Raw genomic sequence first — 47,723 nt, 5'->3', positions numbered from 1 at the left:
ACGAAGCATTCCTCACCCTCGCCTGCGCCATCATCTGCTGGCGCAGACTCCAACACTCAAAGAGTTAGGAGCACTAAGCCCGACGATTGCGGGTAGCCGCTTCTGCCGCTGACCGCGCGCCTCTAACGGGCCGTCGAGTCCGCCCGGCGTCCGGCTGAGTAGTAACTCCATGTAACAGCCGCAGCCCATCGCGCGGAAACCCGTAACGCGTCAAGTGGAACCAATGCGTCACGCATCAAGTGAAGCCCGACATTTGCCGGCAGCCGGCTGTCCGGTTTGAGGACCTGCGTGACATATCGGTATCAGGACCTGGGTGACACTCCGCCCTCTGTAGCACCGGCCCGACGCTTGGCCAAGGTCGACGAGCTAATCCGATCCAGCGGCGACGGATGGAAGGAACTCACCGGCCTCGACCGTCGCCCGTCCGTGTAACGCGGGTCGCTCGATCCAGTCCACGGCAGCACGTCCGCGGTCACCGCCGCTGCCGCATGTCAGAATGCTCCCAAACCTGGAGCAGAGCTGGCAGAACGGGCGAGCCGATGACGACGAGCAGGGCGGCCGGGCTGGTGCGGAAAGCCGGGGATCCACAGCGGGCTACGTTCCTGGAACTCTTCTTCGACCTGGTGTTTGTCCTCGCGCTCGCTCAGCTCTCGCGCGGCCTGGCCGAGGATCTCGGGTGGAGCGGTGCCTTCCGGACGCTGGTGCTGTTGGGGGCCATGTGGTGGGTCTGGTCCAGCACCGCGTGGCTAACCGACCGGACGGACCCGCAACGACCGGTATTCCAGGCGCTGGTCATCGCGACCATGGTCGGCAGCCTGGTGATGGCGGCCGCGGTGCCCGAGGCATTCGGCGACACGGGCCTGATCTTCGCGGGCGCCTACGTCGCCATCCAGCTCGGCCGCGGGCTCGTCCTCGTGGCCGTTCTGCGTAACCACCAACTGCAGCGCCACGCCATGCGCGGGCTGTTCTGGTACGGCCTGTCGGCGCTGCCGTGGATCGCGGGGGCGCTCATGCACGGTACGGCGCGTGGCGCGTTGTGGGCACTCGCGGTGGTCCTTGACCACACGGCAGGCAGAATCGGCTTCCCCACCCCGGGGGCGGGCCGAACGCCCAGCCAAGACCTCGTGATCTCGGGCGAGCACCTGTCCGAGCGCTACCGGCAGTTCTTCATCATCGCGCTCGGCGAGCTGATCCTGGTTACCGGACTGGCGCTGAGCACCAGCGGCTTCACGCCGGACGGGGCCGCCGCGTTCGCAGTGTCGATCGCGACCACCGTGCTGCTGTGGCGGATCTACATATACCGCGCTGGACAAGTCCTGGCGGAAGCGATTGCCGTGTCTGCCGACCCGGTCCGCCTCGCCGGATCGGCGTCATACGCCCACCTGGCCATGGTGGCCGGCGTGGTCGCTGTAGCCGTCGGCGACGAACTTGTCATCGCCCATCCACTCGGGCATACCCCGCCGGCCTGGATCGCCGTCATCCTCGGCGGACCCGCGCTGTACCTGGCCGGGCGCGCCCGCTTCGAGCACGCGGTATTCGGCCGCGTGTCCCGGTCCCGACCGATCGGCGTCCTTGCGCTGGCCGCCCTGACGCCGGCGATGCTCCCCCTGCCGCCAGTCGTGGTCGCCGCCGCTGCTGCCCTCGTCCTGACCGGGATCGCCATATCCGACGCAGCCCGCGCCCGCGGACGCCCGCCCGAGCCGCCGTCACCACCCGGCTAGCCGGAAGTGGCGGCCGTGCGGCGCACGATCAGAATGGTGCGGGTCCGCGGCCTGCCAACGACATCAACACCTGCGTGGCGAGTAGCTTGCGTATGCCGGTGACGGCGACTGTCCCCATCCGATCGTAGGGCAGTTCCAATTGCAGCCCTTCGACGGCGTTGCGAAGGTCTGTCGTGATCTCGTCCGGACGGAACGTGCCGCCCCAGCCGTTGAGTCCTCCGCGATGGTTGGTACTGAGGGAAGCCATGCCGGATATGCATGCGCCGTCGACCAGGATCAGCCTCGCAGGACCCGAGTAGGTCGTCGTCATAGTCATCAACCCTTCAGGATGTAACGCCGCGCACCCCGGGTCCCGGCTGTCTGACAGTCATCAGGAGGCGAGGCGTTGAGTCCGACCATGGTGTGCTCCACTTGGACCGCGACCGTACGTGCCTCGACCGTCAGGACGACGGCGATGCGGAATTCGGGTCGTCAGCGATAAGGGTCGACGTCTGTGTCTGTCTGGTTCATGAGCCGAAGGCGCGCCTTGGGCGAGCTGACAGTCGGCCTGGGCAGACTAGCGCCCGAGGTCCGAATCGATCCGAAGAAGAGAACACGGGGGCAATGCTGAGCTGGCTCCACACCGAGATGGCCGGCCTTCTGCCGATCAGACGATTTTCGCGATGCCGTGGTGAGCGCATGAAACGCCGAACGGCGGCCCGCTGAACCAGTCGGGCCGCCGTTCGCAGTGTGGATCAAAGCGGGCGGATGTTCTCCGCCTGCGGGCCCTTCTGGCCCTGGGTGATGTCGAACTCCACCTTCTGATTCTCGTCGAGGCTGCGGAAGCCGCTCGCAGAGATTGCAGAGAAGTGGGCGAAGACGTCGGCGCCGCCGTCGTCCGGGCTGATGAAGCCGAAGCCCTTGTCGGCGTTGAACCACTTCACGGTACCTGTAGTCATGTCTGCTCCTTCGCAGGCTGTTAGAGACCGCACTCTGCGGACCCTTACGCCGCCGCGTTGATCACCCGCGTCGAAACGACACGAAAAACGAAAAGCGCCTGGATGGGTTTCAGATGCCCCATCAGGCGCCGGAAAACGTCTACGGAAATCAAAACTGCAACTCGGTTACCGTAGCACATGATCTGTCGTCGATCCCATGGCGGTGAGTGGACCTGGTCACTCCTCTGCTTGCCACGCCGCGTCGACGGCACGTTGACCGGTTTCACGATGGGCTGGTTGCAAGACTGAAAAAGTAGCAGCGACACCGAGAATCGGCAGGTCGCGCCCGGTGTGGCGTGAATTCTAGTCGGGCGCCGTCAGGCCGAGCGGCCACGATGTCCGTCCACACGGGCTCGGCGTGGGCACCTGCGGAAGCGCTGTCTCGCTCTGAGGCGGGACGGGGTCAGGTAGGCGGATCGGCCGGCTCGCCCAGTGGTTTCGGTGGAGAACCTTGGTGTGGTTCGCGTCGTGCCGACGCTGGTGGCCGTGCGGGGCGGCCGCACCCGCGCGATCGCCTGACATCGGAGGGGCGCCTTGAAGCAAGGTCAGGTGCGCGCACATCGGCAGACGAGTGCGTCCGACGAGTCGCCGCCACCTGACGCCACTCCGAGTCTCCTCGGATCGACTCATGCTTGTCGGCGTCGGAACGTCCTCCTATTTCAGCCGGCGATCTCGATCAGTCGGCTGCGGTGCTCGTCCTCGCCCGGTACCCGCCAAAGCTGCTCATTCGGCCAGTGCCGATACAACATGTTCCTGTTGGTCGTGGCGATGAGCGCCCGCAGCGGCTCGCGGACCAGGCCGGCCAGCAACTGCTCCTCTCGTTCGGCGTCCTCGGCGACGACCAACACGGCCCCGACCGGCACCACCGGATCGGTACGCCGGTAGCCGGCCAGCAGCCCGCCCAGCCCGTACGTCCGCTTCTCGTGTTCGGCGACTACCTCACCTACCGGGCCACGGTCGACGTGCACCAGGAACCGTAGGCACCGTCCATCCTCAAGCCAGACCCCATAGCCGTCGGCGCGCAGGTACGCCAGATCGTGCTGGCGCAGCCACGCCGAGGCGTCCATCGTCGCCAGCCACTGGAACAGCCCACACCGCCCCGGATTCCGCCGCGACACCTCGACCAGCGGCAGGAACAGCAGATCGTCCGACGCGCTCGGATGCCGCCGGCCCAGTTGCAGAGGCACCGGCCGCCCCGAGGCCGCCAAATCACGGCGGAGCCGCTCGGTCCCCTCGGCGGTCGCCTTGTACCACCAGGTGTGGGTACGGTCCTCCTCCGAGCGCTGCCGGCTCACCAGCCCCGCCTCGTGCAACCAGACCAGGTCCCGGTGAGCCGTCAGCCGCGACACGTCACAGACCAGGGCCAGATCCATCGTCGACGCCAGAGCGTGCTGCGCCAGGAACGACAAGATCCGCCACCGCCGCGGCGACAACCGCAGCACGGCCGCGTCGTCACCCATCCTGTGATGATCCCTCCAGACACCGACAGCTGGACAGCCGGTTTCGCCGACCGGTAACGGAGGGTGGTCAGAGGAACCGCCTCGGGGCAGCGCAACCGAGATCACCGAGGCCGAGGACGAGCCTCTTCCGGGGCATCGGACGAAGCACTGGCGGGCTCTGCAAGCACCCCTCGTCTCCAAACCGGGGTTTTGGGGCCGATTTTGGAGATCACTGTTCAGAGAACCGGCCGAAGAGCTGAGGGCAAAAACAACGATGGAGGCAGACCGGACCGCGGCGAGTTGATCTTTTAAGGCCAGACTGCCCGCCTCGCAACACCCGCCATACAGCGGCCTCGCCGGCCCGGTGGAAGCTCACCGCCGCATCGGAGCCATCATCACGGTCGTCACCGAGGGTGACACCAGCAGTCCCGCGCCATCGACGCGCTACGGTAGCCCGCCCGGCGAGAACCACACGGCGGACTGCGGCCACATCAGAGCACGCGTCCATGACCACCGCACCGCGTCCACCGCCGGCCGGAACGGTCCCACCGCTCCCGATCACCCACCGAGCACCCAGCCATCGCCACGGACACGAAAAAGGCTCTGGCCTGGTGGAGAACCACCAGGCCAGAGCCTTGATCACCTGTGCGCCGCCAGGGACTCGAACCCCGAACCCGCGGATTAAGAGCTTGATCTTGGTCGCCTCACACAGTGCAACCGGGTCGCGTGAGTCCATCTGCTCGCGGCTCCGGCCCGATTCAGTCGAGTAAGCGTCCCAGTCAGTCCACCCGACCACGGGTCCGTCCACAGCGCCCGAGCACCCGTCGAGCCACCCAACGGTGCCCATCGTGGCGGCGGGTAGCCGGCGCAGGCACGGTCGAAACGACCCGGCCCGTCCGGCTGGTTCGCAGCCAAAACTAACCGCAATTGGAATCGTCAACCTGAACACGGATGGCGACCAAGCCCGAGCAGACACACTTCGCCCCACCCAGGTGCGGGTAGCTGCATCGTGTCGGCTCCGCCTGGAGCACGTTCGGAGGCCAGACCAGCGCAAGTACGACACCCCCCGCGCGGAGAAAGCGGAAGATCGCGGTGACATCGCGCTGCCGCAGAAAGTCACTGATCGGCCGGCCGTTCCACAGCCCCGAGCTCCACCACTCGGAATCCACCTGCGCGGCCACGATCATCCCTTGCTCGGACAACGACCAGTTGTCAGTCCAACGCATCCGCACCGTCACATCAAGACAAAGACGGACCGAGTCGCTGAACGCAGCACAGAGTCGAGGCATGTGGCATGCATCCGGACCACCCACTGCGGGCCCTCACGATGTCCAGGAAGAGACCAAGCAGAGTCGAAGCGCCACGACCTTTCCTTCCAGCGGGCTATCCGGCGGGCCCGCCCTGCCGCCCGCGCCGCGCTACCGCGAGCATCCAGGCCGCCCTCGTCCTGCACCACGCCGAAGCGAGCCGCACTCAGGAAAGAAGCTCATTTCGAAATGATCACAAGTCGCAACGGTTCGTTTAACTCTCAAGCTTCCTCAGAAGTAAGTATCCTAGCTGCTGAGAGCGAATTCGGCGTGATCCCAAGTCGGACGAGTTCCGAATACCTGACATATAACCTTCGATGGCCTTATCGACTTCCTCTGGTGCCATTTCGAGCATTGTTGAAAGAGATGCAGTGAGGCCGACGCTCTCACCGTTCTCGCTGTTTCGCTTCTTGGCCGAGACTGCCCGCTGAAATAGGTCCAGAAGATCCCGAATCTGCTCCGTCTGAACCGAGTCGGCATTGCCGAACTTCTCGCGCAGGCCCCAAGAAACGTGCAGCAGCGTGAACATATCGACAATGTTCGACCACCTGGTTCGACCTGCCCACTTAATGGTGTTCTTCAGGAACGTCAGTAGCGCGAGGAACTCTATTGAACGATCCTGGTAGTCTTCGAAATCTGCAGAGATTTTGTCATAGCGCTCGTCGAGTTCGGTCTTTTTGTTAGAGAGCCCAAAGATGCAGGTGCCGAATACCTCGGCATAGAACTCTAGGTCACCGCCTCGCTTGCGTCGTTCACCACTAAAAACTCCGGACACCGCACCTATTGGGTGAGCTACACAGTCCTTCAGAAAGTCGTTGAACGGGCCAGGCAACAGAGCATTTCGGAGCTCTTGCTCCGTTAGCACCATATTAACCCTGTTGACGCGGGCGAAAACTGCGCGCACAAACTCATCGGCAAGGTTCGATAGGCGCCGAATCGGGAAACGGTACTGGAAGAACTCTTGACGCACATCGTCGGGGAGTTCCGTGAAAAACAATCCCTCGAACTTCTCCCTCAGCTTCTCGTCCTCTAGCCCATCCAGCGGGAATTTGTTGTTCAGAAACCCAAGCAGAGAGGTAAGGCGCTGTTGACCGTCAACAACGGAAGCTTTTTGCTCACCTTCCGGCGAGGTTTCGTAAGCGAGATAGATCTCCGGGATTGGATATCCGAGGAGGATGGTCTCCATCAAGGACACCTTGGCCCGTTCGGGCCAGACCGCCTGACGCTGGTATTCAGGCTGAAGGATCAGTTCGCCGGATTTGTTCAGCGACCGAAACTCCGCTACAGTTTTCGACTCGATCTCGAACTTGAGTCCGTGATCAGCCATTGTGCACGCCCTCCTCGATCGCACGATTCCGCGCGATATTCACACTCTTCACCTGATAGACCCTGAGTGACTTATGGTTGCGGTACAGTCGATAATTGACTTCGCAATTTATGAAAGCCTCGCCGAGATCCTCGATGAAGCTATCTCTCGACCGTGACCACCGCTCACCGAAAGACAGGCGAGGCAGTATGACATCGAGGGCGATGCATTCTTCGAAAACCAGCTTCCGGAGATAGTTCTTCTTACTGGCAAAGAATTCGTCCTCGATTATTTCTCGGAGCTCACCCCACGCTCGATCGAACAGCTCTGGCGAGATCACCGCGATGTCCAAGTCCGAGCTTTCATGGAACTTCCTAAAGTTTTTCTTTGGGTTAAGCGAATAGCCCAAACGGGCGCTTCCGACTAACTGGACCGCCATCGGGTCGACGCCAAGTTCGGTTGCAACCCGATGCCGCCATTTGATGTAGTTGAGTTCGTGAGGCCATGCCGCGGGTGTCCCGTCGAACAGACGGGCAGTTACAAAGTAGTCAACTTCCTTTCCTAGAGAGCAAAACTCCTCCCAGAATTCGGGTAGTCCTGAAATCTCGTTCATGCTCTCCCTAGCGAACATCGAACTGAGTACGTCACTTGTGCGCCGTACCGGTTGGCGAATGGCCGTCGGGTCATCCGCGATCTCCCATGAATTCGTGCCAAGAGGGTGGCGTGTCTTTCCCAATCGCTCGCGCTCACACCGGTAGAAATCCCTTCCTAGCGCTCCGGGTCCGGCGCTAAATCCGCCCGGCCGAGGAATAGATCTCGGCTCGGCCGGTCGGCGGGCGACGAATGCGTTGGTTTACGCATGGGCGGGCAGGTCGGTGCGCAGGTGCTCGACAATGAGTACTCCGCTTCGTCACCCCAGTACGGCCACATCTCATCTCATCCAAGCCGGTCCGAAGTCGTGGGATTCCTGGATCCGGCGGCATCCCGCAGCGTTGGTGTCGGATCCCCGCGTCCGAACACCCGCCGAGCGATGTGCTCCTTTCAAAATCGGAAGCCGAAGAGGCCACCGTCGTCGTACCGGTCCGTGAGTCGCTGCGACAGCAGAAACTCGTCAGCATCGAAGCTCCGCCGACGGGCTTTGTCCAGATCATCGGAGTTCAAGGTGACGATGTACTGGAGACCCTCCCGAGCGGTTACCTCTGCGGCCAGTGACAGTGCGGCCGCCAACTGCCGGTCGTCGACGCCGTCGAAGAGGTGGCTGTCGTGGACGAGGATGCCGGGAGCGCGTCCTGCCCGGGTGGCGAGGACGCTGAGGGTGAGATCGAAGCAGAAGATGACCATGCTGCTGATGCCGACGCTGTTGTCGCTGTCAATGTGCGGATCGATGCGCAGACTCTTGTCGCCTGCTTCGAACTTCAGGTGGGCGGTGCGGCCGGGGCCATAGAGGCGTCGGGCGAACTCGGAGAACATCACGGTCGCTTCGTCGACGAAGCCCCGCCGGTCCTCGATGTCGCGATCCATCTCCTGCTGGAGCGTCAGCCGAGCCTGCGTAATCTCTCGTTTCGTCGCTTCAAGAGCCTGGGCGGCCTCGTAGCGGTGGCGCAGGGCGGACAGGAGCGCCTGCTGCTGCGCGAGGACCTGCTGGAGAGTGGTCAACGCTTCTAGGGCGCCGCCTTCTTGCAGGGTGCGTAGCGTGGCGGCGAGCTGGTCGCCGAGCTGTTGACGGTCGGTCTCGCTTTGGGCGAGGCGTCGCCGGATTGTGGCGGCCTCTTCGTCGAGGTAACGGCGCCGGTTCCGTACGACGGACTCGTGGAAGGCTTGTACCTCGTCGAATCGCCGCCGCACCTGGTCGTTGAGTAACACGCCGAGTTCGGCGTACACCGGCTCCAGGTAGCTTACGTCGGGGTCGGTCGTCTCCTGCAGTGCGTGTTCCAGGTCCTGGAGATTGCGCCGATCCACGACATCGCGAGCGCGTAGCTGTCGTATCTGCTGGTCAAGCCCGTCTGCCTGTTCACGAAGATGCTCGTACTGTGGGACTACGCGGAATTCGGAGACCTGGCGTTCCAGATCCCACACCCGCCGCTCGGCCAAGGCGATCTCGCTACGCAGGTCTGCGACCTTGCCAATGATCCGGCCCAGCAGTGGGTCCTGGGCGGCCTTTTGCATCTGAGTTCGCGCGGTGTCGCGTGCCTTGAGCAGGCGGTAGCGATCGGCGAGATGCCAGTCGAGGCCGAAGAGGTAGGCGAGATTGGTGGTCGCGTCCGCGTCCGACTGCCGCCCATGACTACGCACCGCTGCGTTGTAGCCGTTGGAGCTGGTGCGTCGGATGAGGAAAGACACCAGGCTTCGACCGCTGATACCGGCGTGCTCGTCAGGCAGGCCGAAGAGGTCACGCTCGATGAGGCGCTGCCACTCCGGGAGCCGGAGGTGACCGGTATTCAGCTCCAGCTGGCCGCGGTCGGTGTCCGGCGGCAGCGGGTTGAGGTGCACCCAGCCAGGGCGCGAACCAGTGCGTTTGACCTGCAGCGGGGTGGTGAGCTGCGGCCAGTCCAGCGACAGAGTGAACTCGATGCCGCGTAGCTCCAGACGTGCGGCAAGAGTGGAACTGTCTGCCCGTTCCCCGAGTAGGAAGTGCAGCAGTTCGATCATGCTGGACTTGCCAGCCCCATTGCGACTGTCGGTGTCCCGCGACCCAGGGGTGATGTCGGCAACGAGAATGTTGAGCCCGGGGTGGAAGGTCAGCGTCCGGAACCGAGAGTCATCGGCTCCGAGCTGACGCAACATCCGCCTGCCTCCTCGTGAGCAGTTCCCGCTCCAGCTCTAGCGTCCCCAGTGCGAACAGGACATCCAGCGATAAAACGAACCACCAGAACGGTACGGGCGTGTGGTGCCCGTTGGCGGCTCGCCACTCCCGCAGCCTCGTCCACGTCTGACTGATCGTCATGGGTTGGTCGAGAATCCGCAAGATCTGCGCCCCGACGACCAGCAGCGCGCGCTGCGGTGCGATGCCCTTCGTCGGCGCGATCATTAGGCCGTTCCCTGCAGGGCCGGCGCCCGCCAGTTGGTGGGCGGTTCTTCGAAGATGTCGCAAGTCTCGAAGAAGTATGCCAGGACCACCACCACGGCCCGCTCGTGATCGCGTCGGCCGCGCGCGTTGCCGGCGACGTACTCCTGCAGCTTCCACAACACGTCCCCCGGGTCGTCGTAGTCGGCCTTGACCTGCTGGTAGTACGCGTTGAAGCCCTGCGCGACCTCGTCGCGCTCGGTGACGTCCTGGCGCTGCTGGTAGTACTCGTCCACCAAGGGGGTGTACCGCATGGCCGAAATAATCTCGTCACGGTCCTCGGCGGCAAGGCGGTTATAGGCGAGTTTCTCAGGCGGAACCTCACGGGCGGGTGCCTGGGACGTCGCCTGGCGCCGTTGCGCGACCAGATGCGTCAGGAGGGGTTCCAGATCCTCCAGCCCGATCCGGTACACACGCTCCGACACCGGAATCTCACAGCCAAGCAGTTCTTGGATCTCGTCGCGCTCCAGGCGGCACAGCTCCCGGTGCAGGTGCTGCGGGCCCCGCTGCTCGAACCGCAGGCTTGGATGTGCGGCGCGTGCCTCGCTCAAAAGGATGGACAACTCCGGGTGAACACCGCGAAGGTCGTTGTGCACGAACACAAAGGTGTCGAAGTGGTCTCCCCGCTTCGCGACCGCCTTATCGAGATCGTCGGTGAACTTCGTTCGGACGGCCTTCGCGTCAGGGACTTCGGGCGCGTAGCACGCGTAGAGCTTGCCGTCATGCAGACTCAAGCCGTCAGCTCCGATGTCACCGAGTTTGCCGTGGGTCCTGACATCAATGAAATCGGGATAGCGGACGCACATCAAGTTCTGGAAGAACCGCTCGAACGCCTTGCCGAAGCGTTCGTCGAGGAGGCGGCGAAGCATGGCTCGGACGAAGCTCTGCTCCTCGAAGCTCAGCACCAGCCCTCCGTCACCTTTTTGGATGCACTGCCGCACTCAAGGTAACCAGCCGGAGGGCATTTCGGAAGGTACCAACGACCGAGGGAGCACCGACCAAGCATCCCCCTGTCATGGGATGCGCAGCCAGGAGGTCGCCGATGCCACGGTTCTCGTCGACGGAGGCATGGCCTCGTCAGCGAAGCCGAGCCTCACGGGCTTGCCCACACGCGCCAGCACAGGGCTATACGCCAGCCCCAGGGTCGTCTGAAGGAGCAGTAATTGGCCTTCTGTCGCCCACCGCGACCGCCGTCCCTGCCAAGGCCGGTCGCCAGGGAAGCCGCCGTACGGGTCCGAATTGCCTCCGTAAGGTCAGGTCGCCAAGGTAGCGGCGGCAAGCCAGCGAGGTGCCGGCTGGCCGCCGCTGCCGACGACGGGTGGCAGCTTCCGGGTTACGCCGGCTTTGTCGCGCCACGCCGACGGGGGACGACTGATGCGGTTGCTTCGGCGGCGGCGTGGGATAGCTCGGGGAGGACGTCGCCGTAGAACTTGGCAGTGAAGTGTGGGCTGGAGTGACGGAGCCGGTTGGAGATGACCTTCATCTGTACACCGGCAGCCAGGCCCATGGTCGCGGCGCCGTGGCGGAGGTCGTGGAGCCGGATGGGTGGTAGCCCGGCCTGGGTGGCGAGGTGGTGGAAGTTGTCCGTGACGTCGGCAGGGTGAAGGCGTCCACCGGTCGGGGTGGTGAACACCAGGCCGGTCTTGGTCCAGGCCGCCCCGGCCGCGAGGCGTTCGCGGTGTTGCCGGGCACGGTGGGCCCGCAGCACCGCGACGGTCTCGGTATCGAGAGCGACCCCGGCTTCGCTGTCGGTGGTTTTCGGAGTGTCGATGGCGGTGGCCCAGCCGTGTTGGACGAGTTGCCAGCGGACGGTGAGAGTGGCTGCGTCGAGGTCGAGGTCGTCCCAGTGCAGGCCGCAGGCTTCCCCTCGGCGCAGGCCGGTGAAGGTGATGAGGTGGTAGAGGGCGTAGAGCCGGTCGTTCGCGCCGTGGGTGTGGTCGAGGAATCTGCCGGTGTGCTCGGGGGTCCAGATCATGACGGGGCTAGGGGTATTGCCGGTCTCGCGCCACGTATTGACGCGTTGGTCGGTCCAGATGGTGGGCTTGGGTGGCCGGGCGGTCGGTAGTTCGACCATGAGGGCGGGGTTGGTGTCGATGTAGCGGTGGCGACGCATCGCGTCGTTGAGGGCCTTGCGCAGGGTGGCGTGGATGACGTGCAAGGTTCTGGGGCTGACGATCCGCTGGTTCTTGACCTGGTCGCGTTTGGCGGGGTCGCGGCTGGCGCGCAGGGTGGCGATGGTGGTGTTGCGTTCGGCGATGGCGTCGTACATGGCGTCGATGTGGCCGGGGCGGAGCCGGTCGATGCGCAGGTGGCCGAGGTACGGGATCAGATACAGCCGGATGTGCCCTTCGTACGAGCGCAGGGTCCCTGTCTTGATGTTCTTGCGCCCGGCGAGCCAGTCGGTTAGATACGCCTCCATCGTGGGCAGGTCGGTGGGGGTGATGTCCAGGTGCAGCGCCCGCCGGACCTGCTCCGGGCTGGGGACGGGCGCGCCGGTCTTGACGGCGGCCTCGATCAGGTCGCCGGTCTTGACGGTGGTGTGCGGGTCGGTGGGATCGGGGACGGCGAGCGCAGCCCGGATGCGGTCCAGCACCGCGTCCGCGTCGGCCTTGGTGGCGTATGGGCCGTGGCGGAGCGGGCGGCGGGTGCCGTCGGCGCGGGCGGGCACTTCGATCTGCCAGTGCCAGTGGCCGTGGGTGCGGGACCAGCCGCCGCCGGGCCGGCGAAGCTGGGGACAGGAGCGTCCCAGTCGCCGGCCCGTGACGCTGTCGCGGCAGCCGCAGCGTTTGAAGGTGGATCCCTTCACTCATCGTCTCCTGGATGCTCTCTGTGGTGCCGCCAGCGGTGTCGGGTGGAATTTGCTGGTGGCGGGGTCGTCGCATCCACGCTCACCTTCGCGCCGGCTTCAAGTCGCCCACCGCCGCCGGTTGCGGCGCGGTCGAGTTGGAGGAGATGGAGCAAGGCGGCGACCGGGACGATGATGCGGCTGCCGGCCCGGATCAGCGGAATGGGGAACTGGTCGGTGGCGGCGAGCCGGTACGCCTGGGATCGGCTGATCCCGAGGACCGAGGCGGTGGTGGCGAGGGTGGTCGTTACGCCGAGGGCGCGGACGCGGTCGACGGTCCATACCTCGCTGGTGACCGGTGCGACTGCGGCGGGCGTGCTGGCTACTGCGGCGGGCGTGATGTCTGTCGTGTTGTTGGAGGTCTGCTCAGTTGGGTTCATGTAGGTGCTCATGATTCGGACTTCTCCTGCCCGTTCCGTGGATGTCTGAGATGCGTGGGTTCGAGAGGCATAAGACTCGTCGGCCGGGGCAGCCTCACGCCGTCCGGCGCGCTGGCGTGAATCGCCTGGTGCTGACTTGACGGCGGTCGTGGCGTCAGGCTCACCGCTGGAGTTGGGTCCTCCTGGGGCGCGGACGGCGAGGCCGCCTCAGCTTTGAGGATCTTGAGGAGTTCGGATACCCGGGTGTTGGACACGGTGTGGCCCGTTCCACGGAGTGCTTCGGCGAGTGCTGCCCGGGTCAGTGCCTGCCTGTCCGCGGTGAGTTGGTCCCGGACGCGCCGCGCCGCTGGCAGCAGCTCGGCCGCGTCGCCGAAGTGCTGCGCGGACCGTCCCCTGCCGGCTTTGCGGTGACGGCCGTTCCGTCCGCGGGTTTGATGGCCATCATCTGGTGGGCGGACGGTCCGCGAGGTGGACCGCTCCCGCGCCGTCCCGCCGGACCCGGTCCGCTCGGCCGGTCCGCTCTGGGGCGCGGTTTGCGTGGGCTGGTCCGACAGGTGGTCTGCGGTCCGGGTGGCGTTGGTTGGGGTCGTGGTGCCTGCGTAGCCGAGGGCGACCTTGACCATGACGAGGAAGCCGAGCGCGGGCACGGCCGCGGCGATCCAGCCGATCGGTGACGGTTCGGCCTCCACAACCTGCGCGGCGAGAGACAGTGTGACCGCGCAGGCCAGCACGCTCGCGGGGAACACCGTCGAGGTGTGGGCGCGTTTGCGGCGGCGTAGCTCCAGGCCGGAGGCGATGGACATCAGTTCGAGGACGATTGCGTCGGCCCAGGCGAGCCAGCCGGGTTGGCCGTGGGCGGCGGCGACGTTGTGGACGTGGGTGAAGCTGGCCGCTGCGGCCGCCCCGCCGATGGCCAGCATGATCACGATCTGGACGCTGCCCTCGATGCGGCTGCTGCGGGGACCAGCGTCCGGGTCAGGTGCCGGTGCTGTCGTGGCGGACCACCTCCCCGGACCGGGCTGCGGCAAAGGTTCGTCCGCCAGCTGAGTAGAGCTGGACCGGTACGCGGACGGTCCCGGCGTCGTCGTGCGGGACGGTGATGGCGGACGGGGACCAGCCGCCTGTCGCGGACCGTCCGCGGTGGGCGCGCGACGATACCTCCGCGCTGTCACTGCCGGAAGGGATCGGCACTCTCCCGGATCTGTCGGGCCCAGCGGACCGGGGGCTGACAGACCGGTGAGAGTGGCCATGTCTTGCTGTCTCCCGCGAACGCGAGGTACTGTCCGCGGCCGCGTTGCCGCTGCCGGGCGTCACGCCGCCTCACTCGTCCGTTCAGCGTCAACGACATACGGGGCCAGGTCGGGCAGCCGCTGCCGCTGCCCTCCCCCGCCGGGCACGGCCCAGACCGCCTCAGCGGGACACAGGCCCGCCGTGGCGGCGTGGTCGCGGGCACCGGTAGCGACGGGCACCTGTGGTGCCGTGTCGGCGAGTAGGCGGCGCAGGTTGGCCTCTCGGGCGGCGGAGTGCAGCCAGAACAGCACCGGCCACGCCCGTCCGATCGTGGCGAACAGCTCCCGGTACCCGGCGAGCTTGCTGGTCAGGACCGCGAGCTGCTCGCGACCGGTGTCGTACTCGATGAAGAACGGGACCGTGACGGCGTTCTCGGTCCAGAGGCCGTAGCCGTCCGGGCGGACCCGCGGCTGGTATGCCCGGACCAGGCCCGGATCCTGCGGCTGCGTGAACGTGCCAGAGCGCTGGCATGCCGCCTCCGACAACCAGTCCACAAGATGGGCGCGGGGGTGGGTGCGGGCGTAGCCGGCAAGGTCGGTGAAGAGGCTGTTCACTCCGAGCCGGTGCGCGAGGCTTCGGCTCGAGGTCCAGCGTCGCCGCTCGACGCGGGCGTGGTCGCGCCGGGGTGGCCGTTCGTCCCGGCTGGCGGCGACGACCTCGGCGCCGATCTGGTCGATGACGTAGTGGTACGGGTACGAGCCGCCGTCGGCGCGCTGCGGCCGGAACCGGGCCACCAGGCGCAGCCGGTACAGCGTCCGAAGCCGGCGCTGGCAGAAGTCCAGCGATGGGAACAGCGCCTGGGCGATCTGGAACGACGTCAACACTCCGTGGTCGTACAGCCAGCCCAGCAGCACCCGGTCCCGGTCGGTCAGCTGCGACTGCACCCGCAGAACCGGATCATCCAACAACCACCACCTCCCTCGACGGGGATGGCGCTCCCCAGGGGGAGAGACCCGAGACCAGACAGGGTCTGTCGCAGGACAAGTCTCCAGCGCTGACAGACGGGCTGACCTGCGGTGTGAGAAGGAACAGGGGGTCCGTTCGGGGGTCGGGCTGAAGACCGACCCCAACGGGGACGTCAAGCCCGACCCCCGGACGGGGGTCAAGCCGGAATCTGTCACCGCCAGCGATCCCGGCGGCGGACGAAGGTACTCGGGAGAACAACGGAACTCCTTTTGTCGTGTCCAAGATGTGGTCGGCGCCGGACCTGCGGCACCGAGTAGAGCGGCCCGCCCTGCCCCCGTCGAACACCGAATGGCGGGCAGCAGACAACTGACGACCGGGATCACGTGGGCCGGCGACTGGAGGGCGAGCAGGTGCAGCCCACTGTGGAGATGTCAAGGAACGTGCCGTACCGGCACCGATGCGGCAATGCGGACGGGGTCAGCATCTGCCGCCGCAACCGTGACCTGCACGGCCGCCTACGGGAGATGCTCGGACAATGGCGAAGCGAGCCAGCAGGGGGCCATCCCAGGCAGGCCCTGGACCCGCACGGGCCGGGACAAGGCGGCGCCTACGCGCTCAGACGCCGAAGCGCGGCGGCGCGACGCACCGGCTCAACTCGCCGGGAGAAGATCCTTCATCGCGGTCCTCCTGTCGCTCCTTCGGCACCCGGTCGACGGGCCGCTCAAGTGGGGGCCAGAACGACAGCGAGCGCCCCTACGGAGCGCCCACGCATCGACCGATATGGCCCGGCGAACGCGACCGCCGCACGGGGAACGTGTATCCAGTACCGCTCGACAGGGGTGCCGGTGTCAAGGGCTTTCAGTCACAGCACACAGCGCATGATTCGCCTCCGCAAGTCGACAGTGCTGGAGTCTCGTGACTGCCCGCGCCAGGGCTTGCAGGTCTACCAATCGTCCTGGACCGTCGCGCCAGGGCAAAGGTGCTGGCCGTGCGGCCAAGCCTGCGCGGCAGAGGTCGCAAAAGTGCAGTGTCGGCGTAGTCGCTGAATGCCGCGATGATCTCGGAGACGTACCGCAGGTCACCGGCTCGGGCCAGGATTGCCGCGATCGGTTACTGGAGCACGTTGCCGGCGACCAAGTCCCTGAACTGTGGGGTCTGATGTCGCTCAGGCTTCTGGCTCCTCGGCCGGTAGGGGGAGGGTCCTGGTCATCCGGTGGGAGCGGGTGTGTCGTGCGGGCCAGCCGAGGAACCGGTCGAACATGTCGGCGGCGCTTCCTGTGGTGCTGGGGTTGAGCTTGTGCAGGTCGTCGATGGCGTCGTGGAGGAGGTCGGCCAGGTAGAGGAACAGGCTGACTGGGCTGCCGTCGTAGTCGGCGAGGAGAGCGAGCTTCGCTCGTCCGCAGGGCCAGGGTTGGCCGCAGGTACGGCACAGCCAGAGCGGACGCAGCGGCAGATGATCCCTAGGCACCGAGCTGAGACGGTGGACCCTCGCAGGGCGTGGCTGCTCTCCGCTCATGGGCGGTTGCTTTCTCGAGCCTGCTGGTCGAACAGCTGACGCCATACGTGGGTGAGCAGCGGCGGATCGGCCGCTCTGACCGGTGCCTGCGAGGGAACACGTGCCGGGAGTTCAGGTCGCCACGGTTGACCGAGTGCCGCGTTGCGCGAGACGTACACCGTCATGCCCGCTCCCCCGCCGAATACGTCCCCCACCCCCGGTGGGCTCGCCGCGGTGCCGACGAGCCCACCGCCGAGATGCGGTGGCGCGGTGTCGGTGCGGAGCGCCGCCAATCCACCCGCATAGCACTCGTGGCGGTGCGTAGGCGGGGAGTCACCCGCACGCGTGATGGGATGCTCGGCGGGTGCATCGGCCGGTGGCCGCTCTCGATCTGCTCGTCAGACAGCGCTGCGGATGAATCGGGCCGGTCTCGCTCGTCGACGCTCACCTGGTATCCCCACTCAACAGTTCGGGCTTGGAGTGGCACCGAGACGGGCGGGAAGCTAGGACAACGTCTCGCCTTGCACTGCTCGGCGCCGTCCGCCAGCACCCGTCCCGGGCCATGCGTCTACACAACCGCTGGCGATCGCCGGTTCCCAGCGCGGCAACGGCGCAGAACTGACGCATCCCCATTGCGTCACCAGGCGTGAGCTGGATGAATGGATCCGTGACGATCAGCGGCGGAGGGAGGCGGTACGTGGCGGGCAAGCGCCGGCACCGGCTGGCCCAGCGCCGCAAGGCGATCGGGCTGAGCCAGGAACGCCTCGCCGAAACCCTCAGCATCGACCGCTCCACCGTCGTCCGGTGGGAACGGGCGGAAACAGATCCGCAGCCCTGGCACCGACCGCGCCTCGCCGCAGCCCTCAACCTGTCGGTCGAGGAACTGGCCGACCTGTTGGCCGACATCGGCCAGCCGCCGTCACCGCCGGACGAGCGTCTCGGCTACGTGCTGCGCCACCCCAGCCGCGTCGACCTGGTCGCCGTCGCGTACCTCCGGGAGCGCGTGCAGCGCCTCGACGAGCGCTACGACCACACGCCCTCGACGCTCCTGCTCGCCGAGGCCGGGCAGCTACACGGTCAGACGATCTTCCTGCGCCAGCACTCCAGTAACGGCCCGGTTCAGCGCGAACTGGCGGCAGCCGTCGCCGAGTCCGGGACGCTGATGGGTCAACTCGTCTGGGACGCTTCACAGCGGCGCGACCACGCCACCAGCACGGTGTATTTCGACCAGGCGATCAGCGCGGCTCAGGAAACGCGCGACGTCGTCACAGAGGCCAACGCGCTGCTCCGCAAGAGCTACCTCGCCCTCTACGGCACCAAGCAGCCGGCCACTGGGCTTGTCCTGACCACACGCGCCGCCGCGATCAGCCGCAGCGACAGTCAGGTCATCGCGGGCCTCGCCCAACTGCACCGCGCCGAGGCACACGCGATGCTCGGCGAGGCCCGGGACTGCTCCGACGCTCTCGGCGCCGCTGAAGCTCACTTCGCCGCCGTAGACCCCCGTGACCCAGCCACCGCCCTCTTCTGCCCCAGCCACCACGCACGGCTCGCAGGCTCCTGCTCGCTTTTCCTGAACAAGCCGGTCGAAGCCGTCTCGGCGTTGGAGAACGCCCGACAACTGATCGCCGCACGCCGGAAGTCCACGGCCGTCGTCCTCGGCAACCTCGCCCTCGCCAGCGTCCTCCGGCGCGACGTCGACGCCGCGACCTCCTACCTGCACCAGGCGATCGACGTCATCGAGCGGACCCGCGCCGGCGGCGGCCTCAACCTCGCCTTCGCCGCCGCCCGGCAGCTACGCCCCTGGCGCGACGAGCCCTCGGTCCAGGACGTCAACGACCGACTCCTCACTCTCATGACCCCCTAGGAGCACCAGCGTGACCAGCCTCGACGAGATCGACCACGCGAAGCACGCCGTCCGGCAGCACGTCTGGGACCTCCTCGAACGCGAAGGCGCCGCCCCACCCGGCGTCCACGGCCACATTCCCGACTTCGTTGGCAAGGAGGCGGCCGCAGCCCGCCTCGCGGAACTGGATGTATGGAAGAAGGCTCGGGTCATCAAGTGCAACCCCGACCGGGCACAGCTGCCCGTCCGGGTACGAGCCCTGCAAGAGGGCAAACTGCTCTACATGGCGGTACCGAGACTCGCCACCCCCAAGCCCTTCTACCTGCTCGACCCCACCGTCCTCGAGACCCCATTCGAGAAGGCCGCTACGAGTACCGGTGCACCTGAGCTCGCCCCCACGGTGGGACCCGACGAGATGCACCCAGTGGACCTGATCGTCTGCGGCAGCGTCGCCGTCAGCCGACACGACGGCGTACGGGTCGGCAAGGGAGCGGGGTACTCCGACCTCGAGGTCGCTCTCCTCGCCGAGGCGGGGCTCATCACAGCGGACACCTCCATCGCGACCACGATCCACCAGATCCAACTCGTCGACGACCGACTACCTCACGCGGAACACGACTTCAGCGTCGAGTTGGCGATCACCCCGTGCGAAATGCTGGCCTTTACGTCCCGACGAGGACGACCGCCTGGAATCATTCGAGCCAACCTTCGTCCAGATCAACTTCGTAACATCCCCGCACTGGCCGGTTCAAACCCATCACAGCGGTAGCTGAGAGGACCTGTCGGCCAGCACTCCCAGAGGGAGCCGTAGGACAACGCCGATCTGCGCAGCCGCGCCCAGGAGCGGGTTCAGCCGAAAGCCCCCGGACGATCTCCATCAAGACTCGATGGTCGAGCCCGCTGAACCCGATCATGCCGGGCGGGAATGATCTCCGCCCCAGCCGCAGCAGAGCTGATCGCCAACACCGCCCTTGTGATCACGCGACGAATCTGGACTCCAGCAACCGGTACCACCCGGATCGCGGGGTGACAGTGCCTTGGTTCGCTGTCACGCTGATCGGATGCGGCGTTTCGTCGATGATGACGCAGGCTACCTCGACTGGCTTGCTGCCCACCCAGACGGTTTCGTGATCAACACCCTCAGGAAGCCAGGGCCGGCGTACCTGGTGCTGCATCGCGCCAACTGCAGCGCCATCGGCGGACTTCCTACCTACGGACGACAATGGACCGCCGCTTACGCCAAGATCTGCGGCGATCGGGACGAACTCGAAGCGTTCGCGCGCCAGGGGCTGGGCGGTGAGGCAACGCTGTGCGGTCGCTGTCTCGACCGCACCGTCACACCGGGACCGCACGCTCCGCCAGCTCACTCATACCCGGTGCCGCAGCCCGGGTCGGCACCAGCTCGACCGCCACAACTGGAACGCCGATCCCCACGCACCGCCCCATCGCCGGCCCACACCAACATCGGAATCGCCACGAGGCCCGCCGGTCCGCTGTTCGCTCCGCCGACCAGCGATCCCCTGCGGCTCGATGTACAACCCCGCCTGGCAAGCTGGAACACCGCTGGAGACCCCGACCAGGTCCGGCTCCAAGCGTTCCTCGCCGCCGCCGAACGGGTGGTGCGACCGCGGCTGGAAACACTGGCCGACCCGCTCGTGCTCAGGCTGGACGTCGGCCTACCTCCCGCTACGCCCCTGCTCGATCAACACGACCTCGACAACTACCTGTTCCCACTGGTCACTCACCTCGCCAAGCGAACTGGACGGCGGTTCGTCAGCGCGTGGGCCACCAAGCAAACGTCGGAGACATCGTGGGTGCGGGTAGAGCAAGCACGGCCGGTCCACGGCAGCCCCATCTTCGATCGCCCCTACACCGTCCGGACCACGGCATCTAGCCAGTCGTCCGGGTTCAAGCAGCAGATCCACGACCAGCTCAGCGCCGCCAACCCGCTCCCGGACGGCCCAGTCTGGCTTCAGTTGGCCTTCACCGTGGGACCACAGCGCAACTGGACAAATCTGTGGAAACCGACGATCGATGCGCTCGACCCGATCCTCGGAAGCATTACGCCCGGCCGATCCTGGCACCCCCGAGACGGCCGCATCATCGAACTCGGCCTGCACTGCCACATTGATGCGGCGCTCGGAAACGACGTCATCGTGACCATCACCGCCAACCAGCCCCGTACCGGTTCCGGCTACGCTCAGCGGTAGTGGCCGCAGTTCACCCGCGACCGGCAAATGAGTGCGAGCCCATCGCATCGGGGTGGCCTCGATACGCAAGGATTGTGGGATGTCTGACCCTGCCGCCCGCCTTGTGCCGCACATCGTTGCGCTAGTTACCCACGTCCGACATGTGAACCTATCTATTGACGCACACCAGCAGAGCAGCTACGGCCACGTGGGCGCCATTCTCGTCGATGCGATTCTGCAGGCAGGGATGCGATACGAGACGGTTAACGCCCGGGCGCGGCGGTTTCGCTCCGACCAGCCAGGTGCCGATACAACAAGCGGTCTGTTGGCGCTCGGCGGCCCCGACCGCCTACGCGAGGTTCTCAGGTGGCCCGGCAAGAAGCCGGACCAAATCCATCGACTTGCGCTCCACCTGGCCGACCATGGTGTCAACACCGTCGACCAACTTGCGGTCTTCCTTAGTAGCCGCGAGAACGTCAGCGGACTCCGTGCGGTAAACGGTGTCGGTCCGAAGACTGCGGACTACCTGTGCATCCTGGCTGGCATGTCCACTGCAGCAGTCGATGTTCATCTTCGTTCGTTTGCCTCCGAAGCCGGGGTGCCGGCTCTCTCATACGCCGATCTGCACAGCTGTTACCTAAGTTCCGCTGAGCGCCTTGAAGTAGATCCCCGGGACCTAGACCATGCGGTCTGGAGGTATGTCTCGGGCCGTTCGAGAAAATGATCGCCGTGAGGCCCGATCGGGCACCACAGGACGACACCAAGCGCAGAGGGTGAGCACTCCGATGGCAGGGCAGGCAGATGAGTCGATGAAAGAGTTCGTCTATCCAGTCAATGAGAACGACCCGGAAGCGTGGGGATACGGGGAGGGTGTACTCGACACGTTTCGAGCCGTCCGGCCAAGCGGCATCGCCGATTGGCACCTGGGTAGCAGCTTCCGCCTACTGACGGCTGGCGACACGATCTGGGTGTACGCAGGCGCCCCCCACTCTCGGATCGTCGCACGCGGCATTGCTATTGATGATCCACGCTGGTCGGAACGCGATAATCAATGGCGGATCTACATTCAGTGGGATACGCAGACGACCAGGCAGCTCCTCTCCGTCTCGACGCCACCCGAGGTCCTCTCCTCTTCACCGCGGACCGTACGCACGCTCGACTTGGATGAGATCAGCCGGATCCAGGACTGGCTCGATGCCTTACGTGCACCGCGACCACAGGTACTGCCACAGACCCGTATACGGCGACTCCAGCAGGTATTGGACCGGCAAGGCCAACCGGCATTCCGGGCCGCGCTTATGAAGGCCTATCATGGACGGTGCGCGATTAGCGGGTGCGACGTCAGCCACGTGCTTCAGGCCGCGCACATCGATCCAGTCGCTCATGGTGGTCGCGACCACGTCAGCAACGGCCTACTGCTGCGCGCCGACCTGCACAACCTCTTCGACAAGACGCTCATCTGGATCGACGGCCGCAACCACGTCCGCGTAGATCCAAAACTCAAGGACACCGAGTACGCCGAGTTCGATGGAGTTTTGCTACGCCGGCCGACCGGATCCGCTAGCCAGCCGAACAAGGAGGCGCTCCGTCGTCACCGAGAGCGGGCTCTCCACGACTAGTAAGTAGCGCTCATCGGCTACTTATCTACTGCTGGTACGACCGCAGCCCGGCAGGCTTGGTCGAGGTGACCGGTGGAATCGCTTCATCGGCTGCCCACCGCGGTTTGGTGGGGCTCTCCTATGGCACGCGTCCTGCCGGTCACCGGGGCGCGGAGAGGCTCAAGAGGATCAAGGGGTCTGCCCAAGCTCGCAGTACGCTGCCCTCCTCGCTGACATCAGCCCTTGTCTGATCGAGGAGGACGAGCGTGAAACGCGTCCTCATCGGCATGGACCCGCACAAGCGGCCCGCGGCCATCGAGATCATCGACGACCGAGAACACGTCCTGGCAACGGGCCCATTCGGCACCTACCGGTGCGCCGCCAGGGACTCGAACTCAAGCTATAAAGCTGCGGGGTCGCCACGTGAAATTGCATGCGGGTCAGGCCACGAGTTGTTGCGAAGGCGGCCGTCCGGCCCGAGGGCGGCGGTCTCCGTGTCGACGACACGCGCCAAGATAGCACCATGAACACCGGGCCTGCGGAAGCCCTCACGGCGGATCGCCAAACCACTACTACATTTTACGCGGGTTCCGGTCGAATTGCCGCCGAAGCGCCGCTCAGTTCACGGGTGCATCAGTGAAGGAAAGACCAGATCGCGCAGGGATTGCATGATCGAGGCACTTCGCTCGCGCTGTTCGATATGCACATCGATTGAATCCATCGTGGCTGCGATTTCCCGCTGCACCACAACCGATGGCAGCGGTATGACCAGTTCTCGCAATGTGGCGGCGCTGATGTGCGGGATCGCGGTGGAGTAGCGCGATTTGGACGTGATCCACCTGTGCACATCGGGACTGTTCAGGTAATGCACGAGGTACTCGGGAACGACCTCATCGCCACCGGGTCGCAGGCGCATGCAGCTGGGTCCCAAAAGCCATCCGCCTTCGCCTTCCCGCACGAGTCCGTGTCGGCCGAGCGTTCCTGATCGCGCGCAGACGATGTCACCCGGTCGGAGCATGTAGTTTACGAGTTTCGCGGAGATCTCGGGCTTGACCGTGTCCAGCTCATCGTGGCTGAGGTGGCCGCGCTTGATGTTGCGGGGCAGCACGAGCGGCGTCCAACCCTGCACAGCCAGCCCGCGCTCACGGTCCACTGTGCCCGGTCCTGAGTGAACGTCGCAGATGTCGCCGAGAGACACTTCGCGCCGATTCCGGGCGGTCGAGTCGTGTAGCGCCGCGAGACGGGTATCGACATCGCGGCGAGTCCGCTTTGCCCGCTCGTCCAGCCCGTCCATCTCCCGTTGCAACGATTCGATCCTCGCTGATGGCGTTTCCGCCAGCAGGCTGCGGGAGTCGATCTCTTCGCGCACGTACCGCCGTGGCTGGAGGTCATAGTCGTTCCGCCGGATCTCCTCGATGCTGACTGGTCGAGCGAAGGCAGCTGAGTGATCGAAGTTCCCCGAACGGCCGAAGTCGTGCCAGTGGCGGTACTCCTGAACGATCTTCGCCACTTCGTCGTCACGTAGGACACGTTGAGCGCGCTCGTTCGTCACACCCATGCTCGTGGCGTCGACGAGGAGGATCTCCGACGGTGCGGGCGCGTCAGGCTTTGGTCGTCGGATAAGCCAGAGCGACACCGGGATTCCGGTGGCCGCGAATAGCCCTGCGGGGAATGCGATGATCCCCTCGACCACTCCTGCTTCAATCATCTTGCGCCGGATTTCCGCGTTCACTCCACGGATGAACAGTGTTCCGTTCGGCATGAGAACCCCAGCACGTCCGCCCGGCTTCAACTTGTGCAATGCGAGCTGCAGCCATGCGAAGTTCGCGGCGCGCTTGGTCGGCGCCTCGAATGGCCACGCGTCCTGTTCGATGTCGTCTGGAAGTGTGACGTTGAAGGGTGGATTGGACAGAACGACATCGAACTGTTCAGCGGCGAACGCCCCGCGCATGATTTCGGGGCCGCCGATTCGCAGTTTCGCCTCACTGTCGTGCATCGACAGGTTGAGCAGCGTCATCCGGAGCGAGCGTACGTTCATCGCCTGGCCAAATAGCGACTCCACGCCATGCTGTGCCGCTGCCACGAGCAGTTCGCCAGATCCGCACGACGGGTCGTACACGGTGTGCGTGCTTCCTGGATCGAGGACCTCAAGCATGCACCTCACCACGGAGGACGGTGTGAAGTGGCCGCCGTGCCGGCCGAGGTCGCGATTAACCTTCTCCAGCAGCGCGTCGAACATCGGGGCTGACCCCACGCTGTCGAGGTCGATCTCCTCGAAGAGCCTGATCGCCTCCACGAGCTGCTGCTCGCCGGAGAGATCCGAGGCGACGGTGGGGAACAGCGCAACGTCGTGCTCCCACAAGGGCACATCGCGCAGCATCCAGTTCACGGCTCCCCAAGAGCGCTGCTCCGTGACCACACGCCAAAGCTCTGGATCGGTTGTCCGGAGGTACAGCATGGCCATGATGAAGTCGACAGCAGACACGAGCTCGAGGTCGCTGCGTAGCAGATCCATGATCCGCCACAGTTTGTTGGTCCAGTCAGAACGAACCTCTGCCGGGACGTGCGATGGCTCCGCCTGAACGCTCGGTGCGGGTGCGCCACCATTGCGGATGAACCTGTCGCCGTACGTGGTACCTGGCACCTCGTCAGACTGCAGGCCGTTGCGGGCGATCTTGCGCTGAGTGAGCCAGCGTGCGACCTCGTCCGAAGCGAACAACTCCTGCCCGGACACCACGGTGGGTCGGGGGAAGCCAGTGTGCCGCTTGCGCCAGTTGCTGGCCGCACTGACACCGACCTGCGCCAGCTTCGCGATGTCGGTGAGTGTCAGCCTCTGGCCACGTTCGGTCATGAAGGGATCCTCACCGGTCAACGAGCCGCAGCACGTGCGGGACCTGGTCGACCAGCCGCACGGCCGCGGCCAGCCCGGACGACATGTGGTCGATCAGCCGGTAAATCTTTGCGTGATCAGCCTTCAGGTCACGCCGGTGGATCGGCTCGTGGTGCATCACGCGATTGCGCAGCCACAACACCTCCTTGAGCTCCGCATGCAAGGCGTCGCGACGCCCGCGGTAGTGCGGGAACGCCCGGTGCAGAGCGGGCACCCACAACGTGCGGTCGTAGGTCTGACTCACTAGTGACACCCAGAAGCCGAAGGTCAGCTTCGCCACCAGGTCGTCCGCGTTCTGCGGCGAACGCTGCCCGAACAGTTTTTCCCGCGCCTGCTTCACCAGTTGCTGCCCATGGTCGTTAAGCGGTGCCACCGACCACCAGTCCACACGTCCGAACCGGGCACCCAGCTCGCGGTGCAGCGCGTTACGCAAGGTGATCTCAACGAAGTGCAGCAGTGGGTAGAATGCTGCGGAAACGCCCATGTTCCACATATACAGTCGCCACCCGGCGGCCATGTCGCCGCCGCATTCCTCAAGGTACGGGGCGAACCTCGCCTCGGAGAGCGCCTCGCTGATCCAGTCGTCGTTGTCGTCGGTGGAAGTCATCTTGAGCCCCCTCGGATCGCGACACCACGGCAGCATGATGCCGTGATACGGTGCATGAGTAGGCCCCAGGTCCGCCTCTGCTTCGGCATGCCGCCTGGGGCATCGTCTTTGGCGCACCCGATCCGGGACCGCCGAGTTCTTCCGACCACGTTCACCGGAACGGTATCCCGACGACCAGTGTGGGGTCAAGTACTCCAACGTACTGGAAACTGTGAACCCGTCCTGTACGTGGGGGTACACGGCCTGGCGAGGCTCAGAGCTCCCGAACCACGTTCACGTAGACGTATTGCGGGCCGCTGTCGCGACTTGGCCCAACTGTGGGTGCCGCTGTGGGACTGCTACCACGCTGCCCGCTGACGTCCTTGCCACTAGCCGGGACGAACCCACCGCCGTTCACACGTCAACCGGCCTGACGCTCGTCGGCAGAAAGCGCGTCAACGGCCGGCACCACTGATGGCCGCTCTTCTCGTCAGATCGCCCGGACGCAAGTCGAGGGTGGGCCAGCACTGGAGTGCCACCTCTCAAGTTGCAAGGTTGATCAGTCGTCGGCGGCCCTTCATCGCCCGCCATCCGCCATACCTGCTCGTCGGCGTTCCGGTGCAGTAGGTCCTTCGCGGTGGTGGCGACGGGGCTCGCACGGGCCGGCGGATCAGGTCGACCTGCAACTGCTGCTCACGCTCGCCGTAGTCGGCGATGAACAGCACGGCCCCGACCGCCGCTGCCGGATATCGGCGTGCCAGTAGCCACTCAGCACGGCATCCAGCCCGTGCGCCCGCTTGTCGCTCCGAGACCAGCCTCAGATTAACGGCGACCTCGGGCGAGTCGAGGCGTCCGGCCTGCCGGCAGTCGATCAGAGCCGCAGTCCCCGGCGGCCTCCACCATCCCGAAGCGCCCGAGCAGTCCAACCGCTCCCGAGCACCCAATGAGCACCCGGCCACCGCCCACCGCAACGAAGAAAGCCCCCGACCGGCGTGAAACGCCAGGCCAGGGGCTTTCCCAGTGGTGCGCCGCCAGGGACTCGAACCCCGAACCCGCGGATTAAGAGTCCGCTGCTCTGCCAGTTGAGCTAGCGGCGCTCGTTGGCAACGGAGAGAACATTAGCAGGTCCCTGAGCCGGGTTCCAATCCGATACCCGGCTCACCTGTTCGGCCGAGCTTAACGGGCAAAAGCCACGAAATCGCTCGTCCGGCCGCTTGGCGGGACCAGCGCGGCGGCGTCGATACGGCACCATGTCGCCAGGCACGCGAGAACTGAGGTGGGAATGGGCAGGTTCACGCGGGCCGGGGCGATCGTGGGTGCCCTGGCCCTGGTGACGTCGTTGGCACTGACCGGGTGCGGAGACGACCAGAAGAAGGCCGCCGAGTTCGTCGGCGCCGGTGTGGCTCCGGGTACGGGCGCACCTGCGGCCCCGCAGGACGCCGGGACCTCCGCGCCGGCCCAGAGCCTGACGGTGAGCCCGGCCGACGGGGCGAAGAACAAGCCGGTGAGCACCGAGATCAGCGCGAAGCTGCCGGGCGGCGGCACGGTGTCCTCGGTCACCCTCGCCTCCGCCGACGGCAAGCAGATCGCGGGCAGGATGCGGGTGGACGGCTCCTCCTGGGTGCCGTCGGCCCCGTTGAAGTACGGCGCCGAGTACACCGCCACGGTGACCGGCACCGGCACCGGCGGCGAGCCCCGGCAGGGCACCAGCACCTTCACCACCATGGCCAAGCCGAAGTCGATGATCAGCTCCGGCCTCTACCTCTTCGACGACAAGACGTACGGCGTCGGCATGCCGGTGGTCGTCGAGTTCCACCCGGGCATCCCGAAGAAGGACCGGGCGGCGGTGCAGAAGCGGATGTTCGTCAAGACCGACCCGCCGCAGCCGGGCGCCTGGCACTGGGTCTACAACGGCACCCAGGCCTACTACCGGGCTCCGGAGTACTGGAAGCCGGGCACCACCCTCGACGTCCGGATCGCGCTGGCCGGCATGCCGTTGAGCAACGGCCGCTACGGCAACGTCGACCGTACGGCGACCGCCAAGATCGGCCGGTCCTTCGTGATGAAGGTCGACAACAACACCAAGAAGATGACCGTGTACCAGGACGGCGAGGTGGTCCGCACCCTGCCGGTCAGCCTGGGCAAGAAGAGCACTCCCTCCTCCAGCGGCACTCTCGTGGTGATGGAGAAGAAGGAGAAGACGGTCTTCGACACCATGGACGACCCCGACCCGGACAACCGGTACCGCACCGACATCGACTTCGCCCAGCGGCTGACCTGGGGTGGCGAGTACATCCACGCGGCGCCCTGGTCCGAGGGGGTGCAGGGTCGGCAGAACGTCTCGCACGGCTGTGTCAACGTCTCGATGGCGATGGGCCGCTGGCTCTTCGAGCAGACGAAGATCGGCGACCCGATCACCATCAAGGGCACCGAGCGCCGCGTCGCCCCCGGCAACGGCTGGACGGCCTGGAGCCTGAGCTGGTCGGAGTTCGTCAAGGGCAGCGCCCTGCCCGTGCCGGACGGCGGCTCCGGCCCGCTGCTGTAACACCCACCCGGTCGGGTCGGCGGTCACGCCGGCCCGACCGGAGCGGGCCCGGCCCGCGCCGGTCACTGGAGCGTGGGGGCCAGCGGAACCGAGCAGCCCTCGCGAAAGCCCCATATTTTACCGGTATTCGCACTCCCCCATCAACGTGTTTCTGTTCACGGCCGGCAACCGACCGGCGCTCTCTCGCGTCAGTGGGAGAGGATGGGGCATCGGGGACCACGACTGTGAGGGAATCATGCGAGCTACCCACCACCGGCTGACCCGGCACGCCGGGCGGCGCCGCGCACTCGCGGCGGGGCTCCTCGCCGCGACACTGGCGCTCACCTCCGCCTGCACGGGCTCCGGCGACGACAAGCCGTCGAGCTGGCAGGGCAGCGGCGAGAGCGCCCCGAAGGCCGCGGCCACCATCACCGAGCCCAAGGCCGACGCGACCGACGTCCCGGCCTCCACCGGCATCACCTTCACCACGAAGGACGCCAAGGAGACCAGCGTCGAACTCACGGACGCCAGCGGCAAGGCCGTCGAGGGCGAGCTCGCCGCGGACGGCAAGAGCTGGCTCCCCGCGGGCGCCCTGGAGTACGGCGAGAAGTACACCGCCACCGTCACGGCGACCGGTGACGACGGCAAGCCGGCCACCGCGACCAGCGCCTTCACCGTGATGGCCGAGCCCGACAAGCAGGTACGGATCACCAGCTTCCTCGGCGACAACCAGGTGGTCGGGGTGGGCATGCCGCTGATCGTCCGGTTCGGCCGGGCCATCCCCGAGGACTACCGCGACGACGTCCAGCGTCGGATGACCGTCACCTCCACGCCGGCGCAGGAGGGGATCTGGCACTGGTCCAGCCCCACCGAGGTCCGCTACCGCCCGAAGGAGTTCTGGCAGTCGGGCACCACCGTGTCGTACCGGGTGCAGGCCGGCGGGCTGCCGATGGGCGACGGCTGGTACGGCCGCTCCGACCTGACCGTCGACATCAAGATCGGCCCGTCGCTGGTGATGCAGGTGGACAACAAGACCAAGCGGATGACCGTCACCAGGGACGGCAAGGTCGTCAAGACGATCCTGGTCAGCCTCGGCAAGAAGACCACCCCCTCGTCCAGCGGGACCATGGTGGTGATCGAGAAGCTCCGCAAGACGGTCTTCGACACGCTGGCGGAGCTGGGCCCCGAGGAGGGGTACCGGACGAAGATCGACTACGCCCAGCGGCTCACCTGGGGCGGCGAGTTCATCCACGCCGCGCCCTGGTCGGAGGGGAAGCAGGGCCGGGTCAACGTCTCGCACGGCTGCGTGAACGTCTCGATGGCCGACGGCAAGTGGCTCTTCGAGAACACCCGCATCGGCGACCCGATCACGGTCAAGGGCACCGAGCGCAAGCTCCAGAACGGCAACGGCTGGACCGACTGGAACATGAGCTGGGACGACTACGTCAAGGGCAGCGCCGTGCCGTACGAGGAGCCGGAGGCCACTCCGAGCCCGGAGGCCACCCCCGGCGACGAGGCTCCCAGCGTGGAACCCACCCCCTGACCGGCCCGGACACGACGAAGGCCCCCTCCGCGAGGAGGGGGCCTTCGTGTCTGGGGTGACTGATGGGAATTGAACCCACGACAACCGGGACCACAACCCGGTGCTCTGCCAACTGAGCTACAGCCACCATGCCTTCCGCGCCGGTCGCCCGGGCGGTGCGGACTAATAATAGCCACACTCCCGCCGCCCCCGTCCAGCGGGTTGCGCACCGTCCGCCCGCGCGGGCCGACGCCCCGGTCTACAACTGGGCGGCGATCCCCTTGGCGGTCTCCACGTCCGGTCCGGGCAGGGGTACGAAGATCGTCCGCCGGTAGTACTCCAGCTCGCGGATGCTCTCCCGGATGTCGGCCAGCGCCCGGTGGGCGAGGCCCTTCTGCGGCTGGCCGAAGTACACCCGGGGGTACCAGCGCCGGGTCAGCTCCTTGATCGAGGACACGTCGATCATGCGGTAGTGCAGGTGGGCGTCGAGGCGGGGCATGTCCCGGGCGATGAAACCCCGGTCGGTGGCGATCGAGTTGCCGCACAGCGGGGCGGTACGCGGGTCCTTGACGTGGCTGGTGACGTAATCCAGCACCAGGTCCTCGGCCTCGGCCAGGGTGACGGTGGAGCGCCGCACCTCCTCGGTCAGCCCGGACTTGCCGTGCATCGTGGCCACGATCTCCGGCATCGCCGCCAGGGCCGCCTCGTCGGCGTGGATGACCACGTCGACCCCCTCGCCCAGCACGTTGAGGTCGGGATCGGTGACGAGCGCGGCGACCTCGATCAGCGCGTCGCCGGCGAGATCCAGCCCGGTCATCTCACAGTCGATCCAGACGAGAAGGTCAGCCACCGGGACAGACTAGCCGCAGCCCAGGTGTCGCGCCTCGGCACCGGCGGCGGAGCGGACCGCTAGGGTTTCCCCGTGCCAGCAGAACCGGTCGCGCCACCCGCCGTCGACTCCGACGACCAGGGGGGCCGGACGGTCCGTCGGGTCGTCACGGTGCTGGCGCTGGCCGCCGTGCTGCCAGCGCTCTACCTGCCCGGCATGGTGCACGACTTCTTCGACCTGAAGATCTACATGCGGGCGATGGACTGGTGGTCGTCCGGGCACCCGCTCTACGACTACGTGCAGCCGGACCGCGTCCAGGGCGAGCTGTACTTCACCTATCCGCCGTTCAGCGCGCTGCTGCTGCGGCCGTTCGCGATGCTCCCGCTGGGCGTGACGATCGCCGTCTTCACCGTCCTGACCGCGATCGGCGTGATCGTGACCACCCGGTGGCTGGTCCGCCCGGTGATCGAACGGCACGGGCTGCCCCGGACGTTCACCCTCACCGTGGCGGTGCTGCTGGTGTTCGCGGTGGAGAGCACCCGGGAGACGATCACCTTCGGGCAGATCAACATGCTGCTGGTGGTGCTGATCCTGGCCGACCTGCTCTTCGCCGTACCCCGGAGGCGGCGCTGGGCCGGGGTGGGCGTCGGGCTGGCGACGGCGCTCAAGCTCTTCCCGGGCATCTTCATCGCCTACCTGCTGGTGAGCCGGCGGTGGCGGGCGGCGGTGGTGGCCAGCGTCACCGCGGCGGCGGCGACGCTGCTGGCCGCGGCGTTCGCGCCCCGGGACTCCTGGCGCTTCTGGACGCACGAGCTGTGGGCCACCAACCGGGTCGGACGCACCGACTACACCGGCAACCAGTCGTTGTTCGGGCTGCTCAGCCGGATCGACGCGCCGGCCAAACCGAACCAGCTGCTCTGGCTGGCCCTGGTCGCGGTCGTCGCCGGGTACGGCCTGTGGCGGGCGGCCCGCGCCGCCCGGGCCGGTGACGAACTCGCCGGGCTGACCCTCACCGGGCTGGTCGGCGGCCTGGTCAGCCCGATCACCTGGACCCACCACATCTACTGGTTCATCCCGGCGGTGGTGGTGCTGGTGGACGCGGCGCTGCGCGCGGACCGGGACACCATGGCGGGGGTCCGCCAGCGCCGTCGACTGCTCGCGCTCGCGGTCGGCACGGCGTTCGTGATCATCTACGGGGTGGTGTCCTTCTTCGACTGGGGCGTGGCCCCGGCGCGTACCGACACCCCGGCGGAGTTCCTGGTGCGCAACGCCTACGTGCTGCTGGCCCTGCTGTTGCTGGTGACGCTCCCGGTGCGCCGGCGGGCGGAGCCGACCGACAGATAAGTTGCGCTAAATGGACAGATCTTCCAGTGGCCGACTTTCGCCGCTAATCTGGCGACACCTACCGCAGACGTCTGTCGGGTAGCACCGATCCCCCGGTGAGGACGGCCCTCCGCGTCGGCAGCGCGGCGGGCCGTTCGCCGTGGCGGGTCAGTCCGTACCGGCGGGCCGAGGGCTGCCGGGCACCGGTTCGGCCGTCTCCTCGGGACGCTCCGGCGGCCACGGCGGCAGGTCGGCGAGGGTGGCCGGACGGCGCGCCGGCACCGCGCCGATGGCGGCCCGGGACCGCTCGGGTGCCCCGACCGACACCAACTGCCGCTCCGGCTCGGGCGCCGCGCCGAGGCCGCTGAGCGAGCTGACACCCAGCCGACCGGCGAGCACCGGAACCTGGTCCGGCTCGACCACGAAGACCACCTCGCGCGGGCGTACCGGGCGCAGCAGCACCAGCACCGCCAGCACGATCAGCAGGAGCCCGCCGGCCAGCGCGCCCCAGGCCACCGGGCGGAACCAGTCCGACCGCACCTCGGCCCGCAGGTCCAGGGCGAGGTCCGCGCCGCCGTCGGGGCGCATCACCACCAGGCTCAACCGGCGGTCGGCCAGCTCACCCGGGGTCCACTCGACCGCGCCGATTCCCTCGCGTACCCAGAAGGGCGCGTCGAGCGGGGCGGCCGGGACCGCGCCGGCGGGCCCGGCGGTGGGCGCGGCGCCGGCGTCGGTCAACCGGACCGGCAACGGCCCGCGGGCCAGCGCGATCCGGTCGACCGTGACGTGCGGGACCGGGGCGAGCCAGCGGCGGACCTCGTCGGCGGGCGCCAAGCCGACGAAGGCCGGCCCGTCGGCGGTACGCGCCGTCAGCCGCAGCCTCGCCTCGCCGACCCGGGTGAACGGCGCCTCCGCGCGCAGCAGCGCGTCGACGTCCTGCACCACCACCGCCCGGCCCGCGCTGCGCACCGGCTCGAAGCGGGCGCTGAAGGTGCCGTCCGTGCTCGCGTGCCGGGCGACCAGACTGAGGCCGCCTCCCGCCAGCAGGGCGGGAATCCCGACGACCAACAGCAGCATTCCGACGAGCGACCGCACGAACCGCATCCGTTCCGTCTCCTTCGGTGACCGGGTACCCGGCCGACCTTACCGACGAGACCGCCACGATCTGCGCATATCGGTGGGGACGGAAAGCCGCCGGCCCGCCGGAGCGACTCCGACGGGCCGGCGGGCGGAACGGGTCACGCCTTCGGCGTCGCCTCCCGGCGGGTCCGGGCGAACGCCAGTCCACCGAGGAGCAGGCCGGCCAGCCCGGCCACCAGACCGGCGATGGCCAGCCCGGTCGCCGCCCCGTCGGAGTCCTCGTCGTCATCGTCGTCGGCCGCGGCCTGCCCGGCCGGCGCCGCCCCCGGCGTGGCCGAGGCCGAAGCCGAAGCCGGGGCCAGGGTGAGCACCGGCGCCGGGTTCTCCGGCTCCTCGGCGCCCGGCGTCGGCTCCTCGATCCACCGCGCGACGTTGCCGTCGGAGTACGTCTGCAGGGTCTTGAAGACCATCCGGTCGACCTGCGGCAGCGGGCCCATCGAGACCGGGAACTCCTGGAACTGGCCGGGCTTCACCGCCGCGTCGCCGGTGGCCGTCCAGGTCAGCTTCGACACCGCCTCGGTGAGCTGGCTGCCGTGCACCTCGATCGGCGGGTCCACCTTGCGCTTCTCCACCGCCACCGTCCAGCCGGGCACCGGCATGGTGGAGACCGAGCCGACCGGCGCGTTCTCCGGCAGCACCACCTCGACCTTTGTGGTGGAGGCGGTGTCGCTCTCGTTCGGCACCCGGAAGGCGAAGCGGCCGTAGGAACCCTGCGCGGCCTCCCTGGGGTTGACGGTGACGTGCGCCGAGGCGGGCCCGGCGAAGCCGAGCACCGCCGTGGTGACGGCGGCGAGCGCGAGAGCGGCGGCGGTTGCGGGACGCCGGAGACGGATCATCTGTGGGAGAGCCCTTCTGGTTACCTGATCGGCACGGTGGCGGTCACCGTGGCCTGGTCGATGTCGGACGTGCGGGCGGTGACGCGCAGCTGCCACTCGCCGGCGCTCGGGAAGCTGATCTCCCCGGTCACGTGGTTGTCGGTCAGCGGCAGCAGCGGGATGTCGATCGGCTCGATGCCCGCCGACGGCAGCGCGGCGGTCACCTTCCACTCGGCCACCGGCTGCGGCCGGTTGTCCCTGGTGTACGCGTACAGGTGCAGCGAGTTGTTGCCCCGCTCGGCCGGATCCAGCTCCACCTGCAGCGAGTAGATCGGGCTGGTCAGCGTGGTGGAGAAGTAGCCGGCGGGGGCGCCGGCCACGTCATCGGCGGCGACCCGGGCCGGGGTGGTCTGCACCAGGCTGGCCGTCACCCCGAGCACCACCGCGGTGATCGCCAGCTCGGCCCAGATGGCCCGCCGCACCGGCACCGGACGCTGCGCGGCGGTCCGCCGCCGCACCAGCCACCGGGAGTACGCGGCCACCGCCACCACCAGCACGAACAGCCCCACCTTGGCCAGCAGCAGCCGGCCGTACGTGGTGTCGACGAGGGGCCGCACGCCGCCCACCTCGATCAGCCCCTGCACGATCCCGGCGAGCAGCAGCGCCGCCACCGCCAGCGCCGCCCAGCGGGACCAGATCGGCAGGATCGCCCCCAGCTCCCGCTCGTCGGCGCGGCGCAGCAGGAAGACCGCCAGCATCACCAGCCCGCCCAGCCAGACCGCCATGCTGCCCAGGTGCACCGCGTCGACGGCCACCGACACGGCCGGCGCCGGGGAGGCCGCCGGGTGCCCGGCCAGCGGCCAGGTGAACAGCCCCGCCCCGCCCAGCACGGCCAGGATGAGCGCGTCACTACGACCCACCGGGCCGCGGGTCAGCGGGCGCAGCAGGAACGCCGCCGCCGCGAGCAGACCCAGGCGGACCAGGTGCGCGGTGCCGTACGTGCTGCCGAGCATCTCGCTGAAGCCGGCCCCGGTGACGTCGGTCAGCCCACCCCCGGCGGTGTACGGCACCTGCAACCACAGCTCGGCCAGGGTGGCCAGCGCGAGCAGCCCGACTCCCGCCCAGGCGAGCCGGGCCGGGCCCCGGCGGGACAGCCGGTGCGGCCAGAGGGCGACGAGCACCAGCGCCGGACCCACCACCAGCAGCAGGCCCACGTAGCCCAGGTACTTCGCCACCTTGACCGCGTTCTCCACCACCGGGTTCGCCCGGCTCTCCGCCCCCGAGTCGGTGGGGGGCGTCGAGGGCGCGCCGACCGAGTAGGTGAAGGCGCCGGAGACCGGGTGACTGTCGGCGGAGATCACCCGGTAGCTCACCAGGTAGGTGCCGCGCGGCCCGGACGGGTCCACCGGCACGGTCACCAGCGCACCCTCGAAGGTGGGCTCGCCCCGGTCGGCCCGGGAGCCGTCCGGGGCGATCACCCGGATCTTGCCGGTGACCTTGCGCACCGACTCGCTGAAGGTCAGCACCACCTCGGCCGGGGCGCTCGGCACCACGGCCGAGGCGACCGGGCTGCTGCTGGCCAGCACGGCGTGGGCGCTGGCCGGGGCGGCCGGGGCGAGCAGCAGCGCGACGAGGGTGACCAGCAGGCCGGCGGCGGTACCCAGCCGCGCGAACCAACGACGATCGACGACGTTCATGCCGGCCATGCTCGCCGACGCGACGCCCCCGCGCCGACCCGACCCCGTACCGGCGCCGGACCGGTCCGACCCCGGCGGGGCGGCGGCGGGCGGCCCCGGGACGGTCGGCCTCACCCGCGCCCCGCCACGACCGCGCGCGACCAGGGCCGGTCGGCCTCGCCGCTGACCCGGCCGAGCGCCCAGAGCAGGCCGGCCTGCACCACGGCGGCCAGGTGGCCGACCTCGTGCACCACGGCGGTGGTGGAGTTGGCGATGTCGACCACGCTGGTGCCGGCCAGGCAGAGCGCCAGCACCAGCGCCACCGGCAGGAACGCCCGGGCCCGCTCCGGTCGCCAGGCGGCCAGCGCGAAACCCACCGCGAGGGCCACGTCGAAGGAGGCCATCTCCCGGCTGGTGTGCGGGTCGGCGGCCACGCCGAGCCCGGCCAGCAGGATCGGCAGCGCGATGGCGAGCTGGGCCACCGCGGCCACCGCCACCGCGACCCGCAGCACCTGACGACGGGCGGCCCGGACGGCCGCCGGTGAACGCGCGGCCAGCACCGGGTCGGCGGCGACCGCCGCCAGCACCCGGGCCGTCAGGTCCGGCACCTGCACGGAGCGGACCCGGGTGAGCCGGGTCACCTGCTCGGCGCGGGCCAGCCAGGACCGGCAGTCGGGGCAGGAAGCGGTGTGCGCGTCCAGCGCCGCGGCCGGTGCCTGCGGATCCTCGCCGTCCAGCCGCGCCGACAGCGCCACGCGTACGTCGTCGCACTTCATGAGCAGGTAGTCGGGTGGTGGGGCGGGAAAGTTCCCGACGTGGGCCGGGCCATAGAAAGGGCCGAACGACCCTGCTCGCCCCGGGTACGCCGCGTAACCTCGGGTGACGTGATCCCCGCCCCGCGCGACACCACCGCCGGCCGCCCCGACGCGGCACCCGGCACTGCGCGCGACACGGCGACGCACTGGGCGTTGCGCGCCCGCGACGGTGATCCCCCCGCCCAGGCCGCCTTCGTCCGGGCCACCCAGGCCGAGGTGTGGCGGTTCACCGCCGCCCTGGTCGACCCGGACACCGCCGACGACCTCACCCAGGAGACCTACCTGCGGGCGTTCCGGGCGCTGGCCGGCTTCGAGGGGCGCGCCAGCGCGCGTACCTGGCTGCTCGGCATCGCCCGGCGGGCCTGCGCCGACCATCTGCGCACCGTCGTCCGGCGGCGCCGGCTCGACGAGCGGCTCGCCGCCGACGCCCACACCGGCCGCCCGCACCCCGACCCGGCCGGGCACCTCGGCGCCGCCGACCTGGTCCGCCGGCTGCCGGCCGAGCGCCGCGAGGCGTTCGTGCTGACCCAGCTGCTCGGCCTCTCGTACGCCGAGGCGGCCGCCGTGGCCGGGGTGCCCGTCGGCACCATCCGCTCCCGGGTGGCCCGCGCCCGGCACGACCTGGTCGACGCGGTCGGCGACGCGCTGGCCGGCTGAACGGTGGAACCAATCGGCCGGACGCGACGACCAATGATCGTGACCGCACCCCGCATCCGGGCCGCCCGCTGGCCCGCCGTCCGCCCCTGGATCGGCCTGGCCGCCCGGCTCGGCCTGGCCACGGTCTGGCTCGTCGCCGGCGCCGCCAAGGTCGGTGACCTCGCCGCCTCCGGGCGCGCGGTCAACGCGTACCAGCTGCTGCCGTACGACGTGGCCATGGTGGTCGGCGCGGCGCTGCCCTTCGTGGAGCTGGCGCTCGGCGCGATCCTGCTGCTCGGCCTGGCCACCCGGCTCGCCGCCGGCGTCTCCGCCGCGCTGCTGGTGGTCTTCGTCACCGGCATCGTCTCGGCCTGGAGCCGCGGGCTGGCCATCGACTGCGGCTGCTTCGGCAGCGGCGGCCAGCTCGCCGCCGGGCAGGCCCCGAGCTACCTCCCGGAGATCCTCCGGGACCTGGGATTCCTGGCGCTGGCCGGGTTCCTGCTGATCTGGCCCCGCACCCCCGTCTCGGTGGACGGCTGGCTGACGGGCGAACCCGCCGTGGAGGACGACGATGAGTAGCCGCAAGGGGCAGCGCGACGCCGCCCGGGTGGTCCGCGAGCAACTGGCCCGGGAGAGCCGGCGCAGGCGCACGCTCTGGGCGTCCGTCGCCGCGGTGGTCGTGCTGGTGATCGCCGGCCTGATCGGCTGGAGCGTCTGGTCCAGCCAGCGCGCTGACAAGTTCACCGCGCCGCCCGGCGCCAACGACGCCGGCACCGGCATCGTGATCGGCGGCGGCCCGGTCACCATCGACCTCTACGAGGACTACCTCTGCCCGGCCTGCAAGCAGTTCCAGCAGGTCAGCGGCGCCACCGTCGACCAGCTGGTGAAAGACGGCAAGGCCCGGGTGGTCTTCCACCCGGTGGCCTACCTGAACCGCTACTCCACCACGGAATACTCCACCCGCTCGTCGGCCGCCGCCGGCTGCGCCGCCCAGGGCGGCAAGTTCAAGGAGTTCACCGACGCGCTCTTCGCGCGGCAGCCACCGGAGGGCAGCGCCGGGCTCAGCAACGACGAGCTGATCGACATCGGCGCGGGCGTCGGCCTGAACCGGGACGAGTTCGGCTCCTGCGTGAAGGACGGGACGTACAAGCCGTGGACCGAGAAGGTGACCGAGGATGCCAGCAGGTCCGGCGTCACCGGCACGCCGACCATCAAGGTCAACGGCAGGGAGGTCGCCGACCGCACCCCGGCCGGGATCACCGCGGCCGTGGAGGCGGCCGGCAAGTGATCCTCGCCCTGCTCCGCCGGGCCGGCCTGGTCGCCACGGCCGCGCTGCTCACCCTGCTCGCCCTCGCCACGCCGGCCGCCGCGCACGGCGCGGACGCCCCCGACGGCACCGACTACCGCACCGAGGCGACCGGCCTCGCCCCGGCCCGGCCCGGTTTGACGGTACGGGCCGTCGAGGCGGGCGCCCGGCTGGAGCTGGTCAACCGCACCGGCCGGGACGTCGAGGTGATCGGCTACTCGGGTGAGCCGTACCTGCGGGTGGGGCCGGGCGGGGCGTACGAGAACAGCCGCTCCCCGGCGACGTACCTGAACCGGACGCTGGCCGGCGACACCACGCTGCCGCCCGAGGCGGACCCGGCCGCGCCGCCGCAGTGGCGGCGGATCGCCGACGAGCCGCGGGTGCGCTGGCACGACCAGCGGACCCAGTGGCGGGAGTCCGGGCCGCCGGCCCAGGCCGTCGCCGACCCGAACCGGACGCATCGGGTACGCGACTGGGCCGTGCCGGTCCGCGACGGCGGTGAGCAGGTGGCGATCCGGGGCACCCTGGACTGGGTGCCGCCGCCGGACCCGTACCCCTGGTGGGTGGCCGCCACGCTCGGCTTCCTGGCGGTCGCGGCGGCGGGGCTGCTGCCGGCCGGCTCGATCGCCGGGGACCGCGCGCTGCGCGCGGTCGGGGCGCTGCTGGCGCTCGGCGGCGCGGCGGCGGTGGTCCTGGTGGTCGGGCGGGAGCTGGACGCCGGCGCGGAGGGCGTCGGCGGGGTGCTGGGCGGGCTGCTCAGCGGGCAGATCTGGCCACTGCTCACCGGGCTCGGGGCGATCGCCGCGGGCGGCTACGCGCTGGCCCGCCGGCCGGCCGCGGCCGACTTCGCGCTGGCGCTGTCCGGCGCCTGCCTGGCGCTCTTCGCCGGCGTCGCCAACCTCGGCGTCCTCTCCCGCGCGGTCGCCCCCGCCCCCTGGCCGGGGCAGTACGCCCGGCTGCTGCTCCTGGCGGTCCTGGTCGGCGGGGCCGGCGCGGTCGGCGCGGGGATCCTTCGCCTGCACGCCGCCTCCCGCACCGCCCCGGCGGCAACGACCCACACCGAAGTCCCCGCCTGACCGCGCCCGTCCTTCCGGTCCCTGGCCTTGCCCGGCCCGGTCCGCATCTCGCGGCGGGCGCGGCTGCCGGCCGCTGATCGACTCCGGGCGGACGTGAACGCGGGCCGGTCATCGACTCCACGCGGACGTCAACGCCGGCCGGTGATCGACTCCGTTTGCGGCGTGTGGCGGTGTCTCGGCGCGGGGAGGCCGCGACACGCCGCAAACGGAGGCGATCAAGCCGGACCACGCCGGGTGCCCGACTCCCGGTCGGAATCGGGGCGGGGCGTCAGGGGCGGGGCAGGGAGTGCGGGGTGAAGCCGTAGGGCAGTTCGAGCCGGTGCCGGGCCAGGAGGTCGGCGTCGCCGAGGATCTCCGGGGTGGGGGCGTCGGCGACGATGCGGCCGGCGTCCAGGATGACCGCGCGCTCGCAGAGTTCCGCCGCGTACGGCAGGTCGTGGGTCACCATCAGCAGGGTCACCGGCAGGCCGCGCAGGATCTCCGCCAGTTCCCGCCGGGCGGCCGGGTCGAGGTTGGACGAAGGCTCGTCGAGCACCAGGATCTCCGGGCGCATGGCCAGCACGGTGGCCACCGCCACCCGACGCCGCTGGCCGAAGGAGAGGTGGTGCGGGGCGCGGTCGCGGTGCTCGCTCATCTTCACCGCCGCCAGGGCCTCGTCGACCCGCTCGGCCAGCTCCGCCCCGCGCAGCCCCAGGTTCGCCGGACCGAACGCCACGTCCTCGGCCACCGTGGGCAGGAAGAGCTGGTCGTCCGGGTCCTGGAAGACGATGCCCACCCGGCGCCGGACCTCGGCCAGCTCGGCCCGGTCCCGGCTGATCGTGAGCCCGCCGACGCTGACCGTCCCCTCGGTCGGGGTGAGGATGCCGTTGAGGTGCAGCACCAGGGTGGTCTTGCCGGCGCCGTTCGGGCCGAGCAGCGCCACCCGCTCGCCGCGCGGCACCGTCAGGTCCACCCCGTCGAGGGCGAGATGGCCGTCCGGGTACGCGTACCGGACGCCGCGGACGTCCAGGGAGACAGCGGTCTGCACGTACCCGATCATGTCAGGACGACGGCGGTGGCGGCGATGAAGACGGCCGCCAGCGGCACGGTCGCCGCGGCCAGCCACTGCCCGGCGCTCGCCGCGCCCGCGCCCTGCCAGACCGCCGGCATCCGCCCGGAGTAGCCCCGCGACACCATCGCCAGGTAGACCCGCTCGCCGCGCTCGAAGGCGCGCAGGAACAGCGCCCCCACGCCGGCGGCGAAGCCGCGCAGCTGCCACAGGAAGCGCGGGTCGTCACCCCGGGACACCCGGGCCACCCGCATCCGGCGGGCCTCGCCGACCAGCACGTCCAGGTAGCGCAGCATGAACGTGGCGATCTGGGTGAGGATCTGCGGGCAGCGCAGCCGGTCCAGGCCGAGGATCAGGTCACGGGTCGTCGTGGTCCCGGCCAGCAGGAGCGACGCAAGTACGCCCAGGGTGCCCTTGGCGAGGATGTTCCAGCCGCCGTAGAGGCCGTCGACGGAGAGGCTGAGCCCGGCGACGGGCACCCGCTCCCCCGCGCCCAGGAACGGCAGCGCGAACGCGAACAGCACGAACGGCAGCTCGATCGTGGCGCGCAGCAGCAGCCAGCGCAGCCCGACCCGGGCCAGCACGGCGACCCCGGTGACCAGCAGGGCGTACCCGCCGAAGGCCCAGAACGCCTCGCGCGGGGTGGCCACCACGGCGAGCGTGAAGAGCACCATCGTCGCGATCTTGACCTCGGGGGCCAGCCGGTGCACCGGTGAGGCCGCGTCCCGGTAGAGCACGTGCACGTGTCCCGCGCCCATCCGCGTACCCCTGCTCAGCCGGCGGTGCCGGCCGGCTGCCGGTCCTCGCGCGGGGCGTCGTCGGCGTCGTCCGGGCGGGCCGGGCCACGCCGGCGCAGCAGCCAGAAGACGCCACCGCCGACGGCGAAGGTCAGCAGCACGCCGAGCACCCCGGACAGGCCGGTGGAGAGGAAGCCGTTGTCCACTCCCCGGATGCCGTAGTCGGCCAGCGGGCTGTCGGCCAACTCGTGGTCCTTCGCCTGCTGGGCCGGGCAGGAGCCACCGGTGATCTCACCGTCGGCGTCCACCGTGCAGCCCTTGAGCAGGGACGAGTCCAGCCCGTCCGGGTGCGACGAGGCGTAGTTGCTGACCACGCCGGCGAGCAGCAGCGCCACCAGCAGGCCGACGGCCACGAACCCCCAGGAACGCTTCCTCACCGGACACCTCCGACGGCCGGGACGGGCGCCGGCGTCGCCGGCTTCAGGGCGCGCAGCGCGTACACCAGGTCGGGCCGGACCTTGGCGACGGTGACCACGGTGGTCGCGGTGATCAGTCCCTCGCCGACGCCGATCAGCAGGTGGACCGCGGCCAGCGTGCCGGCCAGGCCGGTGATGTTGCCGCCCAGGTCGGTGGTGCCGCCCAGCCAGTACTGGAAGACGAAGCCCTGGGCCGCCACCACCACGCTGAGCAGCGCCGAGACGAACGCGGTCACCCCGAGCCCGGCCGGCGTGCGGGGCAGCACCCGCAGCAGCCCGGCGATCAGCAGGTACGCCGCGGCGGTGCCGAGGATCGCCATGTTGGTGATGTTCAGGCCGAGCATCGCGACGCCGCCGTCGCCGAAGACCAGCGCCTGCACGACCAGCACCACCGCCACGCAGAGCGCGCCCACCCAGGGACCGACCAGCAGCGCGGCGAGCGCGCCGCCGAGCAGGTGGCCGCTCACCCCGGCGGTGAAGATCGGGAAGTTGAGCATCTGGACGGCGAAGATGAAGGCGGCGACCAGGCCGGCCATCGGGGCCAGCCGGTCGTCCAGGTCGCGCCGGCTGCGCAGCACGCAGAAGGTCAGCGCGGCGAGCGCGACGGCCGCGAAGATCCCCGCCACGGGACCGTTGATGATCCCGTTCGAGATGTGCATCGCCAGGGTGTCCACACCGCGCAGCCTATTTGGCAGGCCATGTTGTTGCCAAGACTTGGCAACAAGCCATGGTCTTGATCACCACGCGGCCCGGCGCGCGTCGCCCGACGCCGTCCCGGACGGCGGTAAGGTCGCTGCCATGACCGCGCCCGACCGCCTCAACCCCGGCGACCCCGCCCCCGACTTCACCCTGCCGACCGACACCGGCGAGACGCTCTCCCTGGCCGGCCTGCGCGGCCGTTGGGTCATCCTGTACGCCTACCCGGCCGCGATGACCCCCGGCTGCACCAAGCAGGCCTGCGACTTCCGCGACTCGCTCGCCTCGCTCCAGGCCGCCGGCTACGAGGTCGTCGGCATCTCGCCGGACAAGCCGGAGAAGCTGGCGAAGTTCCGCGAGCGCGACGCCATCACCTTCCCGCTGGTCGCCGACGCCGACAAGGCGGTGCTCACCGCATACGGCGCGTACGGCGAGAAGCAGATGTACGGCCGGACGGTGACCGGGGTGATCCGCTCCACGTTCGTCATCGACCCGGACGGGAAGATCGAGCGGGCCTTCTACAACGTCAAGGCCACCGGGCACGTGGCGAAGCTGCGGCGGGACCTCGGCCTCGACTAAGGTGTCACACCCGGCCGCTACGGTGCGTGCGTGGTCCGATACAAGTACACGCCGGAATGCTGGCGGAGGCGGCGGCGCAGGCCCGGAGCGTCACCGACGTGCTGCGGCTGCTCGGCGTGCGTCTGAGCGGTGGCTCACACGCGCACATCAGCCGGCAACTCAAGCGCTTCGGTATCGATACGTCCCACTTCGCCCAGGTGCACAACAAGGGCGGCCGGGGAATCCGCACGCCCCTGCCGCAGCAGTTGGTCAAGCGTCCCGCCGGCAGCCGGCGGGTTCCCGGCTGGCGCCTCAAGCGGGCGCTGGCGGCCATCGGACTGCCGGAGGAATGCGAGGCCTGCGGTGTCGGCAGCACATGGCAGAACGCACCGCTGACCCTGCACGTCGACCACATCAACGGCGACTTCCTCGACAATCGCGCGCACAACCTGCGGCTACTCTGCCCGAACTGCCACAGCCAGACCGCCACCTACGCCGGCTCCCGCAGGCCGGCTGTGGTCGAGCCGGATGTGGTCTACGATCCGGAGGCTGTGACACCGACCGGCTACCCGATCGGCAGACGCCTTCGCCGTCGGCCGGAATGGCCGTGGAAGCTGACGGTGTACACGGTGAAGGGGCCGTAGCCCAATTTGGCAGGAGGCATACGGTTTAGGTCCGTACCAGTGCGGGTTCGAGTCCCGTCGGCCCTACTCAGCCCTGACGGACGGCAATGGCCGAGGCTGTCAGGAAGCTCACCATCGCGGGCTCACGCCGCGCCTGTTCGTCAGGATTGCCGGCGTGAGTCTGCGCTTCGTCCTCGACCCCGACCTCACCCCTGACCTGCGCGAGCGGATCGTCGACCTCTGGGTCGACGTCACCAACGCCGGCGGCGCGGTCGGCTTCGTCGCCCCGGTCAGCGCCGCCGAGGTCCGTCCGGTCGCCGAGCGGACCCTCGCCGAGATCACCGACGGGCCGGACCGGCTGCTCGTCGGGTACGAGGGCGACCGCCTCGTCGCGGTGCTGGTCTTCGCGGACAACCGGTTCCACCTGAAGACGCACTGGGGCATCCTCAAGCGGGTGATGGTGCACCCGGACACCCAGGGCCGGGGCTACGGCCTCGACCTGATGCGGGAGGCGGCGCGCCGCGCCCCGGAGCTGGGCTGGCGGGCGCTGCACGTGACGGTGCGGGGCGGGCTCGGCCTGGAGACGTTCTACGCCCGGCTCGGCTACCGGGAGATCGGGCGGCTGCCGGGCGCGCTGCGGGTGGCCCCCGGCGACGACCGCGACGAGATCCTCATGTGGCGGGACCTGGAGGAGCCGGCGGGCTGACGGTCAGCCGCCGCACCCGGCCGCACGGGTGGGGCCCACCGGCGCCACCGCCGCGTCGAGCACGGCCGGCGGGGAGGCGGCCGCCGCGAGGCTCGGCGACGCCGACACCGAAGGGGATGCCGACCGGCTGGGGCGCGCCGACGGCGACCGCGCCGGCGTGGTGGCCCTGGCGGGGGCGGCACCGCCGTACATCCTGACCGTGCTGCGCTGGACCTGGCCGGGCGCCATCCGGATGCCGGTGGCGGTGGCGCGGTGGCCGTACACGTCGGTGATCCGGATGGCGTACGGCCCGGGACCGGCGCCGGATTCGATCAGCCAGTAGTTGTAGTCCTGCCGCGCGGCGCCGCGCCAGGCGCCGGAGCTGCCCTGCCGCACCTCGACCGAGCGCAGCGGGTTGCCGTGCTGGCCGACGTGCACGGCGAACCACCACTGCGAGGCGCCCTCCTTGATCCGGAAGGTCAGCGGGCCGGGCAGCGGCGGGTCGACCACCGCGCGGTAGCTGATCCCGACGACGCCCTGCACCGGGTCGGCGATCTCGGCGAACGCCTCCCGGGACAGGTCGAGGTGACCGGGTTCGCACTCCGGGCACTGGTCCATGACCAGCACCCGGACGGTCCCGCGCGGACCGGTGACGTCGAGGAAGCCCCCGCAGGCGGCGCCGGCCGCGTACTCGGACGGGCCAAGGGCGACGTAGCGGTTGTCGGCCGGCGCGGACGGGTAGGAACAGTTACCGCCCGCGCCCTTCGAGTCGTAGAAGGTGGTTTTTCCCTTGTGGACGGTGCCGCCGGCGGGCGGCGCGGCGAGCGCCCGGGGCGCGGCGCAGGCGGGTGCGGCGCCGGAGCGCAGGGCGAGGCTGAGCCCCAGCACGGTGGCGAGCGCCGCGACGCCGCCGGCGGCCAGCCAGCGGGTACGGGCGGAGCGGGGGGCCCGGCGGCGGCCAGCCGTGGGACGGGGGGCGGGGTCGCTGGGAGCGCTGCCGTCGGTCACGCCGGTCGATGTTGCCGGACCGGCACGCCGGGCGACAAGCCGGCTAAGCGAAAGCTAAGCCGGCCGCCCCAACGCCCGGAGCGCCCTCACCAGGCCGCGCCGATGCCGTCGCCGGGATACCAGTGGTCGCGCGGGGTCTCCCGGTAGGCGAGGAAGCGCCGGCCGGTGCGTTCGGCGTGGGCGGCGAGCACGTCGGTGTGGGTGACGTTGTCGGTGAGCAGCATCGCGCCGGGGGCGAGCTTCGGCTCGACCGCCTCGAACTCGCGCTTCTCGTGGGCCCGGCTGTGGTCGCTGTCGTGCAGGAACAGGTCGACGGGCCGGTCCAGGGCGGCGATGGAGGCGATGGAGTCGCCGATGACCAGGTCGACCACGTCGGACCAGGGTGCGGTGCGGGCGAGGTAGCCGGCCTCGGGGTTGATGTCCAGCGAGGTGAGCCGCCCGGGGTGCCCGTCGGCGGCGTTGCGCAGCAGGGCGGCGGCGAGCACGCAACTGCCCAGCCCTTTGTCGACGCCGGTCTCGACGACGTGGCTGGGCCGGGTGGCGCGGACGATGGCGTACCAGCCGACGCGCCGGGCGTACCGGACCTGCTTGTCGGCCAGGCCACGGCGGGCGGCGCCGGCGGTGGCCCGCTCGATGTGGCCGCGCAGCGTGTCGTCGGACTCGATCTCCTCGACGTACGCGCGGACCTGCTTGACGGGCGTGTCGCAGACGACGCTGACGAACCAGGTCAGGTGCTGGCGGCTCAGCTTGGTCAGCTCGTATGTGTAGTTGTGGTGCTCACGGGAGGTGAACAGCCAGCGGGCGGAGGTGCGAATGACCCTGGCGTCGTGCCGGGCGACGCGGCGAAGCCGCTTCGGGAAGGCGGCGACCGGTGCAAGGCGGGTGCGGGCGATGGCCCGGCGAAGCGTCGTTGCGTCCACGCCGAGGTTGTACCAGGTGAAGGTGAAGAGTGGCGAAGAAAGTTTTGGATTCACCGACCGGGTGGTCGGGGCTGACCGTCCGGACGAGGGTCCCCGGCGGCAAAGGTGAGTCAGTAGCATCGCGGACATGTCAGATCGCCAGCAGCTCGCCGACTCCGAACCGCGCTTCTTCGCGTCCGAAGAGGATGTCGACGCCACGGGCCAGCCGTCCGCCCCGGCTCCGCGTCGCCGTCGCGGCCGGCGTATCGCCCTGATCGTGCTGCTGGTGCTCGCGCTGCTGGCCGGCGGCGGTGTCCTCGCGGGCGGGTTGTACTACCGCTCGGTCAACTCCTCCATCGACCGGGTCGACGCGTTCACCGGGGTGCCCGAGGAGTCCCGGCCGCAGGTGGTGGCCAAGGGCGCGATGAACATCATGATCCTGGGCAGCGACTCGCGCGACCCGGAGAACACCGGGGGTTCCCGGACCGACACCCTCATCCTGGCCCACCTGCCGAAGGACCGGTCGAGCGCGCAGCTCATCTCGATCCCGCGGGACACCTGGACCCACGTCCCGCGCGACCAGGGCCGGGGCGGCCGCGACGCCAAGATCAACGCAGCCTACGCGTGGGGTGGCGTGCCGCTGATGGTGCAGACGGTGGAGAAGTTCACCGGGGTCCGCGTCGACCACGTGGCGATGGTCGACTTCGCCGGCTTCAAGGAGATCGTCGACGCGTTGGGCGGGATCGATGTCGACGTGGAAAAAAGCTTCACCTCGATCCACCCCCCGTTCCGCACCTTCAGCCCGGGCCGACAGCGGATGGACGGCGAGGCGGCGCTGGACTACTCGCGGCAGCGCAAGCAGTTCGCCGACGGGGACTTCGCCCGCATCCGGCACCAGCAGCAGGTGATCCGGGCAATCCTGGACAAGGCGGCCTCCGGCGGCATGCTGGCCAACCCCGGCAAGCTGAACTCGTTCGTGAAGGCCACGTCGAACGCGGTGGCGGTGGACAAGTCACTGTCCGTGTTGGACCTGGCGATGGAGCTGCGTGGCCTGCGGAGCGGCAACCTCGCGTTCTTCACCTGCCCGGTGACGGGGACGGGCCGGGTCGGCACCGAGAGCGTCGTGTTCGCGGACAAGCCGAAGGCCAAGACGCTCTTCGACGCGGTCCGCCGCGACTCGGTCCCCGACATCGTGGCTGCCGGAAAGTAGGATTCCGGACTGCCTTGCCGGCTCTGGTGGCGCGGCGGGTTGGTTCGTATCCTTCGATCGCCCCCTGCGTTGCACACCTGGCCAGGGGGTTCTCACGGGGGAAGGATCCACCATGTCACGCCTACCGGTTTTTGGTCACCCTGCTGCGTCCGTATCGGACCTCGACGGAATTTCGCAGCAACCGGCGGCAATGCAGGACGACTGGAGCGGCGGTGCGGGGATCACTGTGGTGATCCCCCCCGTCCAATCGGCGAAGGAGACGCTGGCCGAGGCCGAGACGCGCAC

Annotated in this window: 45 protein-coding genes, 3 tRNA genes and 1 pseudogene (1 of these 49 only partly in view); 19 read left to right on the top strand and 30 right to left on the bottom strand. The window is 68.9% G+C overall.

Annotation, left to right across the window (positions count from 1 at the left end; genetic code table 11):
• The first annotated feature begins 539 nt into the window (after positions 1-539).
• Entirely contained in the window at positions 540-1,721 is a 1,182-nt protein-coding gene (locus tag ACTMS9_RS06510; RefSeq protein WP_441144764.1) for a low temperature requirement protein A, read from the top strand.
• Between the two features lie 28 nt (positions 1,722-1,749).
• Here ACTMS9_RS06510 and ACTMS9_RS06505 read toward each other — a convergent pair whose 3' ends face one another.
• The 14 genes from ACTMS9_RS06505 to amcA form a co-directional block, all read right to left on the bottom strand.
• A complete protein-coding gene (locus ACTMS9_RS06505; RefSeq protein WP_441144766.1) occupies positions 1,750-2,031 on the bottom strand; it encodes a hypothetical protein in 282 nt (93 codons plus the stop codon).
• A 424-nt stretch (positions 2,032-2,455) separates the two neighbouring features.
• Positions 2,456-2,659 carry a transcription antiterminator/RNA stability regulator CspE gene (gene cspE / locus ACTMS9_RS06500; protein WP_013283833.1) on the bottom strand — a complete coding sequence of 68 codons (204 nt, stop codon included), beginning with the start codon at positions 2,657-2,659 and terminating at the stop codon, positions 2,456-2,458.
• 698 nt (positions 2,660-3,357) lie between these two features.
• Positions 3,358-4,158 carry a DeoR family transcriptional regulator gene (locus tag ACTMS9_RS06495; protein WP_441164412.1) on the bottom strand — a complete coding sequence of 267 codons (801 nt, stop codon included), beginning with the start codon at positions 4,156-4,158 and terminating at the stop codon, positions 3,358-3,360.
• 1,500 nt (positions 4,159-5,658) lie between these two features.
• Positions 5,659-6,771 (bottom strand): DUF262 domain-containing protein, encoded by a 1,113-nt coding sequence (locus tag ACTMS9_RS06490; protein ID WP_441164411.1) that lies wholly within the window; start codon positions 6,769-6,771, stop codon positions 5,659-5,661.
• Entirely contained in the window at positions 6,764-7,363 is a 600-nt protein-coding gene (locus ACTMS9_RS06485; protein ID WP_441164410.1) for a hypothetical protein, read from the bottom strand. The genes ACTMS9_RS06490 and ACTMS9_RS06485 overlap by 8 nt, the downstream gene beginning before the upstream one ends.
• Positions 7,364-7,791: 428 nt before the next feature.
• A complete protein-coding gene (locus ACTMS9_RS06480; RefSeq protein WP_441164409.1) occupies positions 7,792-9,534 on the bottom strand; it encodes an ABC-three component system protein in 1,743 nt (580 codons plus the stop codon).
• A complete protein-coding gene (locus ACTMS9_RS06475; protein ID WP_441164408.1) occupies positions 9,509-9,778 on the bottom strand; it encodes an ABC-three component system middle component 6 in 270 nt (89 codons plus the stop codon). Before ACTMS9_RS06475 ends, ACTMS9_RS06480 begins: the two co-directional genes overlap by 26 nt.
• Complete coding sequence (locus ACTMS9_RS06470) at positions 9,778-10,719, bottom strand: ABC-three component system protein (RefSeq protein WP_441164407.1); 942 nt, start codon at positions 10,717-10,719, stop codon at positions 9,778-9,780. Before ACTMS9_RS06470 ends, ACTMS9_RS06475 begins: the two co-directional genes overlap by 1 nt.
• Before the next feature lie 428 nt (positions 10,720-11,147).
• Positions 11,148-12,620, bottom strand: a complete 1,473-nt coding sequence (locus ACTMS9_RS06465) for a tyrosine-type recombinase/integrase (RefSeq protein ID WP_441164406.1) — start codon at positions 12,618-12,620, stop codon at positions 11,148-11,150.
• Positions 12,617-13,051 (bottom strand): helix-turn-helix transcriptional regulator, encoded by a 435-nt coding sequence (locus tag ACTMS9_RS06460; RefSeq protein ID WP_441164405.1) that lies wholly within the window; start codon positions 13,049-13,051, stop codon positions 12,617-12,619. The genes ACTMS9_RS06465 and ACTMS9_RS06460 overlap by 4 nt, the downstream gene beginning before the upstream one ends.
• Positions 13,048-13,959, bottom strand: coding sequence for a DUF2637 domain-containing protein (locus tag ACTMS9_RS06455; RefSeq protein ID WP_441164442.1), 912 nt, complete (start codon positions 13,957-13,959; stop codon positions 13,048-13,050). Before ACTMS9_RS06455 ends, ACTMS9_RS06460 begins: the two co-directional genes overlap by 4 nt.
• Before the next feature lie 390 nt (positions 13,960-14,349).
• Complete coding sequence (locus ACTMS9_RS06450) at positions 14,350-15,234, bottom strand: replication-relaxation family protein (RefSeq protein WP_441164404.1); 885 nt, start codon at positions 15,232-15,234, stop codon at positions 14,350-14,352.
• Between the two features lie 1,166 nt (positions 15,235-16,400).
• Entirely contained in the window at positions 16,401-16,751 is a 351-nt protein-coding gene (locus tag ACTMS9_RS06445; protein ID WP_441164403.1) for a hypothetical protein, read from the bottom strand.
• The gene (amcA, locus tag ACTMS9_RS06440; RefSeq protein ID WP_441164402.1) at positions 16,748-16,915 is read right to left on the bottom strand and encodes a multiple cyclophane-containing RiPP AmcA; all 168 of its coding nucleotides are present in this window, start codon (positions 16,913-16,915) and stop codon (positions 16,748-16,750) included. The genes ACTMS9_RS06445 and amcA overlap by 4 nt, the downstream gene beginning before the upstream one ends.
• Before the next feature lie 512 nt (positions 16,916-17,427).
• Between amcA and ACTMS9_RS06435 the strand changes: the two genes are divergently transcribed.
• The 5 genes from ACTMS9_RS06435 (at position 17,428) to ACTMS9_RS06415 (ending at position 22,381) form a co-directional block, all read left to right on the top strand.
• Positions 17,428-18,594 carry a helix-turn-helix transcriptional regulator gene (locus ACTMS9_RS06435; RefSeq protein WP_441164401.1) on the top strand — a complete coding sequence of 389 codons (1,167 nt, stop codon included), beginning with the start codon at positions 17,428-17,430 and terminating at the stop codon, positions 18,592-18,594.
• Positions 18,595-18,604: 10 nt separating this feature from the next.
• Positions 18,605-19,342 carry a 5-formyltetrahydrofolate cyclo-ligase gene (locus tag ACTMS9_RS06430; protein ID WP_441164400.1) on the top strand — a complete coding sequence of 246 codons (738 nt, stop codon included), beginning with the start codon at positions 18,605-18,607 and terminating at the stop codon, positions 19,340-19,342.
• 292 nt (positions 19,343-19,634) lie between these two features.
• The gene (locus tag ACTMS9_RS06425) at positions 19,635-20,783 is read left to right on the top strand and encodes a hypothetical protein (RefSeq protein WP_441164399.1); all 1,149 of its coding nucleotides are present in this window, start codon (positions 19,635-19,637) and stop codon (positions 20,781-20,783) included.
• 79 nt (positions 20,784-20,862) lie between these two features.
• Positions 20,863-21,486, top strand: coding sequence for a hypothetical protein (locus tag ACTMS9_RS06420; RefSeq protein ID WP_441164398.1), 624 nt, complete (start codon positions 20,863-20,865; stop codon positions 21,484-21,486).
• A 61-nt stretch (positions 21,487-21,547) separates the two neighbouring features.
• Positions 21,548-22,381, top strand: a complete 834-nt coding sequence (locus ACTMS9_RS06415) for an HNH endonuclease (protein WP_441164397.1) — start codon at positions 21,548-21,550, stop codon at positions 22,379-22,381.
• A 601-nt stretch (positions 22,382-22,982) separates the two neighbouring features.
• Here the strand turns inward: ACTMS9_RS06415 and ACTMS9_RS06410 are convergent.
• From ACTMS9_RS06410 to ACTMS9_RS06395, 4 genes are all read right to left on the bottom strand, one after another.
• Positions 22,983-25,211 (bottom strand): N-6 DNA methylase, encoded by a 2,229-nt coding sequence (locus tag ACTMS9_RS06410; protein ID WP_441164396.1) that lies wholly within the window; start codon positions 25,209-25,211, stop codon positions 22,983-22,985.
• 10 nt (positions 25,212-25,221) lie between these two features.
• The gene (locus ACTMS9_RS06405; RefSeq protein ID WP_441164395.1) at positions 25,222-25,857 is read right to left on the bottom strand and encodes a hypothetical protein; all 636 of its coding nucleotides are present in this window, start codon (positions 25,855-25,857) and stop codon (positions 25,222-25,224) included.
• A gap of 521 nt (positions 25,858-26,378) precedes the next feature.
• Positions 26,379-26,561 carry a hypothetical protein gene (locus ACTMS9_RS06400; RefSeq protein WP_441164394.1) on the bottom strand — a complete coding sequence of 61 codons (183 nt, stop codon included), beginning with the start codon at positions 26,559-26,561 and terminating at the stop codon, positions 26,379-26,381.
• Between the two features lie 296 nt (positions 26,562-26,857).
• Positions 26,858-26,933: transfer RNA gene (locus tag ACTMS9_RS06395), tRNA-Lys, on the bottom strand.
• Positions 26,934-27,118: 185 nt separating this feature from the next.
• On the opposite strand from ACTMS9_RS06395, the gene ACTMS9_RS06390 reads away from it, so the two are divergent.
• Together ACTMS9_RS06390 and ACTMS9_RS06385 are read left to right on the top strand one after the other, a co-directional pair.
• Entirely contained in the window at positions 27,119-28,381 is a 1,263-nt protein-coding gene (locus ACTMS9_RS06390) for an Ig-like domain-containing protein (protein WP_441164393.1), read from the top strand.
• Between the two features lie 235 nt (positions 28,382-28,616).
• Positions 28,617-29,903, top strand: coding sequence for an Ig-like domain-containing protein (locus ACTMS9_RS06385; RefSeq protein WP_441164392.1), 1,287 nt, complete (start codon positions 28,617-28,619; stop codon positions 29,901-29,903).
• 51 nt (positions 29,904-29,954) lie between these two features.
• Here ACTMS9_RS06385 and ACTMS9_RS06380 read toward each other — a convergent pair.
• Positions 29,955-30,030: transfer RNA gene (locus tag ACTMS9_RS06380), tRNA-His, on the bottom strand.
• A 111-nt stretch (positions 30,031-30,141) separates the two neighbouring features.
• Entirely contained in the window at positions 30,142-30,732 is a 591-nt protein-coding gene (gene orn / locus ACTMS9_RS06375) for an oligoribonuclease (RefSeq protein ID WP_441164391.1), read from the bottom strand.
• Between the two features lie 72 nt (positions 30,733-30,804).
• Here orn and ACTMS9_RS06370 point away from each other — a divergent pair, with 72 nt between their 5' ends.
• Complete coding sequence (locus ACTMS9_RS06370) at positions 30,805-32,055, top strand: glycosyltransferase family 87 protein (protein WP_441164390.1); 1,251 nt, start codon at positions 30,805-30,807, stop codon at positions 32,053-32,055.
• A 147-nt stretch (positions 32,056-32,202) separates the two neighbouring features.
• Here ACTMS9_RS06370 and ACTMS9_RS06365 read toward each other — a convergent pair.
• The 4 genes and pseudogenes from ACTMS9_RS06365 to ACTMS9_RS06350 all read right to left on the bottom strand — a co-directional run.
• Positions 32,203-32,607 (bottom strand): annotated as a pseudogene (locus tag ACTMS9_RS06365) (hypothetical protein); the annotation flags it as partial.
• 665 nt (positions 32,608-33,272) lie between these two features.
• Positions 33,273-34,010, bottom strand: coding sequence for a YcnI family copper-binding membrane protein (locus ACTMS9_RS06360; protein WP_441164389.1), 738 nt, complete (start codon positions 34,008-34,010; stop codon positions 33,273-33,275).
• Positions 34,011-34,030: 20 nt separating this feature from the next.
• On the bottom strand, positions 34,031-35,695 hold the full coding sequence (locus ACTMS9_RS06355) for a copper resistance CopC/CopD family protein (RefSeq protein ID WP_441164388.1): 1,665 nt from the start codon (positions 35,693-35,695) through the stop codon (positions 34,031-34,033).
• 101 nt (positions 35,696-35,796) lie between these two features.
• The gene (locus tag ACTMS9_RS06350) at positions 35,797-36,441 is read right to left on the bottom strand and encodes a zf-HC2 domain-containing protein (protein ID WP_441164387.1); all 645 of its coding nucleotides are present in this window, start codon (positions 36,439-36,441) and stop codon (positions 35,797-35,799) included.
• A gap of 108 nt (positions 36,442-36,549) precedes the next feature.
• On the opposite strand from ACTMS9_RS06350, the gene ACTMS9_RS06345 reads away from it, so the two are divergent.
• From ACTMS9_RS06345 to ACTMS9_RS06330, 4 genes are read left to right on the top strand one after another with little or no spacing between them, the layout of a single operon-like run.
• Complete coding sequence (locus ACTMS9_RS06345) at positions 36,550-37,137, top strand: sigma-70 family RNA polymerase sigma factor (RefSeq protein WP_441144784.1); 588 nt, start codon at positions 36,550-36,552, stop codon at positions 37,135-37,137.
• A gap of 33 nt (positions 37,138-37,170) precedes the next feature.
• Positions 37,171-37,695 carry a MauE/DoxX family redox-associated membrane protein gene (locus tag ACTMS9_RS06340; protein ID WP_441164386.1) on the top strand — a complete coding sequence of 175 codons (525 nt, stop codon included), beginning with the start codon at positions 37,171-37,173 and terminating at the stop codon, positions 37,693-37,695.
• Positions 37,688-38,404: a DsbA family protein gene (locus ACTMS9_RS06335; RefSeq protein WP_441164385.1), complete on the top strand. Its 717-nt coding sequence runs from the start codon at positions 37,688-37,690 to the stop codon at positions 38,402-38,404. The genes ACTMS9_RS06340 and ACTMS9_RS06335 overlap by 8 nt, the downstream gene beginning before the upstream one ends.
• Positions 38,401-39,498: a hypothetical protein gene (locus ACTMS9_RS06330; RefSeq protein WP_441144790.1), complete on the top strand. Its 1,098-nt coding sequence runs from the start codon at positions 38,401-38,403 to the stop codon at positions 39,496-39,498. The genes ACTMS9_RS06335 and ACTMS9_RS06330 overlap by 4 nt, the downstream gene beginning before the upstream one ends.
• A gap of 268 nt (positions 39,499-39,766) precedes the next feature.
• Here the strand turns inward: ACTMS9_RS06330 and ACTMS9_RS06325 are convergent, their stop codons facing one another.
• From ACTMS9_RS06325 to ACTMS9_RS06310, 4 genes are read right to left on the bottom strand one after another with little or no spacing between them, the layout of a single operon-like run.
• Complete coding sequence (locus ACTMS9_RS06325) at positions 39,767-40,537, bottom strand: energy-coupling factor ABC transporter ATP-binding protein (RefSeq protein ID WP_441144792.1); 771 nt, start codon at positions 40,535-40,537, stop codon at positions 39,767-39,769.
• Entirely contained in the window at positions 40,534-41,304 is a 771-nt protein-coding gene (gene cbiQ, locus ACTMS9_RS06320; protein ID WP_441164384.1) for a cobalt ECF transporter T component CbiQ, read from the bottom strand. Before cbiQ ends, ACTMS9_RS06325 begins: the two co-directional genes overlap by 4 nt.
• A 14-nt stretch (positions 41,305-41,318) precedes the next feature.
• Positions 41,319-41,720, bottom strand: a complete 402-nt coding sequence (locus tag ACTMS9_RS06315; RefSeq protein ID WP_441164383.1) for a PDGLE domain-containing protein — start codon at positions 41,718-41,720, stop codon at positions 41,319-41,321.
• A complete protein-coding gene (locus ACTMS9_RS06310; protein ID WP_441164382.1) occupies positions 41,717-42,433 on the bottom strand; it encodes an energy-coupling factor ABC transporter permease in 717 nt (238 codons plus the stop codon). The genes ACTMS9_RS06315 and ACTMS9_RS06310 overlap by 4 nt, the downstream gene beginning before the upstream one ends.
• Positions 42,434-42,557: 124 nt before the next feature.
• On the opposite strand from ACTMS9_RS06310, the gene bcp reads away from it, so the two are divergent.
• The 4 genes from bcp (at position 42,558) to ACTMS9_RS06290 (ending at position 44,342) form a co-directional block, all read left to right on the top strand.
• On the top strand, positions 42,558-43,034 hold the full coding sequence (gene bcp / locus ACTMS9_RS06305; protein WP_441164381.1) for a thioredoxin-dependent thiol peroxidase: 477 nt from the start codon (positions 42,558-42,560) through the stop codon (positions 43,032-43,034).
• 56 nt (positions 43,035-43,090) lie between these two features.
• On the top strand, positions 43,091-43,657 hold the full coding sequence (locus tag ACTMS9_RS06300; protein WP_441164380.1) for an HNH endonuclease signature motif containing protein: 567 nt from the start codon (positions 43,091-43,093) through the stop codon (positions 43,655-43,657).
• Positions 43,648-43,723 (top strand) — tRNA-Leu (locus ACTMS9_RS06295). The genes ACTMS9_RS06300 and ACTMS9_RS06295 overlap by 10 nt, the downstream gene beginning before the upstream one ends.
• Before the next feature lie 88 nt (positions 43,724-43,811).
• Entirely contained in the window at positions 43,812-44,342 is a 531-nt protein-coding gene (locus tag ACTMS9_RS06290) for an N-acetyltransferase family protein (RefSeq protein WP_441164379.1), read from the top strand.
• A 3-nt stretch (positions 44,343-44,345) separates the two neighbouring features.
• On the opposite strand, the gene ACTMS9_RS06285 is transcribed toward ACTMS9_RS06290, so the two are convergent.
• Positions 44,346-45,329 carry an expansin EXLX1 family cellulose-binding protein gene (locus tag ACTMS9_RS06285; protein WP_441164378.1) on the bottom strand — a complete coding sequence of 328 codons (984 nt, stop codon included), beginning with the start codon at positions 45,327-45,329 and terminating at the stop codon, positions 44,346-44,348.
• Positions 45,330-45,415: 86 nt separating this feature from the next.
• On the bottom strand, positions 45,416-46,249 hold the full coding sequence (locus tag ACTMS9_RS06280; protein WP_357607952.1) for a class I SAM-dependent methyltransferase: 834 nt from the start codon (positions 46,247-46,249) through the stop codon (positions 45,416-45,418).
• Positions 46,250-46,376: 127 nt separating this feature from the next.
• Between ACTMS9_RS06280 and ACTMS9_RS06275 the strand changes: the two genes are divergently transcribed.
• Both ACTMS9_RS06275 and ACTMS9_RS06270 read left to right on the top strand, forming a co-directional pair.
• Complete coding sequence (locus tag ACTMS9_RS06275) at positions 46,377-47,438, top strand: LCP family protein (RefSeq protein WP_441164377.1); 1,062 nt, start codon at positions 46,377-46,379, stop codon at positions 47,436-47,438.
• Between the two features lie 229 nt (positions 47,439-47,667).
• Positions 47,668-47,723, top strand: partial view of a sugar transferase gene (locus tag ACTMS9_RS06270; RefSeq protein ID WP_441164376.1) — the 5' end (the start) only. Its footprint extends 1,381 nt past the window's final position; 56 of the gene's 1,437 nt are visible here — the first part of the coding sequence; the start codon lies at positions 47,668-47,670; its stop codon lies beyond the right edge, outside the window.

Origin of the sequence: Micromonospora sp. L31 (genome assembly GCF_052068075.1) — a bacterium.
Classification (GTDB): domain Bacteria; phylum Actinomycetota; class Actinomycetes; order Mycobacteriales; family Micromonosporaceae; genus Micromonospora; species Micromonospora purpureochromogenes.
The sequence above is the reverse complement of the archived record's forward strand: the minus strand, read 5'-3'. Positions and strand labels throughout refer to the sequence as shown.

Bases quoted from the DNA above. Each gene is read 5' to 3' on its own strand.
- ACTMS9_RS06510 (WP_441144764.1), top strand. From the start codon at position 540: ATGACGACGAGCAGGGCGGCCGGGCTGGTGCGGAAAGCCGGGGATCCA.
- ACTMS9_RS06505 (WP_441144766.1), bottom strand. From the start codon at position 2,031: ATGACGACGACCTACTCGGGTCCTGCGAGGCTGATCCTGGTCGACGGC.
- cspE (WP_013283833.1), bottom strand. From the start codon at position 2,659: ATGACTACAGGTACCGTGAAGTGGTTCAACGCCGACAAGGGCTTCGGC.
- ACTMS9_RS06495 (WP_441164412.1), bottom strand. From the start codon at position 4,158: ATGGGTGACGACGCGGCCGTGCTGCGGTTGTCGCCGCGGCGGTGGCGG.
- ACTMS9_RS06490 (WP_441164411.1), bottom strand. From the start codon at position 6,771: ATGGCTGATCACGGACTCAAGTTCGAGATCGAGTCGAAAACTGTAGCG.
- ACTMS9_RS06485 (WP_441164410.1), bottom strand. From the start codon at position 7,363: ATGAACGAGATTTCAGGACTACCCGAATTCTGGGAGGAGTTTTGCTCT.
- ACTMS9_RS06480 (WP_441164409.1), bottom strand. From the start codon at position 9,534: ATGTTGCGTCAGCTCGGAGCCGATGACTCTCGGTTCCGGACGCTGACC.
- ACTMS9_RS06475 (WP_441164408.1), bottom strand. From the start codon at position 9,778: ATGATCGCGCCGACGAAGGGCATCGCACCGCAGCGCGCGCTGCTGGTC.
- ACTMS9_RS06460 (WP_441164405.1), bottom strand. From the start codon at position 13,051: ATGAGCACCTACATGAACCCAACTGAGCAGACCTCCAACAACACGACA.
- ACTMS9_RS06455 (WP_441164442.1), bottom strand. From the start codon at position 13,959: ATGCTGGCCATCGGCGGGGCGGCCGCAGCGGCCAGCTTCACCCACGTC.
- ACTMS9_RS06445 (WP_441164403.1), bottom strand. From the start codon at position 16,751: ATGAGCGGAGAGCAGCCACGCCCTGCGAGGGTCCACCGTCTCAGCTCG.
- amcA (WP_441164402.1), bottom strand. From the start codon at position 16,915: ATGACGGTGTACGTCTCGCGCAACGCGGCACTCGGTCAACCGTGGCGA.
- ACTMS9_RS06425 (WP_441164399.1), top strand. From the start codon at position 19,635: ATGCGGCGTTTCGTCGATGATGACGCAGGCTACCTCGACTGGCTTGCT.
- ACTMS9_RS06420 (WP_441164398.1), top strand. From the start codon at position 20,863: ATGTCTGACCCTGCCGCCCGCCTTGTGCCGCACATCGTTGCGCTAGTT.
- ACTMS9_RS06415 (WP_441164397.1), top strand. From the start codon at position 21,548: ATGGCAGGGCAGGCAGATGAGTCGATGAAAGAGTTCGTCTATCCAGTC.
- ACTMS9_RS06410 (WP_441164396.1), bottom strand. From the start codon at position 25,211: ATGACCGAACGTGGCCAGAGGCTGACACTCACCGACATCGCGAAGCTG.
- ACTMS9_RS06405 (WP_441164395.1), bottom strand. From the start codon at position 25,857: ATGACTTCCACCGACGACAACGACGACTGGATCAGCGAGGCGCTCTCC.
- ACTMS9_RS06390 (WP_441164393.1), top strand. From the start codon at position 27,119: ATGGGCAGGTTCACGCGGGCCGGGGCGATCGTGGGTGCCCTGGCCCTG.
- ACTMS9_RS06385 (WP_441164392.1), top strand. From the start codon at position 28,617: ATGCGAGCTACCCACCACCGGCTGACCCGGCACGCCGGGCGGCGCCGC.
- ACTMS9_RS06360 (WP_441164389.1), bottom strand. From the start codon at position 34,010: ATGATCCGTCTCCGGCGTCCCGCAACCGCCGCCGCTCTCGCGCTCGCC.
- ACTMS9_RS06355 (WP_441164388.1), bottom strand. From the start codon at position 35,695: ATGGCCGGCATGAACGTCGTCGATCGTCGTTGGTTCGCGCGGCTGGGT.
- ACTMS9_RS06350 (WP_441164387.1), bottom strand. From the start codon at position 36,441: ATGAAGTGCGACGACGTACGCGTGGCGCTGTCGGCGCGGCTGGACGGC.
- ACTMS9_RS06340 (WP_441164386.1), top strand. From the start codon at position 37,171: ATGATCGTGACCGCACCCCGCATCCGGGCCGCCCGCTGGCCCGCCGTC.
- ACTMS9_RS06335 (WP_441164385.1), top strand. From the start codon at position 37,688: ATGAGTAGCCGCAAGGGGCAGCGCGACGCCGCCCGGGTGGTCCGCGAG.
- ACTMS9_RS06325 (WP_441144792.1), bottom strand. From the start codon at position 40,537: ATGATCGGGTACGTGCAGACCGCTGTCTCCCTGGACGTCCGCGGCGTC.
- cbiQ (WP_441164384.1), bottom strand. From the start codon at position 41,304: ATGGGCGCGGGACACGTGCACGTGCTCTACCGGGACGCGGCCTCACCG.
- bcp (WP_441164381.1), top strand. From the start codon at position 42,558: ATGACCGCGCCCGACCGCCTCAACCCCGGCGACCCCGCCCCCGACTTC.
- ACTMS9_RS06300 (WP_441164380.1), top strand. From the start codon at position 43,091: ATGCTGGCGGAGGCGGCGGCGCAGGCCCGGAGCGTCACCGACGTGCTG.
- ACTMS9_RS06275 (WP_441164377.1), top strand. From the start codon at position 46,377: ATGTCAGATCGCCAGCAGCTCGCCGACTCCGAACCGCGCTTCTTCGCG.